General features: G+C 61.5%; 45 protein-coding genes, 1 tRNA gene and 1 pseudogene. 33 read left to right on the forward strand and 14 right to left on the reverse strand.

All coding sequences use genetic code 11. From position 1 onward, the window contains the following. Window positions 1-233: 233 nt before the first annotated feature. From apbC to WA904_RS21890, 15 genes are all read left to right on the forward strand, one after another. Window positions 234-1,325, forward strand: coding sequence for an iron-sulfur cluster carrier protein ApbC (gene apbC / locus WA904_RS21820; RefSeq protein ID WP_425199222.1), 1,092 nt, complete (start codon window positions 234-236; stop codon window positions 1,323-1,325). Between the two features lie 253 nt (window positions 1,326-1,578). Beyond that, on the forward strand, window positions 1,579-2,172 hold the full coding sequence (locus tag WA904_RS21825; protein ID WP_425199223.1) for a DUF3305 domain-containing protein: 594 nt from the start codon (window positions 1,579-1,581) through the stop codon (window positions 2,170-2,172). Then, complete coding sequence (locus WA904_RS21830; RefSeq protein ID WP_425199224.1) at window positions 2,165-2,854, forward strand: DUF3306 domain-containing protein; 690 nt, start codon at window positions 2,165-2,167, stop codon at window positions 2,852-2,854. The genes WA904_RS21825 and WA904_RS21830 overlap by 8 nt, the downstream gene beginning before the upstream one ends. Next, entirely contained in the window at window positions 2,784-4,871 is a 2,088-nt protein-coding gene (locus tag WA904_RS21835; protein WP_425199225.1) for a 4Fe-4S binding protein, read from the forward strand. Before WA904_RS21830 ends, WA904_RS21835 begins: the two co-directional genes overlap by 71 nt. Window positions 4,872-4,875: 4 nt before the next feature. Then, complete coding sequence (locus WA904_RS21840; RefSeq protein WP_425199226.1) at window positions 4,876-5,496, forward strand: TorD/DmsD family molecular chaperone; 621 nt, start codon at window positions 4,876-4,878, stop codon at window positions 5,494-5,496. A gap of 219 nt (window positions 5,497-5,715) precedes the next feature. Next, on the forward strand, window positions 5,716-5,922 hold the full coding sequence (locus WA904_RS21845; protein ID WP_425199227.1) for a formate dehydrogenase: 207 nt from the start codon (window positions 5,716-5,718) through the stop codon (window positions 5,920-5,922). A 40-nt stretch (window positions 5,923-5,962) separates the two neighbouring features. Beyond that, complete coding sequence (locus WA904_RS21850) at window positions 5,963-8,938, forward strand: formate dehydrogenase subunit alpha (RefSeq protein WP_425199228.1); 2,976 nt, start codon at window positions 5,963-5,965, stop codon at window positions 8,936-8,938. Window positions 8,939-8,942: 4 nt separating this feature from the next. Next, on the forward strand, window positions 8,943-9,566 hold the full coding sequence (gene fdh3B / locus WA904_RS21855) for a formate dehydrogenase FDH3 subunit beta (protein WP_425199229.1): 624 nt from the start codon (window positions 8,943-8,945) through the stop codon (window positions 9,564-9,566). Further along, the gene (locus tag WA904_RS21860; protein ID WP_425199230.1) at window positions 9,563-9,784 is read left to right on the forward strand and encodes a hypothetical protein; all 222 of its coding nucleotides are present in this window, start codon (window positions 9,563-9,565) and stop codon (window positions 9,782-9,784) included. The genes fdh3B and WA904_RS21860 overlap by 4 nt, the downstream gene beginning before the upstream one ends. A gap of 10 nt (window positions 9,785-9,794) precedes the next feature. Beyond that, window positions 9,795-10,988: a formate dehydrogenase subunit gamma gene (locus WA904_RS21865; protein ID WP_425199231.1), complete on the forward strand. Its 1,194-nt coding sequence runs from the start codon at window positions 9,795-9,797 to the stop codon at window positions 10,986-10,988. A 14-nt stretch (window positions 10,989-11,002) separates the two neighbouring features. Beyond that, complete coding sequence (locus WA904_RS21870) at window positions 11,003-11,386, forward strand: hypothetical protein (RefSeq protein ID WP_425199232.1); 384 nt, start codon at window positions 11,003-11,005, stop codon at window positions 11,384-11,386. A 63-nt stretch (window positions 11,387-11,449) separates the two neighbouring features. Continuing rightward, window positions 11,450-12,433, forward strand: coding sequence for a formate dehydrogenase accessory sulfurtransferase FdhD (locus tag WA904_RS21875; RefSeq protein ID WP_425199233.1), 984 nt, complete (start codon window positions 11,450-11,452; stop codon window positions 12,431-12,433). Between the two features lie 23 nt (window positions 12,434-12,456). Further along, window positions 12,457-13,953: a C13 family peptidase gene (locus WA904_RS21880; protein WP_425199234.1), complete on the forward strand. Its 1,497-nt coding sequence runs from the start codon at window positions 12,457-12,459 to the stop codon at window positions 13,951-13,953. A gap of 55 nt (window positions 13,954-14,008) precedes the next feature. After that, a complete protein-coding gene (locus tag WA904_RS21885; RefSeq protein ID WP_425199235.1) occupies window positions 14,009-16,552 on the forward strand; it encodes an ABC transporter permease in 2,544 nt (847 codons plus the stop codon). Window positions 16,553-16,554: 2 nt separating this feature from the next. Continuing rightward, the gene (locus WA904_RS21890) at window positions 16,555-16,971 is read left to right on the forward strand and encodes a group II truncated hemoglobin (protein ID WP_425199266.1); all 417 of its coding nucleotides are present in this window, start codon (window positions 16,555-16,557) and stop codon (window positions 16,969-16,971) included. A 197-nt stretch (window positions 16,972-17,168) separates the two neighbouring features. On the opposite strand, the gene WA904_RS21895 is transcribed toward WA904_RS21890, so the two are convergent. After that, window positions 17,169-17,831: a Smr/MutS family protein gene (locus WA904_RS21895; RefSeq protein ID WP_425199236.1), complete on the reverse strand. Its 663-nt coding sequence runs from the start codon at window positions 17,829-17,831 to the stop codon at window positions 17,169-17,171. Beyond that, complete coding sequence (gene radC / locus WA904_RS21900) at window positions 17,831-18,508, reverse strand: RadC family protein (RefSeq protein WP_425199237.1); 678 nt, start codon at window positions 18,506-18,508, stop codon at window positions 17,831-17,833. The genes WA904_RS21895 and radC overlap by 1 nt, the downstream gene beginning before the upstream one ends. A 167-nt stretch (window positions 18,509-18,675) precedes the next feature. Here radC and WA904_RS21905 point away from each other — a divergent pair, with 167 nt between their 5' ends. The 13 genes from WA904_RS21905 (at window position 18,676) to WA904_RS21965 (ending at window position 27,856) form a co-directional block, all read left to right on the forward strand. Next, window positions 18,676-19,149 carry an FKBP-type peptidyl-prolyl cis-trans isomerase gene (locus WA904_RS21905; protein WP_425199238.1) on the forward strand — a complete coding sequence of 158 codons (474 nt, stop codon included), beginning with the start codon at window positions 18,676-18,678 and terminating at the stop codon, window positions 19,147-19,149. Next, window positions 19,146-20,141, forward strand: coding sequence for a 4-hydroxy-3-methylbut-2-enyl diphosphate reductase (ispH, locus tag WA904_RS21910; protein WP_425199239.1), 996 nt, complete (start codon window positions 19,146-19,148; stop codon window positions 20,139-20,141). The genes WA904_RS21905 and ispH overlap by 4 nt, the downstream gene beginning before the upstream one ends. A 2-nt stretch (window positions 20,142-20,143) precedes the next feature. After that, on the forward strand, window positions 20,144-21,085 hold the full coding sequence (locus tag WA904_RS21915) for a threonine/serine dehydratase (protein ID WP_425199240.1): 942 nt from the start codon (window positions 20,144-20,146) through the stop codon (window positions 21,083-21,085). A 47-nt stretch (window positions 21,086-21,132) separates the two neighbouring features. Next, complete coding sequence (gene serS / locus WA904_RS21920) at window positions 21,133-22,569, forward strand: serine--tRNA ligase (RefSeq protein WP_425199241.1); 1,437 nt, start codon at window positions 21,133-21,135, stop codon at window positions 22,567-22,569. A 334-nt stretch (window positions 22,570-22,903) separates the two neighbouring features. Then, a tRNA-Ser gene (locus WA904_RS21925) sits at window positions 22,904-22,991 on the forward strand. A gap of 185 nt (window positions 22,992-23,176) precedes the next feature. Continuing rightward, window positions 23,177-24,391, forward strand: coding sequence for a tyrosine-type recombinase/integrase (locus WA904_RS21930; RefSeq protein WP_425199242.1), 1,215 nt, complete (start codon window positions 23,177-23,179; stop codon window positions 24,389-24,391). Window positions 24,392-24,475: 84 nt separating this feature from the next. Then, window positions 24,476-25,093 (forward strand): hypothetical protein, encoded by a 618-nt coding sequence (locus tag WA904_RS21935; RefSeq protein ID WP_425199243.1) that lies wholly within the window; start codon window positions 24,476-24,478, stop codon window positions 25,091-25,093. Beyond that, window positions 25,090-25,737 (forward strand): hypothetical protein, encoded by a 648-nt coding sequence (locus WA904_RS21940; RefSeq protein WP_425199244.1) that lies wholly within the window; start codon window positions 25,090-25,092, stop codon window positions 25,735-25,737. The genes WA904_RS21935 and WA904_RS21940 overlap by 4 nt, the downstream gene beginning before the upstream one ends. A gap of 91 nt (window positions 25,738-25,828) precedes the next feature. Beyond that, window positions 25,829-26,044, forward strand: coding sequence for a helix-turn-helix transcriptional regulator (locus WA904_RS21945; protein WP_425199245.1), 216 nt, complete (start codon window positions 25,829-25,831; stop codon window positions 26,042-26,044). 11 nt (window positions 26,045-26,055) lie between these two features. Beyond that, window positions 26,056-26,349 carry a helix-turn-helix domain-containing protein gene (locus tag WA904_RS21950; RefSeq protein WP_425199246.1) on the forward strand — a complete coding sequence of 98 codons (294 nt, stop codon included), beginning with the start codon at window positions 26,056-26,058 and terminating at the stop codon, window positions 26,347-26,349. Continuing rightward, on the forward strand, window positions 26,346-26,606 hold the full coding sequence (locus WA904_RS21955) for a hypothetical protein (protein WP_425199247.1): 261 nt from the start codon (window positions 26,346-26,348) through the stop codon (window positions 26,604-26,606). Before WA904_RS21950 ends, WA904_RS21955 begins: the two co-directional genes overlap by 4 nt. Next, the gene (locus tag WA904_RS21960) at window positions 26,581-27,006 is read left to right on the forward strand and encodes a hypothetical protein (RefSeq protein WP_425199248.1); all 426 of its coding nucleotides are present in this window, start codon (window positions 26,581-26,583) and stop codon (window positions 27,004-27,006) included. The genes WA904_RS21955 and WA904_RS21960 overlap by 26 nt, the downstream gene beginning before the upstream one ends. A gap of 262 nt (window positions 27,007-27,268) precedes the next feature. Beyond that, window positions 27,269-27,856 carry a hypothetical protein gene (locus tag WA904_RS21965; RefSeq protein WP_425199249.1) on the forward strand — a complete coding sequence of 196 codons (588 nt, stop codon included), beginning with the start codon at window positions 27,269-27,271 and terminating at the stop codon, window positions 27,854-27,856. A gap of 36 nt (window positions 27,857-27,892) precedes the next feature. On the opposite strand, the gene WA904_RS21970 is transcribed toward WA904_RS21965, so the two are convergent. Both WA904_RS21970 and WA904_RS21975 read right to left on the reverse strand, forming a co-directional pair. After that, a complete protein-coding gene (locus tag WA904_RS21970) occupies window positions 27,893-28,219 on the reverse strand; it encodes a hypothetical protein (protein ID WP_425199250.1) in 327 nt (108 codons plus the stop codon). Continuing rightward, entirely contained in the window at window positions 28,216-28,926 is a 711-nt protein-coding gene (locus WA904_RS21975) for an SOS response-associated peptidase (RefSeq protein WP_425199251.1), read from the reverse strand. The genes WA904_RS21970 and WA904_RS21975 overlap by 4 nt, the downstream gene beginning before the upstream one ends. Before the next feature lie 36 nt (window positions 28,927-28,962). On the opposite strand from WA904_RS21975, the gene WA904_RS21980 reads away from it, so the two are divergent. Next, window positions 28,963-29,400 (forward strand): LexA family protein, encoded by a 438-nt coding sequence (locus WA904_RS21980; RefSeq protein WP_425199252.1) that lies wholly within the window; start codon window positions 28,963-28,965, stop codon window positions 29,398-29,400. A gap of 4 nt (window positions 29,401-29,404) precedes the next feature. Then, complete coding sequence (locus WA904_RS21985; protein WP_425199253.1) at window positions 29,405-30,700, forward strand: Y-family DNA polymerase; 1,296 nt, start codon at window positions 29,405-29,407, stop codon at window positions 30,698-30,700. 296 nt (window positions 30,701-30,996) lie between these two features. Here the strand turns inward: WA904_RS21985 and WA904_RS21990 are convergent, their stop codons facing one another. Next, window positions 30,997-31,362 (reverse strand): Rap1a/Tai family immunity protein, encoded by a 366-nt coding sequence (locus WA904_RS21990; RefSeq protein WP_425199254.1) that lies wholly within the window; start codon window positions 31,360-31,362, stop codon window positions 30,997-30,999. A gap of 935 nt (window positions 31,363-32,297) precedes the next feature. Continuing rightward, window positions 32,298-32,507: a hypothetical protein gene (locus tag WA904_RS21995; RefSeq protein WP_425199255.1), complete on the reverse strand. Its 210-nt coding sequence runs from the start codon at window positions 32,505-32,507 to the stop codon at window positions 32,298-32,300. 51 nt (window positions 32,508-32,558) lie between these two features. Here WA904_RS21995 and WA904_RS22000 point away from each other — a divergent pair. Together WA904_RS22000 and WA904_RS22005 are read left to right on the forward strand one after the other, a co-directional pair. Then, window positions 32,559-33,212, forward strand: a pseudogene (locus WA904_RS22000) (enolase C-terminal domain-like protein); the annotation flags it as partial. Window positions 33,213-33,293: 81 nt separating this feature from the next. Continuing rightward, entirely contained in the window at window positions 33,294-34,715 is a 1,422-nt protein-coding gene (locus tag WA904_RS22005) for a sensor histidine kinase (RefSeq protein ID WP_425199256.1), read from the forward strand. Window positions 34,716-34,731: 16 nt separating this feature from the next. Here the strand turns inward: WA904_RS22005 and WA904_RS22010 are convergent, their stop codons facing one another. The 6 genes from WA904_RS22010 to WA904_RS22035 all read right to left on the reverse strand — a co-directional run bounded on the left by WA904_RS22010 (window position 34,732) and on the right by WA904_RS22035 (window position 40,093). Beyond that, a complete protein-coding gene (locus WA904_RS22010; protein WP_425199257.1) occupies window positions 34,732-35,316 on the reverse strand; it encodes a response regulator in 585 nt (194 codons plus the stop codon). A 196-nt stretch (window positions 35,317-35,512) separates the two neighbouring features. Next, window positions 35,513-36,832: a tryptophan--tRNA ligase gene (locus WA904_RS22015; protein ID WP_425199258.1), complete on the reverse strand. Its 1,320-nt coding sequence runs from the start codon at window positions 36,830-36,832 to the stop codon at window positions 35,513-35,515. A gap of 5 nt (window positions 36,833-36,837) precedes the next feature. Continuing rightward, window positions 36,838-37,506 (reverse strand): site-2 protease family protein, encoded by a 669-nt coding sequence (locus tag WA904_RS22020; protein WP_425199259.1) that lies wholly within the window; start codon window positions 37,504-37,506, stop codon window positions 36,838-36,840. 167 nt (window positions 37,507-37,673) lie between these two features. Continuing rightward, window positions 37,674-38,309, reverse strand: a complete 636-nt coding sequence (locus tag WA904_RS22025) for an L-threonylcarbamoyladenylate synthase (protein WP_425199260.1) — start codon at window positions 38,307-38,309, stop codon at window positions 37,674-37,676. A 21-nt stretch (window positions 38,310-38,330) separates the two neighbouring features. Then, window positions 38,331-39,236: a DMT family transporter gene (locus WA904_RS22030; RefSeq protein WP_425199261.1), complete on the reverse strand. Its 906-nt coding sequence runs from the start codon at window positions 39,234-39,236 to the stop codon at window positions 38,331-38,333. Beyond that, window positions 39,233-40,093, reverse strand: coding sequence for a 3',5'-nucleoside bisphosphate phosphatase (locus WA904_RS22035; RefSeq protein ID WP_425199262.1), 861 nt, complete (start codon window positions 40,091-40,093; stop codon window positions 39,233-39,235). Before WA904_RS22035 ends, WA904_RS22030 begins: the two co-directional genes overlap by 4 nt. 148 nt (window positions 40,094-40,241) lie before the next feature. Between WA904_RS22035 and WA904_RS22040 the strand changes: the two genes are divergently transcribed. Continuing rightward, entirely contained in the window at window positions 40,242-40,913 is a 672-nt protein-coding gene (locus WA904_RS22040) for a glutathione S-transferase (RefSeq protein WP_425199263.1), read from the forward strand. 73 nt (window positions 40,914-40,986) lie between these two features. On the opposite strand, the gene WA904_RS22045 is transcribed toward WA904_RS22040, so the two are convergent. Continuing rightward, window positions 40,987-41,115, reverse strand: a complete 129-nt coding sequence (locus tag WA904_RS22045) for a hypothetical protein (RefSeq protein ID WP_425199264.1) — start codon at window positions 41,113-41,115, stop codon at window positions 40,987-40,989. A 75-nt stretch (window positions 41,116-41,190) separates the two neighbouring features. Further along, window positions 41,191-42,624: single-stranded-DNA-specific exonuclease RecJ (locus WA904_RS22050; RefSeq protein ID WP_425199265.1), on the reverse strand; the 1,434-nt coding region annotated here is incomplete at its 5' end.

Below are 42,624 nucleotides of genomic sequence, written 5' to 3' on the forward strand. Positions count from 1 at the left end.
GGGCGGCAGGCGTCGACCGCCTGCCGGCGCAGGACCTGGCCCGCTTCCTGGATGCTTTTGGCGCGACCCGCTGGGGCGGACCTTGAGTCGCGGTCATGGCCGGGTTGTCAGGTCATCGCCGGCCTGCCTGCGCTCGCTCCGGCATTGGCTTAGACTTCAGCCCAACCCGCCGCCGCGCGGCGCGCGTCGGTGCGGCCGGCTCGCCACCCCAGATTCAATCGGAGATTCCCCAGATGGCTGTAGAACAACAGGCAATCCTGAACGCCCTGCAAGGCGTGCTTGACCCCAACACCGGCAAGGATTTTGTCAGCACCAAGGCGCTTAAAAACCTGCAGATTGCCGGCGGCGACGTGTCCTTTGATGTGGAGCTCGGCTACCCGGCCAAAAGCCAGCTCGCCGGCATCCGCAAGCTGCTGATTGCCGCCGCCAAGGGCGTGGCGGGCGTGACCAACGTGTCGGTCAATGTGAGTTTCAAGATCGCCAGCCACAGCGTGCAGCGCGGCGTGCAACTGCTGCCCAATGTGAAAAATATCGTGGCCGTGGCCTCCGGCAAGGGCGGCGTGGGCAAAAGCACCACCGCCGTCAACCTCGCCCTGGCCCTGGCCGCCGAAGGCGCGCAGGTGGGCCTGCTCGATGCCGACATCTACGGCCCCAGCCAGCCCATGATGATGGGCATCGAGGGCCGCCCCGAAAGCGTGGACGGCAAGAACATGGAGCCGATGGAAAACTACGGCATCCAGGTCATGTCCATCGGTTTCCTGGTCGCGCAGGACGAAGCCATGATCTGGCGCGGCCCGATGGCCACGCAGGCGCTGGAGCAACTGCTGCGCCAGACCAACTGGAAAGACCTGGACTACCTGATCGTCGACATGCCGCCCGGCACCGGCGACATCCAGCTCACGCTGTCACAGCGTGTGCCCATGACGGGCGCGGTGATTGTCACCACGCCGCAGGACATCGCGCTGCTCGACGCGAAAAAAGGCATCAAGATGTTCGAGAAGGTCGGCGTGCCGATTCTCGGCATTGTCGAAAACATGGCAGTCCATGTGTGCAGCAAATGCGGCCACACCGAGCACATCTTCGGCGAAGACGGCGGCAAGAAGATGGCGGCCGACTACGGCATGAGCTACCTCGGCGCCTTGCCGCTGGACATGCAGATTCGGCTGCAGGCCGACAACGGCCGGCCCACCGTGGTGGCCGACCCGGACGGCGAAGTCGCCGGCATCTACAAGGCCGTGGCGCGCCAGGTGGCCATCACGATTGCCGCCAAGTCGAAAGATTTTTCCGCCAAGTTCCCGACCATCACGATATCGAAAGACACTTGAGCCTAGAAACCGCAGTTGACCGCTCGAAATCGCTGGGCAAGCCGCATGAACACTTACTTCTTCAGGCACGAACACCGTCACTATGGGGGTGACAGCGCTACGCACCCGATTGAGCCCTTGGCGGCGCGCCTGGCTGCGTTGCTCCGCCTTGCAGGCAGTAGCCTGCCGCGTTGTCACGTCTTGCCAGACGCGCCGCCAAGGGCCCACTCGAATGCGTTCAACTGCAGTTTCTAGGCTGAACCGGACTCCATTCATGGCACACCCTGGCTTTCTGCTGCAATCACCCGAGACGGACCCGGTCGTTCGCAGGCCTTGTGTAGCGGTGGCGGTTGTCATGCGCCGCGAGCGCATCGACAACCGCTGGCAGCCGTGGCGCTGGTCGCTCGCCGACATCGTGCCGCATGAAGAAGGCTTTGGCACGCAGCCGCGTCTTCTCCTCAAGGATGACCAGGAGGAGCGCTGGCTGCATCCGGGCTTCAGGGTCGAGCTGTTCACCGACGATGCCGAGGGCTACTACCTCAACATCACCACTCCCCAGCCCTGCTTCTGGGTGGTCTGGCGCATGGAAGAAGAAACTGCGCTGGCGGATGAACCGGTCGCGGTGCCGCAGACCGTGACGCTGAGTTACCACGATGCCGGGCGCTGGCTGGACGCGCAGGAAACCGTGGAACAGGTGGCGGCGCCGCGTGACGTGGTCGAGTGGATGCAGGCTTTTGTGGATGCGCATTACGTGCTCGAAGCCAAGCGCCGGCAGCGCCCGCAGAGCTTCAAGCCCCTGCAGGACAGGTTCGGCAACCCCGCGCGGGTGAGCACCGACAAGAAGTGGGGCGGAGGCGGCCATGGCTGACGACGAAGCCCGCGGATTCCTGGGCCGGTGGGCGCGGCGCAAGACGGATGCCCTGCAGGGCAAGCCGCTTGACGAGCCTGTTGCGCCCGTCGTTCCACCAGCGGCCAAGGGCAATGAGACCCGGTCTTCAGGTCCGGCTCCGACGGAGCCTGCAACTTCGCCGGCCGATGCCGCTGTGCAGCCTGAAAAAAAGCTCCTGACGCTGGAGGATGTGAAACTGCTGACCCAGGACTCTGACTTCAAGCCTTTCATGGCCGGTGATGTCGGGCCCGAAGTGCGCAACGCCGCCATGAAAAAGTTGTTTGCCGATCCGCACTTCAATGTGATGGACGGCTTGGACATCTATATTGACGACTACTCGAAGCCCGATCCCATTCCCGAGTCCATGCTCCGGCAAATGGTGGGCGCCAGGTTCCTCAATCTGTTTGACGATGAAGACAAGGACAAGCAGGCAGCGCCGGTTTCTTCGCCGCGGGAAAGTGCGAATAACCCCACGGATGAAACCATGGCACAGTCCTATGAAAATCCGGGCATAAGCGATCCGGCCCGTCCTCCTGACCCTTCCAGCCAACCCGAGTTACCGACCGACTCCGGTGCCAGCCACGAAAACCATGCCCACACTGATTTGCGACTGCAACCAGACGATGCCCCTCCAGCCCCAGACGCTGGGCGCGACGCTTGATGAAAAACTGACCCTGCATTCAGCGCTGTGCCGGCGCGAGGCGGGCGCCTTCCAGAAAGCAGTTCAGTCCGGCGATGACGTGGTGGTTGCCTGCACCCAGGAGACACGGCTTTTCGCGGAACTGGCGCAACAAACCGAGGGAGCCACCTCGGTGATCAAGTTTGTCAACATTCGCGAGACCGGAGGCTGGAGCCGGGACGCTGCCCAGGCCAGCCCCAAAATCGCGGCCCTGCTGGCGGTCGCCCATTTGCCGGACGCCGAGCCCGTGGCCACCGTGACCTACAAAAGCACGGGCCGTCTGCTCATCATTGGTGAGCTCGATGCGGCCGAACGCGCCGCCGGCTTGCTGTCGGACGCACTGGATGTCACGCTGTTCAGTCTGGGGACGGGCCGCGACGGTGGTCTGCAGGAGCGGCGCTACCCGGTACTGGCCGGCCAGATCCAGCGCCTGACCGGCTGGCTCGGGGCGTTCGATCTGCATTGGGAACGCAACAATGCGATCGATCTGGACCTGTGCACGCGCTGCAATGCCTGCCTGTCCGTCTGTCCGGAAGGAGCGATCGGCTTCGACTACCAGATCGACAACGCCCTGTGCAAATCGCACCGGGCATGCGTCAAGGCTTGCGGCGTGGCCGGAGCCATTGATTTCAGCCGCGCGTCCGAGGCCTTGAGCGAGAAGTTTGACCTGGTGCTGGATTTGCGGGCTACACCGGCCTTCACGCAGCATGCCTTGCCCCAGGGCTACTTCCGCTGGGACGGCCAGGACAGCCGCACCCTGATCACCCTGCGGTCTCTGGTCGGCGAGTTTGAAAAACCAAAATTTTTCAACTACAAGCAAAAACTCTGCGCCCACAGCCGCAATGAAAAAACCGGCTGCACCGCCTGCATCGACGTCTGTTCAGCCTCTGCGATCAGCAGCCAGCGCGAGCGGCAGCAAATTGTTGTCAACCCCAATCTCTGTGTGGGCTGCGGTGCCTGCACCACGGTCTGCCCCAGCGGCGCACTCACCTATGCCTATCCGCGTCCGGCAGAGCAGGGCACGAAGATCAAGACCTTGCTGGGTACCTACACCCGGGCCGGCGGCAAACAGGCGGCCCTGCTGCTGCACAGTCAGGAGGCGGGAACGCGCCTGCTGGGTGACCTGGGCCGCCTGGCGCGGCTCGATCCGGCCGCGCGCGGCGTGCCGGCGCGGGTTTTGCCCCTGGCCTTGTCGCACACCGTTTCGGTGGGCCTGGAGTTGTGGCTGTCGGCCATGGCCTATGGTGCTTCGCAGGTCTGGGTGCTCATGACGGACGAGGAGGCGCCGCAGTACCGCGATGCCGTGCGCGAGCAGATGGATGTGGCGCAGGCCATTCTCAGCGGCCTGGGTTATCAGGGCGAGCATTTCCGGATTTTCCAGGCGAAGGATGCGCGTGACCTGGCCGCGCTGGATGCATGGTTGCAAGCGCCTGCGGCCCAAAGCGTGGCGCAGGCGGCTGGTTTTGCAGTACAGGCCGACAAGCGCGCTACCCTGGAGCTGGCACTCGACAGCCTGATGACGCAAGCCCCTGCGAAGCCCGAGGCGATTGCCCTGCCGGCGGCCGGTTCGCCGTTGGGCACGCTGGCCATCAACACGGACGCCTGCACCCTGTGCCTGAGTTGCGTCAGTGCCTGTCCCGCCAGTGCGCTGCAGGATAACCCCGAACGGCCCCAGCTCAAATTCATTGAAAAAAACTGCGTACAGTGCGGCCTGTGCGCCATCACCTGTCCGGAGGACGCCATCACCCTGCAGCCGCGTCTGCTGCTCACGCCGCAGCGCAGGGAAGCCCGGGTGCTCAATAAAAGCCAGCCTTACCAGTGCATACGCTGCAGCAAACCGTTTGGCACCCTGAAGGCCATCGAGTCCATGCTCGGCAAGCTGGCCGGCCATGCGATGTTCCAGGGCGCCGCGGCCGAACGCCTGAAAATGTGCAGCGACTGCCGCGTGATCGATATCTACTCGGCCGACAACGAAATCAAGATCACCGACATCCGCTAAATCCATGAACCAGCCAGCCCAACTCGTGTCGTCCGCGCTGGACGAAGAAACCGCACGCGCCGAGGTGTATGGCCTGCTGGCCGCACTGTTTTATGCGCCGCCGTCCGCCAGCCTGGTCAGCAACCTGCGTGTGGCCGTGACGGAGGCGCCGGCAGCAGGCGCGCTGCTGGAGGCTTCATGGAGCGAACTTGTCGGCGCGGCCCGCAAGCTGTCTGACGAGGAGATCGCGGCGGAATACGACATGCTCTTCGGCGGCATCGGCAAGCCCGAGGTTTACCTGTTCGGCTCCCATTACCTCAGCGGGTTTCTCAACGAAAAACCGCTGGCGGCGCTGCGCACGGACCTGGATGCGCTGGGCCTGGCGCGCGACGAAGCCATGTCCGAAACCGAGGACCACATCGCCTACCTGTTCGAAGTCATGCGTTACCTGATTGCGGGTGACGACGTGGAGGTGGCCAACCTGACACGCCAGCGCGAGTTTTTTGCGCGTCACCTCCAGCCCTGGGCGAGCATTCTGTGCGACGCGGTCAGCACCCACCCGAAGGCTGATTTTTACCGCTGTGTGGCGGGCTTCACCCACACATTCCTCAGCGTTGAAACCCAGGGGTTTGACATGCTCGCCTGAGCTGCCTGCCCGCCGTTTCTCAAAATGCGACACTTTCTCCTGCTTCGGTCCGATTGGTGCAACCAAGGTCAAAACTATGATGCCCTATCGTTTTCCCCTAGGCGTTGTATTTGGTGTTGCACGGTCATTGTCGGGTGCGCGGGTCTGACGTAAAGTACACCCAGTCAGTAAGTATGCAAATTACTTCATAACTCATAGCAAGCATCCTTGGAGGTCACCATGCAGGATAGCCAGCCAAAACCCTCGCGCCGGGGTTTCTTTTTCGGCGCTGCCGCCACCGGCGCTGTTGCCGCCGTGGCAGTCGCCCTGCCAGGGGTACAAGCGCCCGAAGCAGCCGTCCAGGAGCCCAAGCCGGCGCCTGAAAAAGGCGGCGGGTATAGCCTCTCGGATCACGTCAAGCGCTACTACCAGACCACGCGCATCTGACATCTGAATTTCCCCCGTTTCCCTTCTTACGGAGAGCTCCATGCTGCTCACGAAAAAAATCCAAGGTATTCATGGCGACCCGGCGCAGCGCGCGGGATCCGCACGTTTTGTACAAAGCCTCTCGCGTGGCCTGTCCCATGCCTTGCCCACCATGGACCGCCGTGCCTTCCTGCGGCGTTCGGGTCTCGGTGTCGGCGTCGGACTGGCCGCCACGCAACTGACGCTGGTTAAAAAAGCCAGGGCCGCCACGCCGGCGGCAGGCGATGGCAGCGGAAAAATTGAAGTCAAGCGCACCGTGTGTACACATTGCTCGGTGGGCTGCGCGGTCGATGCGGTCGTGGAAAACGGTGTGTGGGTGCGCCAGGAGCCGGTGTTCGACTCCCCCATCAATCTCGGGGCGCATTGCGCCAAGGGGGCTGCACTGCGCGAACACGGCCACGGCGAATACCGTCTGCGTTATCCGATGAAGCTGGTCAACGGCAAGTACGAGCGCATCAGCTGGGACACGGCACTCAACGAGATCACTGCCCGCATGATGGAGCTGCGCAAGGCCAGCGGCCCTGATTCGGTGTACTGGGTCGGATCTTCGAAGCACAACAACGAGCAGGCCTACCTGATGCGCAAGTTCGTGAGCTTCTGGGGCAGCAACAACTGCGACCACCAGGCGCGCATCTGTCACTCCACCACGGTGGCCGGTGTGGCCAACACCTGGGGCTACGGCGCCATGACCAACTCGTACAACGACATGCAGAACAGCAAGGTCGCCCTGTACATCGGATCGAACGCCGCGGAAGCCCATCCGGTGAGCCTGCTGCACATGCTGCATGCCAAGGAAACCGGCTGCAAGATGATCGTGGTCGATCCACGATTCACGCGTACGGCCGCCAAGGCCGACGAATACATCCGCATCCGCTCCGGCTCGGACATCCCGTTCCTGTTCGGCATGCTGTATCACATCTTCAAGAACGGCTGGGAAGACACCAAGTACATCAACGACCGGGTCTACGGCATGGACAAGGTCAAGGAAGACGTGCTGGCCAAGTGGACGCCGGACAAGGTGGAAGAAGCCTGCGGCGTGCCGGAGGCCCGGGTACTCATGGCCGCCGAGATGATGGCCAAAAACCGGCCGTCCACCATCGTCTGGTGCATGGGCCAGACGCAGCACACCATAGGCAACGCCATGGTTCGCGCCTCCTGCATTCTGCAGCTGGCCCTTGGCAACGTTGGCGTGTCCGGCGGTGGCACGAATATTTTCCGTGGCCACGACAACGTCCAGGGAGCCACCGACGTTGGCCCCAACCCTGATTCGCTGCCAGGTTATTACGGCCTGCTCGAAGGCTCGTGGAAACACTTCGCCAAGACCTGGGGCGTGGACTTCGACTGGATCAAGGGTCGCTACGCTTCGCCCGCCATGATGGGCAAGCCCGGCATCACCGTCTCGCGCTGGATCGACGGTGTGATGGAGAAAAACGAATTCATCGACCAGGACGCCAACCTACGGGGTGTGGTGTTCTGGGGCCATGCGCCCAATTCCCAGACCCGCGGCCTGGAGATGAAGCGCGCCATGGACAAGCTGGACCTGCTGGTGGTGATCGATCCCTATCCCTCCGCCACGGCAGCCATGGCTGCCATGCCCGGCAAGGCCGAAGACCTCAACCCCAACCGCGCGGTGTACTTGCTGCCGGCGGCCACCCAGTTCGAGACCAGTGGCTCCGTGACGGCCTCCAACCGTTCCCTTCAGTGGCGTGAAAAAGTCATCGAGCCGCTGTGGGAAAGCCGTAGCGACCACATGATCATGCACCAGCTGGCCGAGAAACTGGGCTTCGCCAAGGAGCTGTCGAAGAACTACAAGATGCAGAAGGTCAAGGGCATGGACGAGCCCGTGCCGGAAGACATCCTGCGCGAGATCAACAAATGCGTCTGGACCATCGGCTACACCGGGCAAAGCCCGGAGCGCCTGAAGGCGCACATGCGCAACATGCATTTGTTCGATGTCAAGACGCTCAAATCCAAAGGCGGCAAGGACAAGGAAACCGGCTACGACACCACCGGTGACTATTTCGGCCTGCCGTGGCCGTGTTATGGCACGCCGGAAATGAAACACCCCGGCTCCCCCAACCTGTACGACACCTCCAAACATGTCATGGACGGCGGCGGCAACTTCCGCGCCAACTTCGGCGTGGAACGCGAGGGCAAAAACCTGCTGGCAGAAGACGGATCCTGTTCCAAAGGAGCGGACATCCAGACCGGCTATCCCGAATTCGACCACTTGCTGGTGAAAAAACTCGGCTGGTGGGACGAACTGACCGATGCCGAAAAGGCAGCCGCCGAGGGCAAGAACTGGAAGACCGACTCGTCGGGCGGCATCATCCGGGTCGCCATGAAAAATCACGGCTGCCACCCGTTTGGCAACGCCAAGGCGCGCGCCCTGGTGTGGAATTTTCCCGATGCGATTCCTCAGCATCGCGAGCCACTGTACGGCAACCGGCCCGACCTCATGGCCAAATACCCGACACACGATGACAAGAAGGCTTTCTGGCGTCTGCCGACGCTGTACAAAACCGTGCAGCAGAAAAACATAGCCGACAAGGTGCACGAGAAATACCCCTTGATCATGACCTCGGGGCGGCTGGTGGAATACGAGGGCGGTGGCGAGGAAACCCGCTCCAACCCGTGGCTGGCCGAGCTGCAGCAGGAGATGTTCATCGAGATCAACCCCAAGGTTGCCGCGGAAAAAGGGATACGCAACGGCGAGCGTGCCTGGGTCAGCACCCCGACCGGGGCGCGTATCAATGTCCAGGCGCTGGTCACCGAACGGGTGGGGCCGGACACCGTGTTCCTGCCTTTCCACTTTTCCGGACGCTGGCAGGGCGCCGACATGCTGGCCTATTACCCCAAGGGTGCGGCGCCGGTGGTGCGCGGCGAGGCCATCAACACGGCCACGACCTACGGTTACGACAGCGTGACGATGATGCAGGAAACAAAAACCACAGTCTGCAACGTGGAAAGGGCATAACACCATGGCAAGAATGAAATTTGTCTGTGACGCCGAGCGTTGCATCGAATGCAACGGTTGCGTCACGGCCTGCAAGAACGAAAACGAAGTTCCGTGGGGCGTCAACCGCCGCCGTGTGGTCACGCTCAATGACGGGGTGCCCGGCGAAAAATCGATCTCGGTGGCCTGCATGCATTGCAGCGATGCGCCCTGCATGGCGGTTTGCCCCGTCAATTGCTTCTATCGCACCGAAGAAGGCGTGGTGCTGCATGACAAGGACGTCTGCATCGGCTGCGGCTACTGCTCCTACGCCTGCCCCTTCGGCGCACCGCAGTTCCCGTCGCAGGGCACGTTCGGCGTGCGCGGCAAGATGGACAAGTGCACCTTCTGTGCCGGTGGACCCGAGGCGAACGGCAGCCAGGCCGAGTTCGAAAAATACGGCCGCAACCGGCTGGCCGAGGGCAAGCTGCCGGCGTGCGCCGAGCAGTGCTCGACCAAGGCCTTGCTGGCCGGCGACGGCGATGTGGTTGCCGACATTTTCCGCAACCGTGTCGTGCAGCGCGGCAAGGGCGCTGAAGTGTGGGGCTGGGGTACGGCTTACGGGTCCAAGCAGGCGGGCAAACCCCCTGCCAACGGAGTCAAATCATGATGCGTCTTGTATTCCTCACGGTCACCGCCATGGCGCTGGCCGCCTGCGGCGAAAAGCCGCAGACTGCCGCTGGGGTCAAAAGCGACGCCCCGGCGTTCGAGGGCACCAGCAACGCGTACAACGCCCCGGGCTGGAAAGCCGGCGACAAGACCGCCTGGGAGCAGCAGCTCAAGACCCGCGCACAGGCCGGCCAGAACGAATACAACCGCGTGAAATAAGGGAGTTCACATGCAACGCCCATCGCGAATTCTGGCGGCATTGTTTTTCGTGGCCTCTGGCTGGTCTGCGGCTGTTCTGGCACAGCCTGCAGCAGCACCGGCCACAACCCCCGCACCTGCAGCAACTGCCCCGGCAGCGGCAGCACCTTCTGGCGGTATCCAGAGCGCCAATATCTTCGAGGTCAAGCCCGAGGCGAGTGCTGATCCGAAATATGCCGAGCAGACCAATGGCGAGCGCGCCAGGGTACAGCCCGGCAACAACGCCCCCATGTGGCGCCAGGTCGGCACGGGTGTGACGGGTTACAGCAGCCTGCCCAAAAGCGAAGCGCCCGAAGCCGGCAACCTGATCCAGCCTTTTGTGCAGTACCCCGGCTCCCGCCTGACCAACGCCGGTGAAGCCTGGCGGCAGGTGCGCGACAACTGGCTCATCCCTTACGGCGGGTCCTTGCTGCTGATCGTGATCGGTGCCATCGCGCTGTTTTACCTTGGCAAGGGGCGCATCAATCTGCACGGTGCAGAAACCGGCCGCAAGATCGAGCGTTTCACACCTTTCGAGCGTTCGGCGCACTGGTCCAACGCGATTGCGTTCAGCATTCTGGCCATCTCCGGCATCGTGATGGCCTTCGGCAAGTTTTTTCTCCTGCCGATCATGGGCGCCACTCTGTTCGGCTGGTTGACTTATGTACTCAAGACCATGCACAACTTCGCCGGGCCACTGTTTGCGGTGTCCCTGGTGATCGTGTTTTTCACTTTTGTCCGCGACAACCTGCCCAGCCGCGGCGACATCGGCTGGCTGCTCAAGGGCGGTGGCCTGCTGTCTGGCAAGGAAGTGCCATCGCACCGTTTCAATGCGGGCGAAAAACTTTTGTTCTGGGGCGGCGTGTTCTTGCTGGGGCTGATCGTGGTGGGTTCGGGACTGGTGCTCGACAAACTGGTGCCCGGACTGCTTTATGTGCGCGACACCATGCAGGTGGCGCACATGGTGCATGCCGTGGCTACTGTGCTCATGATGGCGTTGTTCATCGGCCACATCTACCTGGGCACCATCGGCATGCAAGGCGCCTACGACGGCATGAAAACCGGCTATGTGGATGAAACTTGGGCGAAGGAACACCACGAATACTGGTATGACGACGTGAAAGCCGGAAAAATTCCTGCCCAACGCAGTGAGTCTGCGCCGCCCAGCCAGACCGTACAGGCATAACGAGGAGCTTTCGTATGAAGAAACTTTTATTCGCGGGCTTGCTGGTGGCGGCATCATCGGTGACGCTGGCTAAACTCCCCGCACTGAGTGACGAAGCCAAAGCGAAGGCTGCGGAGGCGGCTGCCAAGGCTGCATGGACCGGCAAAGTCGAGGGCTACCAGCTGTGCAAGGCGCAAGACAGGGTGGCTGCCAGTTACTACAAAACAGCCAAGGCTGCGGGAAAAGAAACCAAGCCAGCAGCAGCGCCTGCCTGCGTAGAGCCGGGACCGTTCGCCTATGTCCCGCCGTCAGCCAAGCCCATCGAGGCCGCCGGCGCACATTCGCCGTCGGCCACTGCAACCAGCCCGCCCAGCACCAGGCAGCCTGACGCTGTGGTCAATCCTGCCAAGAAACCCTGATCCCGGGTTCCACCTGAAAGCCGGCCCCGCGAGGAGCCGGCTTTTTTGTTGTAGCCTTGCTGCATGTCCTCGCCACCCTCCCTGCCTTTGCCCCGCCTGACGCTCGCCCAGGCCCCATTGACCTGCGAGATCGATGCCGTCAACGAATATGGCGAACAGCAGAAAGTCTCCATTCCCGCTGAACGCGCGCTGACGGTTTATGTGGACAAGCGCGAACTGGTCACCCTGATGACGCTGGGTGCTCACCCGGAGTTACTGGTGCTCGGCTACCTGCGTAACCAGCGCCTGGTCAGGGAGGTGAGCGATATCGAGTCCATCACGGTGGACTGGGATGTGGGTGCCGCGGCGGTCAAGACGCGCAACGGCATCGAAAACATCGAGGAAAAAACTGCTCATAAGGTCGTGACGACCGGTTGCGGACAAGGCAGCGTGTTCGGTGGTCTGATGGACGAAGTGGACCAGATCGTGCTCCCGCCCGATGCGCACATCACGCAGCGCCAGCTCTACGGTCTGGTCAATACCATCCGGATCAAGGAAACCACTTACAAGTCTGCGGGCTCGGTGCATGCCTGCGCGCTCTTTCGTGCCGGGTATGAAGATGAAGAGAGTGACATGCTGCTCTTTGTCGAAGACGTCGGCCGCCACAACGCGATTGACACCATCGCCGGCTGGATGTGGATCAATATGGCCCCCACGCTCCCCACTGCGTGTGGTTCGCTGCCCCCCGAGGGGGCGCTGCGCCTGCGGACCGGCGAAGCCGGATCCGCGGCCCTGGCTGGAAAAGAAGGGGCCGAAGGTCTGGTGTTCTATACGACGGGCCGCCTGACCAGCGAAATGGTCATCAAGTCGGCGCAGATGGGCGTGCCGATCGTCGTTTCACGCAGCGGCATTACGCAGATGGGCCACCAGGTGGCGCAGGCAGTCGGACTGTGCGCGATAGGCCGCGCGACCAATAAACGTTTTGTCTGTTATGCCAATCCGCAGCGGCTCCATCTGGAGCCTGAACTGGCAGGCCCCAAACCACGCGCAGCCGCCACAGACGCCTGAACCTCGCGTGGCATGATGCCGCCATGCACGAGTCCCAAGCCCAACCCACTTTGCCCGGTATTCCCGAGTCCCTGCTGTCTTTGGGGGAGCGGTCCACGTCGGCGACTTTTCTGCCAACCGGCCGTTGGCTGGTGGAAGGCCTGCGTGCTGCCTTTTTTCTGCCACCCCGGGTGGCCGGACGCTTGCCTGAACCCTGGCAGTTGCTGGTTATTGCCCTGATCGTGTTAGCCGTTGATGCCGGCGCGCAGCGTGTCGAGGTTGTGGGCCCGGCAATTTTCGATTTGCAGGCCTGGTTGTCGGGCTGGTGGACCTTGCCTGTGTTTGCAGGACTCGCCTGGTGGGCCTTTCCCGCGCAGGAAAACCCGGCCGGCATATCTCGCGGCAGCGTGACCGCCTGCCTGATGTTGTGGCTGGTGGCTTCCCTGCCGAACACCCTTGTGTACGAAGGGCTGATGGCGGCCATGGTTCACGGCTGGGTCCAGGGCAGGGTGCTGTCCTGGCCTTGGCTTCACTGGGCGATCTATGCCGTTTTCACCGCCTGGTCGCTGGGCGTCAGTTTCTTCCTTGTGGTGCGTTTTGCAGGCTGGACCGGGCGCGCAGCGGTTTTTGCGCTGGCACTGCTCGCATGCACGGGATTGACCACCTGGCAATTCGAGGCCCGCGCCTGGGAGAAGGACTATGCGCGCAGTGCCGGTGCCGAGAGCAGCAAGGCCAGGTTGCGCCTGAGCCAGCAAACCCTGGAAGACCAGCAGGCGTTGTGGCGGCGCACCGTGGCGGCCATTGCGCCGCAGCGCCCCGGCGTGGTCGATGTGTATGGCCTGGTGTTCGCGCCCTATGCGGCGGAAGACGTTTTCCTGCGCGAGAGCACCCTGGTCAGCGGCGTGCTGGCCGACCGGTTCGATGCGGGCGGTCGCGTGCTCCACCTGCTTAACCATGCCGGCACGGCGCAAACCCATCCCTGGGCCACCACGCTCAATCTGCAGCGTGCCATCGAGGCGCTGGCCGGGCGCATGGACAGGGACCACGATGTGCTGGTGGTCTACCTGACCTCGCACGGTGCCAGTGACTTCAAGCTCGCCGCTTCGCACTGGCCGCTGGAGGTGGCGCCCCTGAGCCCGGCCGAGCTGCGCGAAGCCCTCGACAAGGCAGGCATCCGCAATCGCGTGATTGCCGTCTCGGCCTGTTACTCGGGCGGCTGGATCGATGCCCTGGCCAACGACAACACCCTGGTCATGACGGCGGCGGACGCCACACACACGTCCTACGGCTGCGGCCAGTTGTCCGAACTGACCTTTTTCGGCCGCGCCATGTTTGACGAGCAGCTGCGAAACACCCATTCCTTCGAGCAGGCCTTTGCCCGTGCCGTTCCTGTGATCCAGCAGCGCGAGGTCGACGCAGGCAAGGACGACGGTTTCTCCAATCCGCAGATCAGAGTGGGCGCCAACATCGGCCCGGTGCTGCGAACGCTGGAAAAGCGGTTGGGTGCTTTGTCCGACCCTGCCGCCAAAACCCGGCCCTGAGCCAGGGGCTGAGGCTTTGCGGTAAGGTCAAGCGCTCACAGGCAAGTTCCAATCCATGAACCCACTTTTTCTCAAACTCGGCTGGCGCACCCTGCTGCGCGACCTGCGCGCCGGCGAGCTTCGTTTGCTGATCGTGGCAGTGACGCTGGCCGTTGCCGCCCTGACGGCCGTCGGCTTTTTCGCAGACCGGCTCAAGGGCGGCCTGCAGCGCGATGCGCGGCAACTGCTGGGCGGTGACGCCGTCCTTCGCAGCGACGGCGTGACGCCCGAGGTTTTTATCGCCAGGGCGCGCAGCCTGGGGCTGCAGGCCGTTTCCACCGTGACCTTTCCAACCATGGGCCGCGCGCTGGAAGCCGACGGCGGCGCCAGCAAGCTCGTGGCTTTCAAGGCGGTACCGAACGGCTATCCGCTGCGCGGCAACATGACGGTGGCCGACAGCGTCGAAGGTGCCGGCGCAGCCACGCGGGAGATCCCGGCGCCCGGCACGGCCTGGGCCGACGCGTCGCTGCTCGATGCGCTGGGCCTGAAGGTGGGCCAGACCCTGCTGATGGGGGATGCGAGCTTCAAGCTGACGCGTGTGATCGTCCAGGAGCCCGACCGCGGCGCGGGCTTCATCAACTTTTCTCCGCGCGTGATGGTCAACAGCGCCGACCTCGCCGCGACCAACCTGATCCAGCCTGCCAGCCGCACCAACTACCGCTTTGCCGTGGCCGGCAACGACGCGGCGGTGAAAACCTATGTGCAGTGGGCCAGCCAGGAGATCAAGAAGTCCGAGCTGCGCGGCGTGCGGCTCGAGTCGCTGGAAAGCGGCAGCCCCGAGATGCGCCAGACGCTGGACCGTGCCGAAAAATTCCTCAACCTCGTGGCCCTGCTGGCGGCCCTGCTCAGCGCCGTGGCCGTGGCCATCGTCGCGCGCGGTTTTGCCGCCAAACACCTGGACGACTGCGCCATGCTGCGCGTGCTGGGCCAGCCGCAGCGCACGATTGCCCTGGCCTACACCTTCGAGTTTGTGCTGGCCGGCATGGCCGCCAGCGCGCTGGGCGTCGTGATTGGTTATGCGGTGCACTATGGCTTTGTGCTGCTGCTCGCCGGCCTGGTTGAAACCATGCTGCCCGCCGCCAGCTTCTGGCCGGTGCTGTTTGGCATGGGCATGGGGCTGACCCTGCTGCTGGCTTTTGGCCTGCCGCCGGTGCTGCAGCTGGCGCAGGTGCCGCCGCTGCGCGTGATTCGCCGCGATGTTGGCAACCTGCGGCCCGCCTCGCTCGCGGTGTTGCTGGTCGGCGTGCTTGGCTTTGCGGCACTGCTGGTGGCGGCCAGCAGCGATATCCAGCTCGGCCTGATTGCGGTGGGTGGTTTTGCCGGTGCAGTGGCCGTGTTTGCCGTGGCCAGTTTCGCGGCCGTCAAGCTGCTGCGCGCCAGCGTCAACGAAGCCACGGCGCCGCGCTGGCTGGTGCTGGCCACGCGTCAACTGTCGGCTCGCCCGGTTTATGCGGTGGTGCAGGTCAGTGCGCTGGCCGTGGGTTTGCTCGCGCTGATGCTGCTGGTGCTGCTGCGCACCGATTTGATCAGCAGCTGGCGCCGGGCCACGCCGTCCGATGCGCCGAATCGCTTCGTCATCAATGTGCAGCCAGAGCAGGGCGACGCTTTCCAGAAGGCGCTGCGCGACGGCGGCGTGACAAAGTTCGACTGGTACCCCATGATTCGCGGCCGCCTGGTGGCCGTCAACGGCAAGGCTGTCGCGCCCGATGACTACGTGGACGACCGCGCCAAGCGGCTGGTGGACCGCGAGTTCAACCTGTCCCATGTGGCGCAGCAGCCTTCGCACAACCAGATTGTCGCCGGCCGCTGGACACCCGACGAGGCGGGCGCCATCAGTGTGGAAGACGGACTGGCCAGCACCCTGGGCCTCAAGCTCGGCGACAGCCTGCGTTTTGACATCGGCGGCCAGCTCAGCGAGGCAAAGATCACCAGCCTGCGCAAGGTGGACTGGGGTTCGATGCGCGTCAACTTTTTTGTGATGTACCCGGTGGCCACCATGACAGACGTGCCGGTGTCGTACATCAGCGCTTTCCGCGCGCCCGACCGAAAGGCCGCAGTCAATGGCGAGAGGCCGCGCAGCTTCGACAACGAACTGGTCAGGGCCTTCCCCAACATCACCAACGTCGACATGAGCAGCACCATTGCCCAGGTGCAGCGTGTGCTGGACCAGGTGATACGTGCCGTCGAATACCTGTTCGGCTTCACGCTGGCAGCCGGGCTGGTGGTGTTGTTTGCCGCCATCACCGCCACGCGCGAAGAGCGTGCGAAAGAATTTGCCATCATGCGCGCCGTCGGCGCGCGCGCCTCGCTGCTGCGCCAGGTGCAGCGCGCCGAACTCGCCGGTGTCGGCTTGCTCGCCGGTTTCCTGGCCTCCATCGTTGCGCTGGCCGTCGGCTGGGCCCTGGCCAGGTTTGTTTTCAACTTCAGCTGGACCGGCTCCTGGACCGTGCCGCTGCTCGGCAGCCTGGCTGGCGCCGTGCTGGCGATGGCAGCGGGCTGGTGGGGTTTGCGCTCGGTGCTCAATACACCGGTGGTCGAAACCCTGCGCAAGGCCCAATGAACATGCAGATCGAAGAAAAACCACCAGGCACGCCGCCGTTCGACACACCCTTTGCCTGGATAGGTGGCGAGGAGCGCGTGAAGGCGCTGGTTGACCGTTTCTACGACCTGATGGATCTGGAACCCGGCTACGCGGCGCTGCGTGCGGCGCACGGCAGCCATCTGGTCAAGGCGCGGCAGCACCTGTTCTGGTTCCTGTGCGGCTGGCTGGGCGGGCCGCAGCACTACACCGAACGGTTTGGCCACCCGAAACTGCGCATGCGCCACATGCCGTTTGTCATCGGCATCCTCGAGCGCGACCAGTGGCTGGCCTGCATGGACCAGGCCATGGGCGAAACCGGTGTAGATGAAGAATTGCGCGCCCGGCTACAGGCCTCGTTTTTCCAGACCGCGGACTGGATGAGGAATTCGCCGGCCTAGTGTTCTGTTCGTGTGATGCTATTAATTCGGGAGCTGCTTGCGCCCATCCTGTATGGGCTCCGGGCTCTTTTTCCTTATAAGTTCTGCAGACGAGAGACCCTCAAGCCGGTTTCTGGCTGATTTCATATAAGAAAAAGGCCCGTAGCCCTTATTCGGCGGGCGCAAGCAGCTACTGAATCAATAGCGGATCGGGCGTCTCAGCTCTGCGCCAGCAACACCACCAGCGCGCCCGCACCGCCCTCGGCCGGCCGTGCCTGCACAAAGGCAATCACCTCGGCTTTCTGGATCAGCCAGCTTTGCACCCGGCCCTTGAGCACCGGCGTCTTGCCCGGCGAGCCCAGGCCCTTGCCGTGCACCACACGCACGCAGCGCAGGCCGGCCTTGTGGGCGTCGCGAATGAACACTGACAGCGCGTCACGAGCGTCCTCGCGGCGCAGGCCGTGCAGGTCGATCTGGCGCTGGATGCTCCAGCCGCCGCGGCGCAGTTTGCGCACCACGTCCGGCCCCATGCCGGGCCGGCGAAAGCTCAGCGCTTCGTCGGTGTCGAGCAGCGTGTCCACGTCAAACTCGTCGGAGATCGCCTCGCGCATCACCGCCAGTTCGTCGCGCTGCTGCTGCACCGGAATCGGCGCGGGCTGGGCCAGTGCCAGCTGCGCCCGGTGGCCGGGCAGGTGTCTGGCCGGCAGCGCCTTGACCGGGCCGATGGCGCGCGAGAACAGTTCTTTTTCGGCCTTTACTTTGGCCGCAGCGGCCGCGCGCGCTGCCTTGAGTTCGGCTTCCTGCCGGGCTCGGGTTTCTATCTCGAGCTTGACGGCTTTCAGGCCCTTCAGGTCCTTGATGGCGGGCGGTCTGGCAGCCATCAGAGCAGGCCCAGTTCAGCCATGGAAACCGCCTGCGTGCTGGTCACGATGAAATGGTCCAGCACCCGCACATCCACCAGCGCCAGCGCGGCTTTCAGCGTCTGCGTCAGCGCCTCGTCTGCACGCGAAGGCCGGGCTTCGCCGCTCGGGTGGTTGTGCGCCAGCACCACGCTGCCGGCGTGCAGCGCCAGCGCGCGTACCACCACCTCGCGCGGGTAGACGCTGGTTTGCGTCAGCGTGCCGCGAAACAGCTCTTCCAGAATGATCAGGCGGTGTTGGCTGTCGAGAAACAGCACGGCAAAAATTTCATGCGGACGGCTGCCCAGCTGCAGCTGCAGATAATCACGCACGGCCTGCGGCGTGCTGAACAGCGGCTTGGCCTGCAGCTGCTGCGCCAGCGCGCGGCGGGCGAGCTCCAGCACGGCGACCAGTTGGGCGCGTTTGGCCGGCCCGCCCAGCCCCTTGATGCGCAGGAGGTCTTCGGCCGTGGTGTGCAGCAGCCCGGCCACGCCGCCGAAGGTGTCCAGCAGCTCCTGGCCCATCTGCAGCGCATTTTTTCCGGGCAGGCCGGTGCGCAGCAGCAGGGCCAGCAATTCGGCGTCGCCCAGCGCGCCCGGGCCGCGGGCCAGCAGCTTTTCGCGGGGGCGGGCGTCCTCGGGCAGGTCTTTGAGAAGCATGGATGGGGCCAGGTGGGGCTAGGGAAAAGGGAGGGCAGGCAAAAACACCATCACGGGAGCAGTATCAGGGGTAAATCGGCCCGACTGCTTCTGCCCGGGCCGCACTTTCTACAATAGGGGCAGTTTACAAACAGTTGGCGGCCTCCCGGGCCGACCCCGAAAGCCTTATGTCCACCGTGGAAACTCCCGCCCCAACACTCGTCCAGCCCGGTTCTTTCCTGACCCTGCACTACCGCATGGCAGGCCCTGGCGGCGCCGACATCATCAACACCTTCAACGGCAAGCCGGCTACCCTGAGCCTGGGCACCGGCGAGCTGTCGCCCGCCATCGAGCAGCGCCTGCTGGGTCTGCCGGAAGGCACGCGCACCAGTTTCGAGCTGGCTGCCGGCGAGGCCTTCGGCGAGCGCAACCCCGAGCTGCTGCAGTGGGTGGCGCGCAAGCTGCTCAACGAGCTGGGCGACCCGAACGAAACATACAAGGTGGGTGATGTGGTGCAGTTCCCGACGCCCGACGGCATGGGCCAGTACGCCGGCGCAGTGCAACAGGTCAAGGAAGCGGGAGACGCGGTGCAGTTTGACTTCAACCACCCGCTGGCCGGCCAGCCGGTGGTGTTTGAGGTTCATGTGATTGGCGTTTTATGACTGCCGGTAAAACCTTGCCTCAGGAAATCATCCTCGCCGAGCCGCGCGGCTTTTGCGCCGGTGTGGACCGCGCGATTGAAATCGTCGAGCGTGCCATCGGCAAGTTCGGCGCACCCATTTATGTGCGCCATGAGATCGTGCACAACACTTATGTCGTGAACGAGCTCAAGGGCAAGGGCGCTATCTTCATTGAAGACCTGGACGACGTGCCCCCGGGCGCCACGCTGGTGTTCAGCGCGCACGGTGTCAGCAAGGCCACCGAACGCGAGGCCGAGCGGCGCGGTTTCCGCATTTTTGACGCCACCTGCCCGCTGGTGACCAAGGTGCATGTGGAGGTGGCCAAGTTGAACAAGGAAGGCTACGAATTCATCATGATCGGCCACAAGGGCCACCCCGAGGTCGAAGGCACCATGGGCCAGCTCGACAGCGGCATCCACCTGGTGGAAGACGTGGAAGACGTGGCGCGCATCCAGCCGGCGCAAACGGAAAAACTCGCGGTGGTGACGCAGACCACACTCAGCGTGGATGACGCCGCCGAGATCAGCGCCGCCGTGAAGGCGCGTTTTCCGCAGGTGCGCGAGCCCAAGCAGCAGGACATCTGCTACGCCACGCAAAACCGCCAGGACGCCGTCAAGATCATGAGCCCGCAGGTTGACATCCTGATCGTGGTCGGCAGCCCGACCAGCTCCAACAGCAATCGCCTGCGCGAGCTCGCCGCCAAGCTCGGCACCGAGGCCTACATGGTGGATGACGCCACCGAGCTCCAGCCCGAATGGTTCGAGGGCAAAAGCCGTGTTGGCCTGACTGCCGGTGCATCTGCTCCTGAAATCCTGGTCAAACAGGTGATAGACCGCATCAAGGTACTGGGCGCCGTGTCGGTGCGCAAGATGACGGGCATCGAAGAAACCATCAAGTTCCCGCTGCCCAAGGGGCTCAAGCTGCACGGCCCCGCGCTGGACGCCATTGACAGCGACCTGCACGCCGAGCCTTGAAGATGACAGACCGCTATCAAATAGAGAGCTGTCAGCGCACGTTCCAAAAGGGCTACAGCCACTTTATTCATCAAACTCCGGTGTGGAAACTGCCCGGCAAGGCGCTGGGTGTGGACTGCGCCGAAGTCTGGCTCAAGCTGGAGCACCTGCAGACCGGCGGCAGCTTCAAGGCGCGCGGCATGCTCAACCGCCTGCTTTCCAACACCATTCCTGTCAGCGGCGTGATTGTGGCGTCGGGCGGCAACGCCGGCATTGCCACCGCAGCCGCGGCTCGGGAGCTGGATGTGCATTGCGAGGTGTTTGTGCCCGAGGTATCCAGCCCGGCCAAACGCGCCAAAATCGCCGCGCTGGGCGCGCAAGTGGTGGTGACCGGTGCCGCCTATTCGGAAGCCCTGCAGGCCTGCCTGCTGCGCCAGCAGCAAACCGGCGCGCTGCTGACCCATGCCTACGACCAGCCCGAAGTGGTGGCCGGCGCCGGCACCCTGGCGCTGGAGATCGAGCAGCAGGCCGGCCTGCCCGACGTCGTGCTGGTCAGTGTGGGCGGCGGCGGCCTGATCGCCGGCATCGCCAGCTGGTTCGAACAGCGCTCGCGCGTGGTGGCGCTGGAGCCTGAATTGGCGCCTACGCTGTTCAGGGCGCGTGAAGCCGGGCAGCCGGTGGATGTCGCCGTCAGCGGCATCGCCGCCGACTCGCTCGGCGCCAAACGCATTGGCAGCCTGGCCTGGGCCGCCACCCAAGCCCATGTGCGCGATGCGCTGCTGCTCAGCGACGAAGCCATCCGCAGCGCGCAACTGTGGCTCTGGAAAGAACTCAAGCTGGCGGTGGAACCCGCCGCCGCCTTGCCGCTGGCCGCGCTGCACAGCGGTGCCTATGTGCCGCGCGCCGACGAAAAAGTCTGCCTCATCATTTGCGGCGCCAACCTCGACCCGGCCAGCCTCAACTGAGCCGGCTCCGGTGGCCCGTCCATCGCCGTACAAAATACAATCACCCCATGCTAGACATCAACCTGCTCCGTAAAGACCTGCCCTCGGCCATCGCCCGCCTGGAGGCGCGCAAGAGCCCGCAGGTCTTCCTCAATGTGGAAGCCTTCCAGGCGCTGGAGCTTCAGCGCAAGTTTATTCAAACACGAACTGAAGAGTTACAAGCACAACGCAAGCAACTTTCGAAAAATTTAGGCCCGGAGATTGGACGGTTGACTGCCGAGTTGAATCGCGCTGTCGCTACTGATTCAGACGATGAGGCGAATTTTTTCGAGTCGCAGATTGCGCAATTGAAGGAAAAGCCTAATGCCATCAACTTAGAAATGCAGAGTTCGTTGTTTGAACTTGAGGCAATTCAAGTAGATATGGAAAGAATGCTGCTGGCCGTGCCCAACCTACCGCACGAAAGTGTGCCGCAGGGCAAGGGCGAGGAAGGCAATGTCGAGGTGCGCAAATGGACGCCGGTTGAAGGCCTGGGTGGCGAGCCGCCAGCTTTTGCCTTCGAGGTCAAGGACCATGTCGACGTGGGCCAGCCGCTGGGGCTGGACTTTGAATTGGGCACCAAGTTGACCGGTTCGCGATTTACCGTCATGAAGGGCCAGCTGGCCCGCTTGCACCGAGCCCTGTCGCAGTTCATGCTGGATGTGCAGACGGCCGAACACGGCTACACCGAGTGCTACACGCCGTACATCGTCAACGGCGATTCCCTGCGCGGTACCGGTCAACTGCCCAAGTTTGAGGAAGACCTGTTCGAGGTCACGTTTGGCACGCGTGACGCGAGTGCCGGCGTGATGGATCAGTTTGCTGGGGATGCGCCTTTTGACAAGAAGGCGGGGCGTTGGTACCTGATCCCCACGTCTGAAGTTACCTTAACAAATACCGTTCGTGATGTGGTACTTGCGCAGAAAGATTTGCCTATTAAGTTGACCGCCCACACGCCATGCTTCCGCTCAGAAGCCGGCAGCTACGGCCGCGACACCCGCGGCATGATCCGCCAGCACCAGTTCGACAAGGTCGAGATGGTGCAGATCGTGCACCCCGACCACAGCTACGACGCGCTGGAGGCCATGACAGGCCACGCCGAAGCCATTCTGCAAAAGCTGGGCCTGCCTTACCGCGTGATGCTGCTGTGCACCGGTGACATGGGTTTCGGCGCCACCAAGACCTATGACCTGGAAGTCTGGCTGCCCGGCCAGAGCGCCTACCGCGAAATCAGCTCCGTCTCCAACTGCGAAGCCTTCCAGGCCCGCCGCCTGCAGGCCCGCTTCAAGAACGCCCAGGGCAAGAACGAATTTGTGCACACCCTCAACGGCTCAGGCCTGGCGGTGGGGCGCACGCTGGTGGCGGTGTTGGAGAACTACCAGCAGGCCGACGGCTCCGTCATCGTGCCCGAAGTGCTGCGCAGCTACATGGGCGGCATCACGGTGCTTGCACACACTGGAAAGTAACTACCCTCAATAGGCCAAGTCCAGCAGGGGCCGCGGATCTGGCTTTGCCAGTCCGCAGGCGCAGCGGCCCCTCCGGGGCTGGGAGCTACACAAAAGTGAGCGACCGTGGGGCTGTTAGAATATCGGCTCGACACACTGGAGAGGTGGCAGAGTGGCCGAATGTACCTGACTCGAAAGAGAGCGCACTTTCGCAGTTGAAAAAAAAGAGCTTTGAATTTAAAGAGATTTTTGCAACTTTGGAAGCTGCAAGGGCTTGCAAAGAGTTGCAAAGATACGAGAATTTCAGACCGTCCGAGCAATGCTAAAATTGCTTAGGATTTCAAAAAGAACACCTGGAGAGGTGGCAGAGTGGTCGAATGTACTTGACTCGAAATCAAGCGTACCGCAAGGTACCGTGGGTTCGAATCCCACCCTCTCCGCCAAGAACCGGTTTGATGTAGTCCAACACAGACCCCTGAAAGCCCCGCAAAACCAGTGTTTACGGGGCTTTTTTGTTTGCTGCCGTCCGATGTGAGGTATTGCAAGCCGGTAACATTTGGGGGTATGTTCGGGGGTATCGGCTCAAAACATTGGGGGTATTCTCAAAAAAGGCCGTTTGGAGCCTGCAATGCCCCTGACAGACACCGCCATCAAGAAGGCCAAGCCCGGCCCCAGCCCGGCCAAACTGAGCGACGGCAAGGGCATGTACCTGCTGGTCACTGAAAGCGGCTCTAAGTTGTGGCGCTGGAAGTACCGTGCGGACGGCAAGGAAAAGGTGATGGCCTTGGGCTCATACCCGGATGTGTCTTTGGCACAGGCACGGGAAGCGATGGGCACGGCGCGCAAGCTGCTGGCGGCCGGCAGCGACCCGATGGCGAAGCGCAAGGCTGACAAGCTGGCCAAACAATCCGCAACCGAAAACTCATTTCAGACCGTGGCCCTGCTGTGGTGGGATCAATGGCGTAGCGCCAAAAGCCCCCGCCATGCCGATGACGTGCATAAGCGTTTGAACGCCGATGTGTTCCCGGCCATCGGCAAAAGGCCAGTTTCAGACATTCAGGCCCCCGAGTTGGTGGCAATGGTCAAGGCCATAGCGGGGCGGGGCGCTCTGGACATTGCAAAACGGGCTTTGCAGACATCGGGACAGGTTTTCCGCTACGCCATCGCGCATGGGCTGGCGCAGCGCAACCCGGCGACCGACATCAAACCTGCAGACATACTGGCATCACGCAAGGCAGGTAACTACGCACGGCTAGACGCAAAAGAGCTGCCTGAATTGCTCAGGTACATGGAAGCCTACCAAGGCGCGCCAGTCACTCGGCTGGCCATGAAATTGATGGCGCTGACGTTTGTACGCACTTCCGAATTGATCGGCGCGCGCTGGACTGAGTTTGATCTTGAGGCCGGGCGCTGGGACATTCCGCCTGAGCGCATGAAGATGAAGACCCCGCATATCGTGCCTTTGTCGTCGCAGGCGGTATCGGTGCTGCGAACGCTGCAATTGGTTTCGGGACAAGGGGCTTTGTTGTTCCCTGGTGAGCGCGACCATGAAAAGCCCATGAGCAACAACACCATCTTGAAGGCGTTGGAGCGCATGGGCTACAAGGGCAGGATGACCGGGCACGGCTTCCGGGGCATTGCGTCAACCGTCATGCACGAGATGGGCTTTAACCATGCTCATATCGAGCTGCAGCTAGCGCATCAGGAGCGCGACCAGGTGAGCGCGGCCTATAACCATGCAACCTATCTGAAGGAGCGCGCAAAGATGATGCAGCATTGGGGCGACTATCTGGAGAACTGCACCACAGGCCAGGTGCTGACATTCAAACGCAAGGCAGCTTGAGCTAACCGTTTCGCCAGTCTTGGGCTGATCCCCGAAAACCCGTTTCCCTGACGGGCTGGGCTGGCTCCTTAATAGGGGGGCAAATTGACATCTGACAATCCAACGTATTCACCTTTGCTTGGAGACCACTACGAAAAAATAGCAGGCGCCAGGAACGGAGTGGGCTCTGTGGGCGGCTATTTTGAAATGTATCGTGATACGTTTTTGGGCAGGCTAGCGGACTCAGGTTTCACAACCACAGAAGCATTCGAGCAGATATATCGGCAAATGAGCGAGGCCGACAACGTTGGTGATTTCCTGGACGAGCCTCCCGACCTACCAATGTTAGCTGCCTTTGGTTTAGTGCTGCTACACCGCATGGCCGAGACTGGATGGGGCGCAAATGATCATGATGAATGCTTTTTCTTGCATGAGCAGTTATTTGAATGCTTCGAGTACGTTCGCGATGCAGATAAAAAATCCAAGGCGGCGAGCAAATCAGCACGCAAAAGACATTCAAAAAGTCATGCCGCTAAGAAGTTCGTTGCCGACGAATGGAAAAAAAACAAGGGCGATTACAGCAATAACAAATCAGAATTCGCGCGTCATTATGTTCGTCGCGTAAAGCACGAGTTTGATCTTGATGTTACTGAAAAAACCATTAGGGAAGTTTGGTTGAACAACCCCCCGGTTGACAAGAAACAGGTGAGCCAATCCGTATGACAGATTATTTGGATTCGTTGACTCAAAATACGTTGAGTGGGCGACCGTATCAGCAGATCGATGCATCAAATATTGAATTTGAAAAGTTCATTTCGTATTTGGGCGAAGTCTATGCAACAACATTCGTTGAGCTATTTATTGATGGTGCAGTGGACAGCGGCAAAGACAACCTTCAGGCGGAATTTGATCAAGTATTGCGCGATGTTGGTTCAGCCTGTTCCGGCGGTGACGTTCAGGCTACGTTGGGCAACAACAGAACTGCTTATTCGGTCTGGGGTTTAGTCATGCTTGATAAATTGGTGAACAGCTTGGATAAAGACGGCGAAACGCTGAGCGCGATGTGGCTGTTCAGTGATGTCGTTGATGCTCGTACGGAGGCGCTTGGCGAGTGGGTGCAGGTAGTCGGTAGACAGAGCTTTGCAAGCTCAGGCGGAAAAAAGAAATATGAAGCACACCTCAATGCCAAACAGTTTGTCCAGGGCGAATGGAAGACACATAAATCAAGCTATGGCGGAAATAAGTCTGCATTTTCTCGCGACTTCGCTAGGCGGGTTGCAAACGAATATTCAGTCCGAGTGACTGAAAAAACAATTCGCGAAATTTGGTTATCTGACACCCCGACTGCTGGCAGCCGGGCCGGGTAGCCAGCAGCCGGGTAATGACTTTTACAACCTAGACCAAGATGATCGACTCCATGCCAGCCACCACGGCGCTGGACACAGTTGGAGTTAATCAATGGTCAGCAACAACCCGGTTCAAGGCACCGACCAAAAGCCCCACTACGCACGCGCTAAAGCCGCCTGCGCGCATTTTCAGATAGCCCGGTCAACGCTGTGGCAGTGGACTAAATCCCGCCATGGCTTCCCGCAGCCTTTGAAGGCCGGGGAGAAAGTGACCCTGTTCGACATCAACGCCATAGACGCTTTTCTCAAAGCGCAGGCAGCGAAGTAAGGGGCCAAGCCATGCAAAAAAATAAGGCCACCTCCCCCGAAAAGAAAGCGGCCCTAGAAGCTATCAGGGCAGAGTTTAAGGGCACCAGTGCCGATACGCAATGTGCGCGGCTGCTGGAGGCCCTGGCGCGGTTTCCCATCACGACGTTTGAGGCCATGCGCTACCTGGACGTTTACCACTGCCCCGCACGCATATTGCAACTACGCAAGGCTGGCCACCGAATCCTGACGCACAGGCAGACCGTGCTGACAGAGGCCGGGGTGAGGCATTGTGTGGGCTTGTACACGCGGGAGGGCATGGAATGAGCGCGCCTGACGCTGTACACAACGACCTCGACTTGCCAACCGGGCAACGTGAGCGCAAAGCCTATGCAACGCTCGCTGCGCAATTCGCCTTGATCGGCGTAGAGCTGATTAAAGGTGACCCGGAGGTGATCGGCCAGACGCCTTATTACGCCACCCGCTATGGGCTGTGGAAGCCTCTGGACAGCCTGGACGCGGCGCGCGAGTACTTAGCCAAACGCACAAGGGCAGGCCGTGAGCAAGAGCTACAAGCGCAGTAAGGACAAGCGAGACGGGGATCGCTACGTGGCCTTGCCGCATGTGGTGATTGACAGCCCCAGCTATCGCGCCTTGGGGTACGCTGCGCGCGCCTTGCTGCTGGATATTGCCCGCCAGTACACGGGGAGCAATAACGGGCGGCTAGTGGCTTGCGCGAAGTACCTCAAGCCGATGGGCTGGCGAAGTCACGACACCGTTTCGCGCGCGCTGACGGAGGTCAAGGACGCGGGGCTGTTGATCGAAACCCGCATGGGTATGCGGCCTAACCGCGCGGCCTGGTTCGCGCTGGGCTGGTATTCCCTGGACGTGACGGACGGCATAGACCTTGATCCCAAAACCTACCGCACAGGCCGATACCGGCTCGCAGCGCTTAACCCGAAAGCCGGGGTAGGGAAGGTATGAACAGCCCCGATTTCTGGCGATGGGGTGAAGGGCTTTGTCCCGACCATCGGGGCTATCCTGCCACTTTCTGGCAATGCGCTAACCCGATAGGCGGGGAGTATCTAGAAATACCATCTATTGCAGGCATTCAAAGCCACAGATACAGGTATGGGCAAAAAGCCGAAAAGGTGCGCGCGCGTGACCGGGGGCGGTTGATGGCCGTGGTCTTGATTGAAAAAAGGCGAGTTGGCCTATTGATTTCGTTTTCTGTGGAGGTCGGCGAATGAGCAGAGGCGGCATGAGGTACGGCGCTGGCAGGCCAAGCCACAAGGTCAAGGCAGAACATTTGCAACGGGTAGAGGTTGGCCGATGGCATCGCGGTGGGTATTTGCGCGCTGGGCAGTCGTTCACCTGGCGCTGGCACCGGGGCGATGAACCTACGGGCAGCATTGGGGTAATGGTGCATGGGGCTGACTCGCTGGCCCTGCAATACATGGTGGGCAGTGACGATCAGCGGCGCGATGGGAGTCAAACTATCCGGCTGGCACACACGGCTTGCAATTACGGCAAGTCCCGGCCCTGGTTTGTCTGCCCCGTCTGCCAGCGTCGCGCGGGTGTGCTGTACATGCGCGCCGGCCGTTTTGCCTGTAGGCGCTGCCAGCGGGTGGCCTATGCAAGCCAGTCCTGCGATTTGTTGGACCGACTATGGCGCAAACAGGCCAAGATCGAATCTCGCCTTGGGAAGCATTGGCAGCGACCTAAAGGCATGAGGCAGCAAACGTATGCTCGATTGATGAAAGTGTTACTTCACTGCGAATCGGAAAGAGAAAATGAGCTTGCACAATTCGCCGCAAAGCTATTGATGGATTAAGACAGGATGAAAACGCCAACTTCGAGGCCTCCTACCTTACACACCTGGTAAGGGCAGCTTGCTCAATGCGTTGAACTCTGCCGGCTGGCCGACGTTGGCAACCTCCAAAGTTTCCCGGCCTTCGCGGACAACGATTTCCAGTAAGTACAGTTTGGGGGAACCGTCGAATCTAGCCGCGAACTTGTGGCCTTCCTTGATGTCTGATATGACTGACGCTGCATCTACGATGTAGTCATGTTTCATATACCCCGTTGCCTCCAACTCAGGGCTTAACGGGTCGCAGCAATACACTACAAGTTGATCAACAAAGCCATCGTTAAAGCGAGCGGCTCCAGTCAGATAGTGCCGCGTTTCGTCAGTCATATGAGTTCTTCCTGCGCATTCGCTTTAGGGGCCTTGGGCGGAACAGGTGTGGCTACCAAGTTGTCGGCCGGATAGTGCCGAATGAAATTCATGCTTTGTGCCATCGGTGCGTTGAGCCAGTCAGCATAGTGGCTCTCGGGCAGGATCACTACGATCCTTTTCTCATCTTCGGCCCGATGATAATTTTTCAAGAGCGCATGGTCAGTGGCGTTCATTGTCAGCATAGTGAAGCTCAGCAGCGGCGCCTTGCCTGGCACTGCCCAAACGTCCCATAGCCCGGCAATGCCCACGGGCTGTCCGTCAGCCCTAGTGAAGCGCGTTGTCACCGCCTTGCCGGTACGCCAGTCAGGCTCGTAAAAGGCATCTGCGGGCACGATGCACCGCTGTCCCCGCTGCCAAGCAGGGCCAAAAGTGAAGTTCTTTTCAATGCCCTCAATACGGGCGTTGAAAGTGGAGCGGGCCATCGCCTTTTTGATGTTTTCCGGATCTGGCTTCAGCCGCCACGGCACTAAGCCCCACCTTCCAAGCAACGCTTCGCGTGGGGGGACAGCCTCATCGTGTGGGTCTGTTTCAGGTGGCTTGCGAATGAACGTGCCGGTATAGCGCGGCCACATATCCAACTTGTCTTGGGGTGGGGTGGGCTGAAGAACATCGAAGTACCTTTTATAGTCTTCATAGGCTCTGAGCGCTTCAAAGTGGCTGCACATTCTTGAAACTTTACGCCGGTTCAATATACTGTATGAATGCACAGTATAAATCCACCCGGCGCAATCGCTTTTTTAGGCGGGCCACTGCAGCCCCTGCCGTGGGTGCAAGGCACAGTGCCGGCAGGATTTCCGTCACCCGCTGCCGACTTTGCTGTTAAGCGGCACGACTTGAACGAGCTTCTAATCACCCACCCAGCGGCAACCTTCATGTGGCAGGCTCGCGGGCTGTCGATGATTGACTTGGGCATTGCCGATAGCGACATCCTGGTGGTCAACCGCGCGCTAACACCCAAGCATGGCGACATAGTGGTGGCTGAGGTAGACGGCGATTTCACCGTTAAACAATTCTGGCGTCGCAGCGGCGTAGTGCAACTGCGCGCCGGCAACGCCACCTTTCCGCCCATCCTGTTTAGGGACGGCCAAGTAATGACGATTTGCGGCGTGGTGACCGCAACCATCAAGCGCTTCAAGTGATGCCATGTTTGCGCTGGTGGATGGAAATAATTTTTACGTAAGCTGCGAGCGCGCTTTTCGTCCTGTTCTGAAAAACCGTCCGGTGGTGGTGCTCAGCAATAACGATGGCTGCGCAATCGCCCGCAGCAACGAGGCCAAGGCCCTAGGCATTCGCATGGGTGCCCCCTGGTTTGAATGTCGAGAGTTGGCAGAAGAACACGGCGTGGTTGCCCTGTCGGCAAATTTTGTGCTTTACGGTGACATGAGCGACCGAATGATGTCTGTGGCGGCCGGGCTTGGCCCAGGGCAGGAGATTTACAGCATTGATGAATCCTTTATCGATATGGCGGGCGTGGCTGGCGATCTGACCCTTCGAGCCCAAAGGGTGCGGGAACGGGTACTTCAGTGGACCGGCATACCTACCGGCATTGGGATAGCGGCCACTAAGACATTGGCCAAGCTAGCTAACCATGTTGCCAAAAGCGCTGACCGAAAGCCCGGCAGTTACCCGGCCGAATTGGCGAGGGTGTGCAACCTGGCCAGCCTGCCAGCAGCGGATTTGGACGCGGTGCTGCAGGCTACGGCAGTGGGTGAAGTGTGGGGCGTCGGCCGGCGGATCGCCGACCAGTTGAACGAAGGCGGGGTAATGACGGTGCTTGACTTAGTACGGCTCGATCCAGCAACCGTACGGCGGCGCTGGAGTGTGGTGCTGGAGCGCACTGTGCGTGAGCTACAGGGCCAGCGATGCATAAGCTTGGAAGACCAACCGGCACCGAAAAAAGAAATTGCATTTACCCGCAGCTTTGGCGGTGCCGTGACTGAACTGGCTGACCTGGTGGCGGCCGTTACACGCTTTGCCACCGGCGCGGCCGTGAAGTTGCGAGCACAAGGGGGCAAGGCTGGCCAGCTTCAGGTGTTTGCACACACTAGCGCATTCAGGCCAGGCCCCAAGTACAGCCGCAGCCTGATCATTCCCCTACGCCGTCCCACAGCCGACACGGTAGAACTGGTGAACGCGGCCGTTAGAGGCATCGAGGCAATTTACCGGCCAGGCTTTAACTTTGCCAAGGCGGGTGTGATGTTGCTAGACCTTCAGGACGGCGGCATCGAGCAAGGTGAGCTTGATCTGGAGCCCGAGACACCGGCGCGGGGCCAACTAATGGGCGCACTGGACAAGCTGAATGACCGCTATGGGCGTGGCACGGTATCAATAGCCAGCGCAGGCGTCAAAGGGCCTAAGCGGGATTTTGAAATGAAGCAGAATTTGCTGACGCCGCAATACACAACGTCTTGGGCTGACTTGCCTGTGGCAAGAGCTTAGAAGTCGTACAGAATGTAGACAGGGGAGATACACCGCAATGATTTTGATGTTTCATGCATCGGTCGGCCTGTTTATGACCCTGCTGAGCTTGGCACGATTTATCGCCTTGCTACCCGCGCCCGAGGTCAACAACAAAGATGGTTGAACGCCAATGAACACCGCCCGCCGGATTGCTATCACAACCCCTCAATCGTACGGGTGCTGCTGATTGCGACGAGCGGGGCGAGGAGGCTTTTACTGCTTTTGCGGCGCAGCTGTTGGGGCTGCGGGATTTTGAGCTGTAAGGTTTCGTGTAGCTAACAAGGAAAGGCGCTGTTTAGTGCGGAAAAAATAAGACTAATCGGTGGTTCATGTCGCCGAGCAGGATTTTCACTCAACCATTTCTTAACGACATCACTCAATTGCCCGTAGTTCACTGAAGGCGGCACACAGAGCCCACCGTCTCCAGGTTTCGAATTCTCAACTACTTTGGCTCTGCTACCTCTCATATAACCGATTATGTGACCGGTTTGATAGCCCTCAGCAGCGCCTGCAACGTACATCATCGCGAAGGTCTGTTCTTGACTTGAATTCATTGCGGCAAATAGTGCATTTCCACTGTTGTATGCACTTGCGGCTCCTGAGAACAGTGCTGCAGCAAGACTCATGATGACTGGGAGCATTCTCATTTGTTCCTCACTAGGTAGTCTTTTGGAGTTTATCGCTGCTTGCTAAAATTTCCACTGATGGCGGAATTTTCATGCGCTTTCACTTCCTGAGCGCGCCAGCTCTTACTGAATGAGAGGGACCGCGATGGCCTTATGGACGCAATACGTTAACGACGACGGTACTTTTGATGAGTATGAGATTGAGGAATTGGAATCGATTGCGCAAGACATCGAAGTCTTGAAACGTAATATGGTTCCGTGGGCGGAGACGGCGCATGAACGCTTTGCGCAAGTCATGGATAGACGGGCACGGAGGCGCTATCGAGAACAGAACCCACATCTTGGGAGATGAGATGCGAATAGCAGTACGGGTCCAGAAGCCAAAACTCTCCACTGACAAGACCGACCGATGGCACGTTTATGCCCTGGGCGGGCAAGGCATTCCCACCAATAGGTCGATCCAATTCCCCATGGACAAGCGAGTGCTGGGGGCGTTCTACATAGTCGATGTCGAGTGGACGGGGGGGCATCAGAAAAGTACCTACCCCTTCCTCACTAACGGTAAGACGCAACCTGTGGTTGAGGTTACCTACCAGAGGGCCTACGGATTCATTAGGCGGCAAAAGCGCCTTACCGACCGAGGTGCCATTTGAGAAGGATGACTTTAGCCACGTCGAGGCAGGACGTAGTTCGGAAAAATCGAATGGGGGTATTTTTGGGGGTACTTAGCTAACCCAACCTGACAAAACCTAACATCCATGCGGGTTGCTGGGAATGATAGTAACGACACCCTCCCGCCAGCGATATAACGGCCCGACGCCATACAGCTCGGGCCGTTCTTATTGCTAGGTAGTGTTTGCCGTTGGGCGTTCACGAAATTTGGCAATTCAGTGGACGGCATGTATTACGCTTATCCAAGCCTTCCTCTCTCGCGACAGTTGACTAGGCCTCTACGCGTGCGGCTTGATGGTTGCGCCAGCATCCGGAGCATGCAACTGCCTCATCTTTTGGCGGGATTGCTGCATCTTTAATTGATCGGCACTAGCTGTTGCTTGTGCCCCCAATTGCCTTGCCCTTTCACGCGCCTGCTTAGCGTTGTCCTTCAACCTTTTCACGCGCTGCTCTTCTGCACTTGCCTGCTCAATCTCTTTGAGTTTCATATCTAAGCCCCCAATAAATACGTATTTATCGGACCTTAGTAGGCAGTTAGGTACCTGGACCGCGGTTATGCGGTGGTGAAGATGAAGATAGGCGGCGCATCCCTGGCCGACGACTGCCGGCGCATCGAGGCGGTGCTGGGCATGCTGGCGCCGGGCCAGAAGCTGGCGGTCGATGCGAATGGCCGGTTCGACCTGAAGACCGCCGTCGCTTATGCCAAGGCCTTGTCGCGCTATGACCTGTTCTGGTACGAGGAGGCCGGCGACCCGCTGGACTACGCCTTGCAGGCCGAACTTGCGCAGCATTACGACAAACCGATGGCCACCGGCGAGAACCTGTTTTCCATGCAGGACGCGCGCAACCTGATCCGTTACGGCGGCATGCGGCCAGACCGCGACTGGCTGCAGTTCGACTGTGCGCTGAGTTATGGCCTGGTCGAATACCTGCGCACGCTGGACATGCTCAAGGAGCACGGCTGGTCTGCCGCGCGCTGCATACCGCACGGCGGGCACCAGATGTCGTTGGCGATCGCGGCCGGCCTGGGCCTGGGCGGCAACGAGTCCTACCCCGACTTGTTCCAGCCCTATGGCGGTTTTCCCGATGGCGTGAAGGTGGACAACAGCTATGTCACCTTGCCGGAGCTGCCGGGCATCGGCTTCGAAGGCAAGGCGGATCTGTACGCGGTCATGAAGCAGCTGGCGGCCTGACCATCCCGCTGTATTGCCGAAAGCGGCAAAGGCGGGTTGATACGGCTGTGTCATGGGCCGGACGGCCGCTAAACTCCAGCCATGAGTTTCTCAAGCCCGCCAGTGTCTGGTGACAGCCGTCATGTGGTGATGGACCTCGCCGCGCGCGATGAGTGGGTCGAGGCGAAACTGATGCGCAGCTTCATGCGCAGCGGCCTGCCGGGACTGCATTCCGCGTCGATGGTGATCCCGATCATCGTGGTGGTGCTGTATGGCGATGTCGACAACCTGGCCCTGTTTCTCTGGACGCTGGCGGCTGTTGGAATGACGTTGTGGCGCTATCGCGTGGTCAGCCTCTACAACCGCGAATACGCGGGTGCCAGCGGCGCGAAGCTGCGTGCCTTCACGTCGCGCCACAGCTGGACCTGGACCATGAGCGCCGTGGTCTGGGGGTCTTCCATGTTCCTGTATTTCCGCAAGGCGCCGGTCTACGACCAGTTCATCTGCCTGATTGTGCTGGCCGGCATGGCGGGTTTCGCCGTGGGCGCGTTTTCTGCGTCGTTGCGCTACTTTGTCGGCTACACCAATGGCCTGGCCTACAGCATCCTGGCCGCCGTGGCCTACAGCGTGATGACGGATCGGCCGTTCATAGGGACCGCCACCACCTATGGCCTGGTGGTGCTGGTGCTCATTTACTGGATGGCCATACGCCTGGGCGGCAGACGTTTTAACCAGGGGCTGCGCAAGACCTTTGAGCTGCAGTTTGCCAATTCGGCGCTGATTGCTTCGTTGACCGAAAAGACGCGCACGGCGCTGGAAGCGGTAGAGGCGAAGAACCGCTTTATAGCCAGCGCCGCCCACGACCTGCGCCAGCCCGTGCACGCGCTCAGCCTGTATGCCGACTGGCTGCAGGCCGAGCCCGAACTGGTTCTGCAGATCACGCCGAAAATCGTGCAGTCCACGCATGCCGTCAATGAGCTGTTCAATTCGCTGTTTGACCTGGCCAAGCTCGACGCCGGGGTGATCGAGGTGAATTTGCAGCGGATCGACCTGCCGTCGCTGATCGAAGAGCTGGAGTTGCAGTACGCGCCGCTGGCGTGCGAGAAGGGCCTGACGCTGCGTACCCGAGTGGTGAAGGCGCAGGTGCTGTCAGACCCGGTGCTGCTCAAGCGGCTGCTCGGCAACCTGCTGTCCAACGCGGTGCGCCATACCGAGCGGGGAGGGGTTTTGCTGGCCGTGCGCCGCGCAAGCGAAGGCTGGCGGGTGGAGGTGTGGGACACCGGCGTGGGGGTGGCACCGGAACACCAGGAGGCGATTTTCCGGGAGTTTTACCGCGTGGCCAAACACCAGGGGACCGAGGAAGGCTTCGGGCTGGGCCTGTCCATTGTTTCCCGCTTGTCAGAGGCATTGGGCCACCGTGTGAGCATGCGCTCGGTGCTGGGACGGGGCACCCTTTTCCGGGTGGACCTTCCGGCTTATAACGAGAGGGCCGACCCCAACGAAAGGCCTGAAGGCAGCTTCTGAACGGCCCGGGAAGGCCTTAAAGCAGGCCTTGTGTCCGCGCCAAGTGGCTGGCCTGCGAACGGCTTTTCACATTGAGCCTGCGGAACAGCCGCCACAGGTGCACCTTGACGGTGTGTTCGCTGATCTGCAATTCAACGGCGATGTCGCGGTTGCTCATGCCTTTGTCCAGCATGACCAGCAACTGCTTCTGACGCTTGGACAGTTTTTCGGGTTCTGTGCTGGCTTCCGGATCGGTGCTGTCGTCGAGGAAAGACCTCAGGACTTTGGAGATCTCGGTGGCACCGACCGATTTTTCAATGTAGACATCGGCCCCGGCTTCCAGGGAGAGCTCCTGGTAGTCCTGTGCCGGCGCGGCGGACAACACCACAATCGGCACTTCGGGAAACTGCTGCCTGACCTCGCGCACGCCTGACACACCATGGGTGTCGGGCAATTTGAGGTCCAGGCAGATGACATCCGGCATGCCGTGCTGCTCAACGGCGGCACCGATGGCTGCCAGCCGGTCCAGCTCGATGATTGAAGCTTTTGTATGCAGGCGGCGAATCAGCATCACCACGGCTTCCCGCATGAGTGGGTGGTCATCTATGACAAAAATACGCATGGAGGGGCTATTAATGTGAAAAACTGTCAGTTAGTGGTTCAAAAAGTAAGCATACCCGGTGTATGTCAAGTTGGCGAGCTAACTAAAAATATTCATTCCGGCACTAATACACAGTTTTTTCTCAAAATGCATTCTTTTTCAGTAATGCATCCGGCGCCGAAGTGCGGGAAGCAAATGGCACATCTTGCTCTTTTTGTCAGTTCTTCGCGTCGATCAATTGCTGCAATGCTGCTTCAACTGCCTCTGTCGCTACGCCGGGAACAGCTTGCAGTTTGTCCTCCAGGCCTGGCAGGGCGCCGGCGCCTTGCGTCTGCAGCAACACAATAGCCTGCGCGGCGTCTTTGGGGGAGTCAAAGCCGTTGCTTTGAAGCAACAATTGGCCCTTGACATCCACCAGCTTGAAATGGAAACGGCCGTCGGTTTCACGGTACTGCTTGAAAGTCGGCAGGGATGATTTGGCCGCTTTTCCCCTGGAAGCGGAGGCGGCTTGGGCGCCCAGGTTGCGCAGGCCAACCGCTTCGCGCAGTTCACGCATGAACGGTTTGGCGAGCCGGCGGGCCTTGTCCGCACCCGCCTGCAGGATGGCTTCGATCTTTGCGGGATCGTTCATCAGTTCCTGGTAATGCGCGCGCATGGGCGCCACTTCGCGGTCAATACGCTCGAACAGCAGTTGTTTGGCTTCTCCCCAACCAATACCTTCGTTGTAGGCGAGGCGCAGCGCTGCGGTTTCCTGCTCGCTTGCAAAGGCCTGGTAGATCTGGAACAGGGCCGAGCCTTCCACTTCTTTGGGCTCGCCCGGCGCGCGCGAGTCGGTCACGATGCCGGCAATGAGCTTTTTCAGCTGTTCGCGCGGGGTGAATAGGGGAATGGTGTTGTCGTAGCTTTTGCTCATCTTGCGGCCGTCCAGGCCGGGCAGCAGCGCCACGGACTCTTCGATCAGCGCCTGCGGCAGCACAAAGTGTTCACCATACAGGTGGTTGAATCGCTGCCCCATGTCGCGCGCCATCTCGATGTGCTGGATCTGGTCGCGGCCGACCGGCACATGGTGGGCCTTGAACATCAGGATATCGGCGCCCATGAGCACCGGGTACATGAAGAGGCCCGCGCTGACGTCGGCATCGGGGTCGTTGCCGGCGGCGGTGTTCTTGTCGACCGAGGCCTTGTAGGCATGGGCGCGGTTGAGCACGCCCTTGGCTGTGACGCAGGTCAGCAGCCAGGTGAGTTCGGGAATTTCGGGAATGTCTGACTGGCGGTAAAAGGTGACGCGTTCCGGGTCCAGCCCGGCGGCCAGCCAGCTGGCGGCAATTTCCAGCGTCGAGCGCTGGATACGCGCCGGCTCATCACATTTAATGAGGGCATGGTAGTCGGCCAGGAAGTAAAAACTTTCCGCGCCTGTGCCCGTGCTCGCCGCCACGGACGGGCGGATGGAGCCGACATAGTTGCCCAGGTGCGGCGTGCCGGTGGTGGTGATGCCGGTGAGGAAACGTTGGGGAGCGGCAGTTTGTTTGTTTGTCATGATCATCATCGAACCAGCATCGCCAGCGGCATCAGCACAATTTCAAGAAGGGCATAGGTCAGCGTCATGAGCGGACGCATCCACAGCTCGGTGATCACCCGGGAAATCACGAGCGCCATCACAATGAAGAAGCCCCAGGGTTCGATACGCGAGACCAGCTCGGCCTGCTTCCAGGGCAGCAGTCCTACCAGCACACGCCCGCCGTCCAGCGGTGGCAAGGGGAACAGGTTGAACACCAGCATGACGATGTTGACCAGAATGCCGGCCTGGCACATCTTGAGGAAAAAGGGTTCGGTGATGCCCGCGCCTTGCAGCAGGTAGAACGTGATGCCCCACAGCAGGGCTTGGACGAGGTTGGCACCCGGGCCGGCCAGGGCGACCCAGACCATGTCGCGTTTGGGGTTGCGCAGCTTGCCGAATTGCACCGGCACCGGCTTGGCGTAGCCGAACAGGAAGGCGCCCGAGGTGGCGAAGTAAAGCAGCAGCGGCATCAGGATGGTGCCTACCGGGTCAATGTGCTTGGCCGGGTTCAGCGTGACGCGGCCCAGCATCCAGGCGGTGTTGTCGCCAAAGTAGCGGGCGACGTAGCCATGTGCCGCTTCGTGCACGGTGATGGCAAACAGCACGGGAAGCGCGTAAATGGCAACGGTTTGAATCAGGTTGGCGATATCCATACCCGGATTGTCTCATTGGCTGTGTGCCCCCACGCTTGTCGCTTCGCGTACTGCGCTGCCCCCCGAGGGGGCCGCTGCGCCTGCGGCCCGGCAAAGCCGGTTCCGCGGCCCCGGCTGGTCTGAAGAGCCACCTCGGGGCAGGGGGCTACGCGCAGCGAGCGTGGGTTCTACAAGCCCAGGGCCGCGAGGTCGCCGCGGCCCAGCCGTATCACGACCGGATCGTCGCCGTGGCCCAGCGGGGTCAGGTCGATCACCGTGGTGGCTTCCTGCGGGCAGGCGCCGGCGTCGATAACGGCCGCCAGGTCATGCTCCATCTGGTCGCGGATCTCGCTGGCGTCGTTCAGCGGCTCGGTCTGGCCGGGCGGGATCAGGGTGGTGGCCAGCAAGGGTGCGCCGTGCAGCTCCAGCAGCGCCTGCAGGGTTTTGTGCCCGGGTACACGCAGGCCTATGGTTTTGCGCGAAGGATGGCTGAGGCGGCGCGGCACTTCCTTGCTGGCTTCAAGGATGAAGGTGTAGGGCCCTGGCGTGGCGGCCTTGATCAGGCGGAACTGCTTGTTGTCCACACGCGCGTAGTTGGCCAGCTCGCTGAGGTCGCGGCACAGCAGGGTCAGGTGGTGTTTGTCGTCCACCCCGCGAATGCGGCGCAGGTTGTCGGCCGCGGCCTTGTCGTCGAGATGGCACACCAGTGCGTAGCTCGAATCGGTGGGCACGGCAACAACCGCGCCGCGCGTCAGCAGCGCCACTGCCTGCTTGAGCAGGCGCGCTTGCGGATTGTCGGGATGAATTTCGAAATACTGGGCCATGGTGGGTAGGGCGCAATGATGTCAGGACTCTGCGGGCCGCACGTTGAACTGGTTCAGTACCCGGCTTTCGCGCGCGGTCAGCCAGGCGCCGGCGGCGCCGCAGATGGCAATCATCAGCATTCCGGCCAGGGACCAGCGGTCGGGCACATGCGAAAAGGCGATCCAGCCGCCGACCATGGCAAACGCAATCTGTGCATACAGGTACGGCGTGAGCGTGGCGGCCGGCGCCCGCATGTAAGCCAGGATCAACATGAAGTGCCCGACCGTAGCCGCCGCACCCATCAGCACCAGCCAGCCCCACAGCGACCAGGAGGGCAGGCTTGTCCAGACGAAAGGCAGGGCGGTCGAGACCAGCAGTGTGCCTACCCAGCCCGTGTAGAGGTGCATGGTGATCGGGTCTTCGGTTCGGGCCAGCCGGCTGGTGAGGACCTGGAAACCGGTGTTGGTGACAACCATGCCGAGCGGCAGCAGCAGGGTCCAGGTGAAGTCTTCGCCACCGGGCCGGATGATGATCAGCGTGCCCACAAACCCGCCGACCACCAGCGACCAGCGCAAGGCGGAGACTTTCTCGCCGAGTGCGGTGGCCGCGAGCAGCGTGATGACCAGCGGAACGATGGCGCCGATGGCGGTGAACTCGGCCACCGGCATGTACTTGAGGCTCAGGAAGGCAAACAGGCTGCTCAGCATCAGCAGCAGGCCGCGCAGACACTGGAACTTCGGATGCGCTGTGCGCAGCACGCTCAAGCCCCGCACGGGCAGCATGGTGGCGGTAGTGGCCACGGCCTGGAAAAAATAACGGAACCACAGTGCCATCAAAATAGGCACGCTGGCGCTGACAAATTTGGTAGTGGTGTCGAGCATGGCAAAACAGGCGACGGCTGCGATGACCAGCGCAATGCCCGCCAGGGCGGAAGGAACGCGGCTCACTGGATGCGGTCTTCCAGGAGCTCCCAGACAGGGGTGAGGTGGCCAGGCAGGAAGGGCAGGGTGCCGAGGTCGGTGTGGCTTTCGTCGGGGCTGTGGAAGTCGCTTCCGCGCGAGGCGGCCAGGCCGAACTCCTTTGCGGTTTCGGCGTATTTCACATACTCCTGCGCGGAATGGCTGCCGGTCACGACTTCCACCGCCTGGCCGCCGTGCGCCTTGAATTCGGTGAAGAGTGCGTACTCTTCATTCGGCGTGAACTTGTAACGGCCCGGGTGGGCGATCACCGCCACGCCTTTGGCACCGGTGATCCAGGTTACAGCGTCGTGCAGGTTGGCCCAGCGGTGCGGCACGTAGCCGGGTTTGCCTTCGGTCAGGTATTTGCGAAAGACCTCGGAGGTTTCCTTGCAGACGCCGGACTCCACCAGGAAGCGGGCAAAGTGGGTGCGCGAAATCAGGTCCGGGTTGCCGACGAACTTCAATGCGCCTTCATAGGCGCCCCGGATGCCGACCTGGGCCAGGCCGGCTGCCATTTCCATGGCGCGCTGTTCGCGTCCGCCGCGCGTGTTGCGCAGGCCCTGCAACATGTCCGCGTCGTCGGGATCGAACCCGAGGCCGACGATATGCACGGTTTCACCGGCAAAGGTCACCGATATTTCGGTGCCGGTCAGGTAGTGCAGGCCGTTCGCCCTGGCCGCTGCGGCGGCGCGGTGCTGGCCGCCGATTTCGTCATGGTCGGTCAGGGCCCAGAGCTCGACGCCGTTGGTTTTGGCCCGTTCGGCCAGCGCCTCCGGGCTCAAGGTGCCGTCCGAGACGACAGAATGGCAATGCAGGTCGGCGTTCAGGATGTTTTTGGGGGTCACCGGTTCATTTTAGGCTTTCTGCTCTGTAGCCACTGGGTGCCAGGGCATGGCCGGGCCGGCGGCAGGGGCAGGTCTGTCGCCGGTTTTCAGTGCCAGCGGCGCAATCGCCTACCATGGCGGCTCACCCTGAACTCACCGGATTTTTGCCATGATCACAGTGCACCACCTCAACCATTCCCGCTCGCAACGCATTCTCTGGCTGCTCGAAGAGCTGGGGCTGGGCTACGAGATCGAACGTTATGAGCGCGACCCCCAGACCATGCTGGCGCCGGCTTCGCTGCGCAAGGTGCATCCGCTGGGCAAGTCACCGGTGGTGACGGATGGAGATCTGACCCTGGCAGAGTCCGGCGCCATCATTGACTACCTGGTCGAACGTTATGGCGCGGGGAAACTGGCGCCGGCTCTCGGCACACCTGCGCGCCTGCGCTACAACTACTGGCTGCATTACGCCGAAGGCTCGGCCATGTCGCCGCTGCTGCTCAAGCTGGTGTTCGACAAGATAGAAACTTCGCCCATGCCGTTTTTTGCCAAGCCGATTGCAAAGGCCATTTGCCGCAAAGTCAAAAGCAACCTGGTTGAGCCGCAGATCCGGCAGCACCTGGACTACCTGGAAAGCGAGCTGGGCAAAAGCACCTGGTTCGCGGGAGAGGCGTTCAGCGGCGCGGACATCCAGCTGAGTTTTGTACTGGAGGCCGCAGCCGCGCGCGGCGGGCTGAACCACAGCCGGCCGCGGCTGATGGACTTTCTGCGCCGCATTCACGCCAGGCCTGCCTACCAGCGCGCCATAGAACGCGGCGGCGAGTATTCGATACTGACCTGATTCCCGGTTGCTATCAGTTTCCTAGCTGTTTACGCCCGCCCCTATTGGGCTGGAGGCATAAAACGCCTGAATTTCAGCGGAAGCCGAAGTAAGACAGGATGAAGCCGATGATGACAACAAGGCCGACGATGTAAATGATGGTGTTCATGGTTTTCCGGGCTGCATGGCGTTCCGGTGTGGGCGCCTTCTGAGTCCAAATCATGGCCGCGCCCTCAGTCTGCGGCTGTAGGCAGCCCTGACGAGGGGCCGTCAGACAAGTGCTAGTCCGGCCAGCCTGTCAGAGCTCGGCAGCTTCCACCAGAAAACGCACGCGCTTGACGCCCTGCCACTCGTCGGCGTCCAGGCGGAAGGCCAGCTTCACACGGGCCGGCAAGGCCTCGGTGTGACCGAACCAGATGCCGTCCACCGGCTGGCCCTGGTGTTTGAGTTTGAGCGACAGGTGTTTTTCACCGACCAGGCGCTGCGACACCACTTCCACTTCCTCGCTGAAAGTCGGCGCTGCAAAGCCCTGACCCCAGACTTCCTTGTGCAGTGTGTCGACCAGGTCGGCACGGCGGTATTCGGGCGCGAGCGGGCCGTCGGTGTCGATGCGGCGCGTCAGCGTGGCGGCGTCCAGCCACTCGTGCGCCACCTGCTGCAAGGCCTGCTCGAACACGTCGAAGTGTTCTTCGGCAATCGTGCAGCCTGCCGCCATCGCGTGGCCGCCAAAACGCAGCAGCACGCCGGGGTGGCGCTTGGCGACCAGGTCCAGTGCATCGCGCAGGTGAAAGCCGGCAATCGAGCGGCCGGAACCCTTGAGTTCATGTTCCTTGCCCGGCGCCTGGCTGGCGGCAAACACAAAGGTCGGCCGGTGCAGCTTGTCCTTGATGCGTGAGGCCACGATGCCGACCACGCCTTCGTGAAAATCGGGGTCGAAGATGGCAATCGCCGGCGGCGGCACCTCGCCCTCGTCGATCATTGCGTCGGCGGCGTACTGGGCCTGTTCGCGCATACCGGCTTCGATGTCGCGCCGCTCGCGGTTGATGCCGTCCAGCGTTTTGGCGAGTTCATCGGCACGGCCCGCGTCATCGGTCAGCAGGCATTCAATGCCCAGGGTCATGTCGCTGAGCCGGCCGGCGGCGTTGATGCGCGGGCCGAGGGCAAAACCGAAATCAAAGCTGGTCGCCATAGCGGCCAACCGACCGGCTGCGCTGAACAGGGCAGCCACACCGGCCGGCAAGGCGCCGACGCGGATGCGCTTGAGGCCTTGCGCCACCAGGCGGCGGTTGTTGGCATCGAGCCTGACGACGTCGGCGACCGTGCCGAGTGCGACGAGGGGCAGCAGGACATCGAGTTTCGGTTGTGTGGTGGCGTCGAACACGCCGCGCTTGCGCAATTCCGCGCGCAGCGCGAGCAACACATAAAACATCACGCCGACGCCGGCAATCGACTTGCTCTCGAAAGTGCAGCCGGGCTGGTTCGGGTTCACGATCACGTCGGCGTCGGGCAGCACGATGGCACCGTCGCGCAGGGCCGGCAGGTGGTGATCGGTCACGAGCACCTGCAGGCCGAGTTGGCGCGCGCGCGCCACGCCGTCCATGCTGGCAATGCCGTTGTCCACCGTGACCAGCAGGTCGGCACCCGTGGCCTTGACGCGTTCGGCGATGGGTGCTGTCAGCCCATAACCGTCCACCACGCGGTCGGGCACGATATAGCTGGCCTGCGCCGCGCC

Source organism: Polaromonas sp. (genome assembly GCF_049790275.1).
Taxonomy (GTDB): domain Bacteria; phylum Pseudomonadota; class Gammaproteobacteria; order Burkholderiales; family Burkholderiaceae_C; genus Polaromonas.

Bases quoted from the DNA above. Each gene is read 5' to 3' on its own strand.
- WA904_RS22005 (WP_425199256.1), top strand. From the start codon at position 33,294: ATGAGTTTCTCAAGCCCGCCAGTGTCTGGTGACAGCCGTCATGTGGTG.
- WA904_RS21955 (WP_425199247.1), top strand. From the start codon at position 26,346: ATGAGCGCGCCTGACGCTGTACACAACGACCTCGACTTGCCAACCGGG.
- WA904_RS21860 (WP_425199230.1), top strand. From the start codon at position 9,563: ATGATGCGTCTTGTATTCCTCACGGTCACCGCCATGGCGCTGGCCGCC.
- WA904_RS21895 (WP_425199236.1), bottom strand. From the start codon at position 17,831: ATGGCTGCCAGACCGCCCGCCATCAAGGACCTGAAGGGCCTGAAAGCC.
- WA904_RS21905 (WP_425199238.1), top strand. From the start codon at position 18,676: ATGTCCACCGTGGAAACTCCCGCCCCAACACTCGTCCAGCCCGGTTCT.
- WA904_RS21915 (WP_425199240.1), top strand. From the start codon at position 20,144: ATGACAGACCGCTATCAAATAGAGAGCTGTCAGCGCACGTTCCAAAAG.
- WA904_RS21945 (WP_425199245.1), top strand. From the start codon at position 25,829: ATGGTCAGCAACAACCCGGTTCAAGGCACCGACCAAAAGCCCCACTAC.
- WA904_RS21890 (WP_425199266.1), top strand. From the start codon at position 16,555: ATGCAGATCGAAGAAAAACCACCAGGCACGCCGCCGTTCGACACACCC.
- WA904_RS21880 (WP_425199234.1), top strand. From the start codon at position 12,457: ATGCACGAGTCCCAAGCCCAACCCACTTTGCCCGGTATTCCCGAGTCC.
- WA904_RS21950 (WP_425199246.1), top strand. From the start codon at position 26,056: ATGCAAAAAAATAAGGCCACCTCCCCCGAAAAGAAAGCGGCCCTAGAA.
- WA904_RS21995 (WP_425199255.1), bottom strand. From the start codon at position 32,507: ATGAAACTCAAAGAGATTGAGCAGGCAAGTGCAGAAGAGCAGCGCGTG.
- WA904_RS21965 (WP_425199249.1), top strand. From the start codon at position 27,269: ATGAGCAGAGGCGGCATGAGGTACGGCGCTGGCAGGCCAAGCCACAAG.
- fdh3B (WP_425199229.1), top strand. From the start codon at position 8,943: ATGGCAAGAATGAAATTTGTCTGTGACGCCGAGCGTTGCATCGAATGC.
- WA904_RS21865 (WP_425199231.1), top strand. From the start codon at position 9,795: ATGCAACGCCCATCGCGAATTCTGGCGGCATTGTTTTTCGTGGCCTCT.
- WA904_RS21970 (WP_425199250.1), bottom strand. From the start codon at position 28,219: ATGACTGACGAAACGCGGCACTATCTGACTGGAGCCGCTCGCTTTAAC.
- WA904_RS21845 (WP_425199227.1), top strand. From the start codon at position 5,716: ATGCAGGATAGCCAGCCAAAACCCTCGCGCCGGGGTTTCTTTTTCGGC.
- WA904_RS22025 (WP_425199260.1), bottom strand. From the start codon at position 38,309: ATGGCCCAGTATTTCGAAATTCATCCCGACAATCCGCAAGCGCGCCTG.
- WA904_RS21875 (WP_425199233.1), top strand. From the start codon at position 11,450: ATGTCCTCGCCACCCTCCCTGCCTTTGCCCCGCCTGACGCTCGCCCAG.
- WA904_RS22010 (WP_425199257.1), bottom strand. From the start codon at position 35,316: ATGCGTATTTTTGTCATAGATGACCACCCACTCATGCGGGAAGCCGTG.
- WA904_RS21825 (WP_425199223.1), top strand. From the start codon at position 1,579: ATGGCACACCCTGGCTTTCTGCTGCAATCACCCGAGACGGACCCGGTC.
- radC (WP_425199237.1), bottom strand. From the start codon at position 18,508: ATGCTTCTCAAAGACCTGCCCGAGGACGCCCGCCCCCGCGAAAAGCTG.
- WA904_RS21830 (WP_425199224.1), top strand. From the start codon at position 2,165: ATGGCTGACGACGAAGCCCGCGGATTCCTGGGCCGGTGGGCGCGGCGC.
- WA904_RS21850 (WP_425199228.1), top strand. From the start codon at position 5,963: ATGCTGCTCACGAAAAAAATCCAAGGTATTCATGGCGACCCGGCGCAG.
- WA904_RS21975 (WP_425199251.1), bottom strand. From the start codon at position 28,926: ATGTGCAGCCACTTTGAAGCGCTCAGAGCCTATGAAGACTATAAAAGG.
- WA904_RS22020 (WP_425199259.1), bottom strand. From the start codon at position 37,506: ATGGATATCGCCAACCTGATTCAAACCGTTGCCATTTACGCGCTTCCC.
- WA904_RS21940 (WP_425199244.1), top strand. From the start codon at position 25,090: ATGACAGATTATTTGGATTCGTTGACTCAAAATACGTTGAGTGGGCGA.
- apbC (WP_425199222.1), top strand. From the start codon at position 234: ATGGCTGTAGAACAACAGGCAATCCTGAACGCCCTGCAAGGCGTGCTT.
- WA904_RS22015 (WP_425199258.1), bottom strand. From the start codon at position 36,832: ATGACAAACAAACAAACTGCCGCTCCCCAACGTTTCCTCACCGGCATC.
- WA904_RS21870 (WP_425199232.1), top strand. From the start codon at position 11,003: ATGAAGAAACTTTTATTCGCGGGCTTGCTGGTGGCGGCATCATCGGTG.
- WA904_RS21990 (WP_425199254.1), bottom strand. From the start codon at position 31,362: ATGCTCCCAGTCATCATGAGTCTTGCTGCAGCACTGTTCTCAGGAGCC.
- WA904_RS21930 (WP_425199242.1), top strand. From the start codon at position 23,177: ATGCCCCTGACAGACACCGCCATCAAGAAGGCCAAGCCCGGCCCCAGC.
- WA904_RS22040 (WP_425199263.1), top strand. From the start codon at position 40,242: ATGATCACAGTGCACCACCTCAACCATTCCCGCTCGCAACGCATTCTC.
- WA904_RS21885 (WP_425199235.1), top strand. From the start codon at position 14,009: ATGAACCCACTTTTTCTCAAACTCGGCTGGCGCACCCTGCTGCGCGAC.
- WA904_RS21980 (WP_425199252.1), top strand. From the start codon at position 28,963: ATGCACAGTATAAATCCACCCGGCGCAATCGCTTTTTTAGGCGGGCCA.
- WA904_RS22045 (WP_425199264.1), bottom strand. From the start codon at position 41,115: ATGATTTGGACTCAGAAGGCGCCCACACCGGAACGCCATGCAGCCCGG.
- ispH (WP_425199239.1), top strand. From the start codon at position 19,146: ATGACTGCCGGTAAAACCTTGCCTCAGGAAATCATCCTCGCCGAGCCG.
- WA904_RS21985 (WP_425199253.1), top strand. From the start codon at position 29,405: ATGTTTGCGCTGGTGGATGGAAATAATTTTTACGTAAGCTGCGAGCGC.
- WA904_RS21840 (WP_425199226.1), top strand. From the start codon at position 4,876: ATGAACCAGCCAGCCCAACTCGTGTCGTCCGCGCTGGACGAAGAAACC.
- WA904_RS21835 (WP_425199225.1), top strand. From the start codon at position 2,784: ATGCCCACACTGATTTGCGACTGCAACCAGACGATGCCCCTCCAGCCC.
- serS (WP_425199241.1), top strand. From the start codon at position 21,133: ATGCTAGACATCAACCTGCTCCGTAAAGACCTGCCCTCGGCCATCGCC.